A 57,671-nucleotide genomic window follows, 5' to 3' on the forward strand; every position below is an offset into this window, starting at 1 on the left:
AAGGAACTTGCCGGCTTCATGGCCTGCCGCTGAGCCAGCCCGACCCCATCATGCCGGAACGGCGCTTTTCTCCAAAGCGCTGACGTTGTTTTATGGCGTCTCTTCTTTCCCGGTTTTTCTTCGCCTTGCTGGCATCCTTGCGTCGTTCATGCCAAGACAAGGCATCAAGGCAGCATAAGGACCGCAGATGAGGGAACGGCGTCCATCATATAAGACGCGCGAGCGGACAAAGCCCGCCGCCGACGCCGCGGCCAAGCGGGTCACCCTCCCCCGTGCTCTTTCCAAGCTTGGGTATTGCTCCCGAACGCAGGCCGAGCGGCTGATCGCCGAAAGTCGCGTTGCCGTCGACGGCCGCACCATCAGCGATACCTCCGCCTGGGTCGACCTTGCCACCGCCAAGATCAGTGTCGACGGCCTCGTCATCGCTGCCGAGACGAAAATCTACCTGATGCTCAACAAGCCGCGCGGGCTCGTCACCACCCGCCATGATCCCGAAGGCAGGCCGACAGTCTATGATTGCCTCAGGGATTTCGACATCCCGCACCTCTCCCCCGTCGGCCGGCTCGACAAGGCGAGCGAGGGCCTGCTGCTTTTCACCAACGACACCGAATTTGCCCAGATCCTGCTCGATCCCGTCACCCATGTGACGAAAACCTATCATGTGCAGATCGACCGCATCATGGATGACGAGGCGATTGCAGCCATGACGTCGGGCATTCGCCACGACGGCGAGTTGCTGACGGCAACCGCCGCTCGGCGTCTGCGCCAGGGCGACAGGAACTCATGGATCGAGGTCGAGCTCGACGAGGGCCGCAATCGCCAGATCCGCCGCATGCTGGAGGCGCTCGGGACGGAATGTCTGCGCCTCGTGCGCGTCGCAATCGGCGGGCTCGAACTTGGCGAACTGCCGAAAGGCGCCGTGCGCGCGCTGACGGAGACGGAATTGCAGTTGCTGCGGCGGAAAACCGGCATCGAAAAGGCAAGACGCAGTTGACTGAAGCAACCGGCATGGCGCCGCATGATTTCTGGCAGGAGATTCATCCGCCCGGCACCTTTGGCGGCGACGGCGAATTCGCTTCCTTCTATGTCGCCACACTGGAAGATGGCCGCCAGCTTCGCCTGCCGATCCGCGTGCTGGCGGATGGCAATCACGCCCTCGCCTCGCTGATCGTCAATCAGGCAGGCTTCGCCGTGCTCGATACGCTCGCCGAAAGCCTCGCCGAAAAGATCAGGCCCATGCGCATCGATGTCGTCGCCGGCCTGCCGACGCTCGGCCTGACGCTTGCCGCCGCCGTGGCGCAGAAGCTCGGTCATGACCGGTATGTTCCGCTCGGTACCTCACGCAAGTTTTGGTACCGCGACGAGCTTTCCGTCGCCCTGTCTTCGATCACGACGCCGACGCAGGAGAAACGCCTCTATATCGATCCGCGCATGCTGCCGCTGCTGAGCGGGCGGCGCGTCGCTTTGATCGACGACGTCATTTCCAGCGGCGCCTCGATCGTCGCGGCTCTTGATCTGCTGACGGCCTGCGGTATCGAACCCGTCGTCATCGGCGCCGCCATGCTGCAATCGGAGCGCTGGCGCGAAAGGCTAACGGCGGCCGGGCCGCAATGGCCGGCACGCACCGTCGGCGTCTTCGCAACGCCCCTTCTGGAGCGGAACGCCGCAGGCCGGTGGCAGGCACCAGCGGCCTGAGACGAGATATTGCAGTCCCGCCTGTCGGCGCCTCTGTACAGCATAAGAGGAACGATTACAGTCCGGCCTCATCGATGAAACACCGGACCTGCCCATGTCGTTTGCGCAAGCATCCCTGCTGATCCTTCTGCTGGCGATGCTCGTTCTCTTCTCCCTCGATCGCTTCCGCATCGAGGTGGTTTCGATCGCCGGTCTGCTTGCCGGCCATGCGCTCGGCCTTTATCCCGCCGATCGGATCTTCGCGGGCTTCGCCAGCCCCGTCGTCGTCACCGTCGTCGAGATCCTGCTGATCGTCCAGGTGCTGGCGCGCGCCAAGCTCTTCGACAGTCTCGCTGCCCGTTTCGCGGCCACGGAACCCTCGGGTTTCCAGGTCATCTCAGGTACGTCTTTGCTTGCCGGTTTCATCTCCATCTTCATGAACAATATCGGTGCCTTTGCGATCACCCTGCCGGTGGCGCTGCGGCTCGGCACGGCTCTGGCGATCCCCCGCCGTCAGTTCGTCATGCCGGTCTCGTTCGCAGCCCTGCTCGGCGGTCTCGTTTCGCTGATCGGCACGCCGGCCAACCTGCTCGTCAGCGATGCACTCGGCGAGGCAACCGGAGCCGGCTTTCACTTCTTCGATTTCGCCTATGTCGGCCTGCCGGTCGCAATGGCCGGCATAATGCTGGTCGCCCTTCGCGTGCAGCGGCTGTTTCCAGAGCCCGACGAGGCGCCGGCGACGATCTCGCCGGTCACGCGCCGCATCGTCGTCGAGCGCCGCATCCCCGAGGTTTCGCCGCTGGTCGGCGTGAGGCTTTCCGATTGCCCGGCCCGCTTCGGCATCAAAGCCCACGCGTTGATCCGCGGCGACAATTTCGTCTTCGGACCGCTCGAGCAATCGGTGATCGCGGCCGGCGACGTGCTGCTTGCCGAAGGCAGCGATGCGGTCTTTGCCGGTCTTGCCGCCGCGCAGGCGCTGATGGCCGATATCAATCCGCACGGCCTGCGGCCGGATTTCTTCCGCGTCGAAAGCGTCGTGATGCCGGAAAGCACGCTGGTCGGTTCGCGGATCCGCTCGCTCGAAATCTTTCACAGTCGCGGTGTCGCGGTCACCGCTCTTTCCATGCGCGCGCCGCGCATCGAGGGCCGCTTCCTCGACCTGCAACTATCGATCGGCGATATATTGACGTTGGAGGGGCCGCGCATGGCGATCGCCGAAGCGCTCGAAGAAAGCGAGTGCCTGCCGCTTGCCTCGGCCGCTTCGACCGAACCAGCCTCGCTCTCCTGGCGGCCCTTTGCGCTCTTTGCCTGCGGCGTCGTCGCCTCCGCGGCCGGCCTGCGTCCCGACGTCGCCTTTGCCGGCGTCGTGCTCGCACTCGCCCTGCTCAATCATCTGAACATTCGCCAGGCGATGGCCGATCTCAACTGGCCGATCATTATCATGCTGGCGGCGATGATCCCGATCGGTCAGGCGGTCGCAAGCACCGGGACGGCCGAAACCATCGCCGGCTGGCTGAGCCTCGTCGTGCCGATCACCCAGCCGCTCTTCGGCGTTGCCCTCATCCTCTTCCTCGCCATGGCGCTGACGCCCTTCGTCAATAACGCAACGGTCGCTATCGTCCTCAGCCCGGTCGCCCTTGAATTTGCAAGAACCGGCCAGCATGCGCCGCATGCCTATCTGATCGCGGTCGCCGCTGGCGCCTCGCTCGATTTCCTGACGCCGTTCGGCCACCACAACAACACGCTGGCCATGGGCATCGGCGGTTACCGCTTCAGCGACTTCCTGCGTGCCGGCTGGCCGCTTGCCGTCACATGTTATGGCCTCGCCTTGTTTCTCCTGGCTCTGTTCTGGCTGTGATGCGATACTCTGTAATGCGATACTTGGGGCCACCTTGACTTCCCGGCCATGAAACGACAGGAAGCCTTCACCCAAACACAAGGACAGTCGAGCGCCGTGCGAATCCTCTCCGAAGCCCATTTCCCCGAATTGCCGAACTATTATCGCGGCAAGGTGCGCGAGAATTACGATCTTCCTGACGGGCGCCGCATCATCATCAGCACCGACCGGCTGAGTGCCTTCGACCGCATTCTCACCTGCATTCCCTATAAGGGCCAGGTACTGACGCAGACGGCGCGCTATTGGTTCGAAGCGACGAAGGACATCTGCCCGAACCACGTCATCGACTATCCCGATCCGAATGTCGTCATCGGCAAGCGGCTCGACATCCTGCCGGTCGAAATCGTCGTGCGCGGTTATCTCGCCGGCACCACCGGGACCTCGATCCTGACACTCTACAAGAAGGGCGAGCGCGAGATGTACGGCATGCGCCTACCCGACGGCATGCGCGACAACCAGATCCTGCCCGAACCCGTCATCACCCCGACCAGCAAGGAATTCGACGGCGGCCATGACGAGCCGCTGACGCCTGCCGAAATCGTCACGCGCGGCCTTCTGACTGCCGAGCAATGGCAGGCACTGTCGACATATGCGCTCGCTCTGTTTGCCCGTGGCCAGGAGATGGCGGCAAAACGCGGCTTGATCCTTGTCGACACCAAATATGAATTCGGCACCGATAGCGACGGCAATATCATTCTCGCCGACGAGATCCACACACCCGACAGCAGCCGCTACTGGCTTGCCGAAAGCTATCCAGCAAGCTTTGCGGCCGGAAGACGTCCGGAAAGTTTCGACAAAGACTTCGTCCGTGCCTGGGTGGCCGAACGCTGCGATCCCTATAAGGACGAGATCCCCGAAATCCCCGTCGAACTGATCGAGCAGACCTCGGCCGTCTATATCAAGGCTTACGAGGCGATTACCGGCGAGCGCTTTGTCCCCGACAATAGCCACGACACACCGCTTGCCCGTGTTCGAAGCAACCTCGCCCCCTATTTCCCTTGAAAAGACGACAGGCAATAGCGCTAGCATCAAAAGGGGATACCGGGATCGGCCCGGCGGGGGACGGATGATAAAAAGGCCGAGACGCAAGGCCGAAGAAACGCGCGAGGATATTCTCTCCATGGCGGAGGTGCTGTTTCGCCAGCACGGCTACGTCGCCGTGTCGATCGCCGACATCGCCGGCGCACTGCACATGTCGCCCGCCAATGTCTTCAAGCATTTCCATTCCAAGGTCGCGCTGATCGACGCGATCGCCGGACGCCATCTCGACAATGCCGCCGAGCGTTTCGCCGCTTTCGAGCAGGCCCTGCCGCCGAAGCAGCAACTGCTCCGTTTCGTTCTGCGCCTGCTGGAAGGCCATCTGCAGGACATCCAGAACAATCCCTACATTTTCGAAATGGTGCTTTCGACGATCGAGGCCAAACTTGAGGCCGGCAATCGCTATCGCGCCCGAATCGAGCAGAAGCTCGGCGAAATCATCCGCGAAGGCATGGCGGAGGGACGTTATCAGTGCCGCGATCCCGAACGCGCCGCACGCACCGTCGCAGACGTGCTGGCCTGCGTATTGCACCCGATCCTGATTGCCCGCGACGACAAGGAAACCCTCGTCCACCGGGCCGAGGACATTGTCGGCTTCGTCGATGCCGCATTGCAAAATAACGCTTGCTAAGTGACGATTGCTGACTTACGTCACTTCGTAAAGCCTTTGTTAAATCCGGATGGCATTTGAAGCCAAATCAATCCTGACGCTTATATAAGCCTGCGCTTGGTCCAGCCGAGCCCGTGGATCGAACGGTAATTGCCACCGCACAGGGAATTCAGAATGATACGGCGCGCCCTCCTCATCTCCTCGGCTCTGGCGTTCGGCACGTTGCTCGCCGCCTGCAGCGACAATGCCGGCAAACCCGCCGGCAATGCCGGCGCGGGCGCGGCACAGCAGGCAGCCCCGGTCGGCGTGATCACCCTGAAGAAGGACAGTTTCCCGATCACCACGATCCTTCCGGGCCGCGCCGAAACCTTCCAGACAGCCGATATCCGGCCGCAGGTGAGCGGCATCATCCGAGAGATCGCCTTTAAGGAAGGCGGAGAAATCAAGAAGGGCGATCTTCTCTACCAGATCGAGGATGCGCCCTATATCGCTGCCGTCGAACAGGCCAAGGCGGCAATCTCCAAGGCGCAAGCGAGCGTGCCGAGCGCCGAAAGCAATCTCGACCGCTACCAGCGCCTCGTCGGCAGCGGCGCCACCCAGATCGAATTCGAAACGGCCAAGACGACGCTGCTCCAGGCCAAGGCCGAAGTGGAATCGACGAAAGCAGCGCTTGCCGCCGCGCAGATCGATCTCGATCACACCCGGATCGTCGCACCCTTCGACGGCGTCATCGACCAGACGGCCTATAATGTCGGCAACGTCGTCTCGGCCAACCAGACGACGGCGCTGACGACGATCCGCCAGCTCGATCCGATTTATATCTCGCTGACGGAATCGAGCACCAACCTCTTGAAGCTCCGCGATGCGATGGCCGCCGGCGACATCAAGGGCGCAGACAATGTCGCCTTCCACCTGATCCTCGAAGACGGCAAGGAATATAATCAGCAGGGCAAGCTCGACATGTCGAAGCAGGTGGTCAGCGAGACCACGGGCACCTTCATCATCCGCGTGCTTTTTCCCAATCCCGACCGCATCGTTCTGCCCGGCATGTATGTGCGGGCAACCGTCGAGCTCGGCGCCGAGGCCGGTTATGCGCTGCCGCAGCTGGCGACGAGCCGTGACGCCAATGGCCGGCTGACGGCGCAGTTCATTTCTGCCGACGGCAAGGTCGAAACCCGCGCTTTCGAGAACAGCTCACCCTCCAACAATTCCTGGCTCGTGACCGAAGGCATCAAGGACGGCGATCAACTGATCGTCGCCGGCCTGCAGTCGATCACGGCAGGCATGCCGGTAAAACCGGTCCCGATGAAGATCAATGACAACGGCGTGGTCGTGCCTGCTGAGCAGCCCGCGGCCGGTGATACGCAGAAGCCCGCAGCGAAATAATCGCTTCGAGCCCGCAGCGTCACCGTCTCAGCCGCACAGGAACAACCGATGGCCAAGTTTTTCATCCGACGTCCGATTTTCGCCTGGGTCATTGCGATCACCATCATGCTCGCCGGCCTGCTGGCGATCTTCACCCTGTCGATCTCGCAATATCCCGACATCGCTCCGACGACGGTTCGCATCAATGCCCCCTATAGGGGCGCCAGCGCCGAGACCGTCGAGAAATCCGTGACGACGATCATCGAGGATGGCATGACCGGCCTCGACGACCTCACTTATATGACCTCGACGTCGTCGACCGGTTCGGCCAGCATCCAGCTCACCTTCGGAACGAGCGCCGACCCTGATATTGCCCAGGTGCAGGTACAGAACAAGCTGCAGCTGGTCCAGTCGCAGCTCCCAAGCGACGTCATCGATGCCGGCATCAGCGTCACCCGCTCGACTTCGAGCATTCTTCTCGTCGGCTCGCTTGTTTCGACCGACGGCAAGCGCAACTCGGTCGACCTCGGCAACATCATGTCGACCTCGATCGAGGATCAGATCCAGCGCCTGGAAGGTGTGGGCAGCATCAACGTCTTTGGTTCGGGTTACGCCATGCGTGTCTGGCTCGATCCGTTCAAGCTGCTGAAATACCAATTGACGCCGAGCGACGTTACGTCGGCCATCCAGGCGCAGAACACCCAGGTCTCCGTCGGTTCGCTCGGCGCCCAGCCGGCGACCCCCGGCCAGCAGATCAACGTCACCATCACTGCCCAAAGCCAGCTGACCACCGTCGCCGATTTCGAGCACATCATCCTCAAGGTCGAAAAGGACGGCGCGACGGTACGCCTGAGCGACGTCTCCCGCATCGAGATCGGCCAGGAAAGCTACGGCGGCGGCTCGCGGTATAACGGCCAGCCGTCGACCGGTTTTGCCGTCAATCTGGCGATCGGCGCCAACGCCATCGATACCGCAGCCCGCGTCCGCTCCGCTCTCGAGGTCATCGGCCGCGGCCTGCCGGCGGGCGTGGAGATCACCTATCCCTACGACACGACGCCCTTCGTGGAACTGTCGATCGAGAAGGTCGTGCACACGCTGATCGAAGCAATTGTGCTCGTCTTCGTCGTGTTGCTTATCTTCCTGCAGAACCTGCGAGCAACGCTGATCCCGACGATTGCCGTTCCCGTCGTGCTGCTCGGCACTTTCGGGGTGCTGGCGATCACCGGTTACTCGATTAACACCTTGACGATGTTTGCCATGGTGCTGGCGATCGGCCTTCTCGTCGACGACGCCATCGTCGTTGTCGAAAACGTCGAGCGCATCATGTCGGAAGAGAAGCTTTCGCCGCTGGAGGCGACGGAAAAATCGATGGGCGAGATCACCGGCGCCATTGTCGGCATTGCGCTCGTCCTCACCGCCGTCTTTATCCCGATGGCCTTCTTCGGCGGCTCCACAGGCATCATCTATCGCCAGTTCTCGATCACCATCGTCTCGGCCATGCTGCTGTCGGCCCTCGTCGCCCTCGTGCTGACGCCCGCCCTTTGCGCCACGATGCTGAAGCCGGTCAGCGAACACCGGAAGCACCGCGTCGGCGACTGGTTCAACCGCAACTTCACGCGCTCCACCAACGGTTATATCAGCGCCATCGCTTATCTCCTGAAGCGGCCGATCCGCGTCATGCTGGTCTTCCTGCTTGTCGGCGCCGGCTGCGCCTATCTCTTCACCCGCCTGCCGAGCTCCTTCCTGCCGCAGGAAGACCAGGGCGTGCTGTTGACCATCGTCACCACGCCGCCGGGTTCGACGACGCAACAGACCCAGGCGGTCGTCGAAAAGGTGGAGAATTATTATCGCCAGAATGAGAAGGATGCCGTTGAATCGGTGTTCGGCGCGCTGGGCTTCGGCTTCAACGGCTCCGGCCAGAACAGCGCCATCGTCTTCACCAAGCTCAAGGATTTCTCCAAGCGCACCGATCCGAATCTGAGCGCCCAGTCGGTCGTTAACCGCGCGCTGCGTAACTTCTTTGCCATCCGCGAGGCGCAGGTCTTCGCGCTCCTGCCCCCGGCGATCCAGGGTCTCGGCGTATCGAGCGGCTTCTCCATGTATCTCGTCGATACCGGCGGCCACGGCAACGACGCGCTGACGTCCGCCTCCAAGCGGCTGATCCAGATGGGCAATACCTCGGGCAAGATCGTAGCCCTGCGCAGCAGCAGCAAGGAAGTCGAGCCGCAGATGCGCATCGTGCTCGATCAGGAAAAGATCGGCGCCATGGGCGTCGACATCGCCTCGGTCAACTCGATGCTGTCGATCATCTTCACCGGCCGCGACGTCAACGACTTCACGCTGAACGGCGAGATCAAGCCGGTCTATGTCCAGGGCGATGCGCCCTTCCGCATGCAGCCGGATGATCTCAACCATTGGTACGCCCGCAACACCGCCGGCGAAATGGTGCCTTTCTCCGCCTTTACCAAGACGGAGTGGGTGAAAGGCGCGCCATCGCTTGCCCGCTTCAACGCCGTCAGCGCCATTCCGCTCGATGGCGCTTCCGCACCCGGTGTCTCCTCCGGCGATGCGATGAACGAAATGGAAGCGCTGACCGAACAGCTCGGCGGCGGTTATACGGTCGCCTGGCAGGGTATCTCTTATCAGGAGCGCCTCTCCGGTTCGCAGGCGCCGATGCTCTACGCGATCTCGGTTCTCGTGGTCTTCCTCTGCCTGGCGGCGCTTTACGAAAGCTGGTCGATCCCCTTCTCGGTGATCATGGCGGTGCCGGTCGGCATTCTCGGGGCGCTGACGGCCGCGACCCTCTTCGGTCAGGCGAACGACGTCTATTTCAAGGTCGGCCTGCTCACCACCATAGGGCTGGCGGCAAAGAACGCGATCCTGATCGTCGAATTCGCCAAGGACCGCATGGAAAGCGGTATGGGGCTCTACGAAGCTACGCTGGAGGCGGCACGATTGCGACTGCGGCCGATCATCATGACCTCCCTTGCCTTCATTCTCGGCGTTGTGCCGCTGGCGATCGCGACAGGCGCGGGCTCGGCGGCACAAAACGCCATCGGCATCGGCGTTCTCGGCGGCATGCTGGCGGCGACGATGCTCGGAATTTTCTTCGTGCCGTCCTTTTTCGTCGTCATTCGACGCATCTTTGCCACACGGGGCAAAAATGCGGCAGGAGTGTGATAAAAATGCACTGTGATAATGCTGTTCCGATTGCTACATTGCGCCCGACTGCTTCGGTGTGTGTATTTTTGGTAGGACGAGGCGCGGTTGCGTTAGTGAAGCATGAAGCTTCGGACAAGAATTGACTTGCTCGAGTACAGGAAGAAATGAATGGTATCTCTTCGTTTTGCCACCCCGGCATTATTATTGTTGTTGTCGGGCTGCGTTGTTGGCCCGGATCATGTTCCTCCTGAAATGCCGCTGCCCGCCAAATTCGGAGAAGGCGGAACGAAGAGCGATGGTGATGTTGCTACCGCAGCCTGGTGGACCGCCTTCAACGATTCGCGGCTGAACGGTTACGTCAACGCCGGCCTTGAGCAGAACCTGACAGTCCAGCAGGCGATCGAACGCATCAATGCGGCCTCCGCCGCCGTCACTACCGCCGGAGCCGGCGCCCTGCCGAACCTAACCGTCGGCGGTTCGCACACGGTGAGCGGCCAGAGAGGCGAGCTGCGCACGCAGTTCGACACGCGCAACACCAGCGGCGGCGACGTCCAGCTGAGCTGGCTGCTCGATCTCTTCGGCCTCTACAAGCGCAGCACCGAAAGCGCTCTCGCCTCGCTCGATTCCGCTTACTCATCGGCCGATGTTGCCAGGCTGACGCTGATCCAGGATCTCGTCTCGAGCTATATCGACGTTCGCTACTACCAGCAGCGCCTGGCGCTTTCGAAGGCCAACCTGAAGTCTCGCCAGGAGACCTACGAACTGACCAAGTTCCAGCTCGAAGCTGGCGCCGCCTCGCGTCTCGACGTCGTTCAGGCCGAAGGTCTCGTACAGTCGACGCTCGCCGAAATTCCCGGCCTCGAAACCAACATCCGCGTATCGGCTCATCACATCGCTACGCTGCTCGGCCTGCCGGCCTCGGCTCTCGTCGATGAACTGCTGAAGGGCTCCGGTCAGCCGGTATTCCGCGGCGGCATCACCTCCGGCATCCCCGCAGACCTGATCCGCAACCGTCCCGACATTCGTGTGGCGGAACGTGATCTCGCTGCCGCAACCGCCAATATCGGCGTCGCCCAGGCGCAGCTCTATCCGAGCATCTCGCTCAGCGGCTCGATCTCACCGTCCTACATCAACCAGCGTGGCATCCATGGCGGCCTGACGCCTTGGTCCTTCGGCCCGACCCTCAACCTGCCGATCTTCGACGGCGGCCGCCTGCGCGCCAACGTCAAGTCGGCGCAGTCCGATGCCGCCACGGCCTACCTCAATTGGAAGTCGACGGTACTGACCGCAGTCGAACAGGTGGAAAACGCGCTTGCGGCCGTCCGCCGCGACGCCCGCACGGTCGCCGCGCTTCAGGCCCAGGTCAAGACCACGCAGGAAACACTCGAACTTTCCACCGCATCCTACAAGGACGGCGCCTCTTCGCTGCTCGACGTTCTCGACGCGCAGCGCCAGGTTTCGCTGGCCCAGGCAAGTCTTGCCCAGTCCGTCCAGCAGATGGCCAAGGACTACGTCTCGCTGAACATCGCAGTCGGCGGCGGCTATGCGCCCGGCGGCAAGACGACAGCACCGGCCAAGCCCGTGCCGGCTGCGAAGCCGGCCAATCGCTGATCGGCAGCCTGCCTGTTCTGAAAATGCCAAACCCCGCGATCGCCTCGCGGGGTTTTTTCATGCCCGCGGAATTCGCTTCTGGGATAATTGCGCATAAGATGAATTTGGATTCGACAAGATTGCAAAGTCGAGTTAAAGGCTTTGCTTAAACGATTAATCAGAGCGCCATCGATCATGCCTCAATCGCGCCCCGGACCGAACCTCAGCAGGATAGCGACGTCGCTCGGCGTCTCGGTCGCAACTGTCTCCAACGCGCTTTCCGGCAAGGGCCGGGTCTCCGGCCAACTGATCGAAAAAATCCGCGAGCATGCAGCCGAGCTCGGATATGTCCCGAGCCAGGCCGGCCGGGCATTAAGGACCGGGCGCAGCGGCGTTCTCGGCCTGGTGCTGCCGGATATCGCCAATCCGCTGTTTCCGAAGATCGCACAGGCGATCGAATTCGCCGCCTCCGCCGCCGGTTACGGCGTGCTGATCGCCGATTCCCGCGGCGATGCCGCCACCCAGACCGAGGCGATCAATCGGCTCGTCGAGCGCAGCGTCGATGGCATGATCATCATTCCCCGCCGCGCCACCCGCATTTCGGCCGCCGCCTGTCCGGTCGCCGTCATCGACACCGCCTCGACGCCAGGCAACACTGTGGCGGCCGACCATTGGCAAGGCGGCCGCGAAATCGCCGATCACCTCACCGGCCTTGGCCATCGCCGCATCCTCATTATCGGCAACAATCAGGAATCGAACGTCCAGAACGATCGTGCCGGCGGCATTCGCTCCGGCATGCGCGCGGGTATGCATGCGGAAACGCTGTGGATCGACAGACTGGAGCAGGATGGCGGCATCGGCTGCCCGCTCGGCCTCGCTGAAAAGGTGAGACAGGGTTTCACCGCCTTCGCAGCCCTGTCCGACCTCCAGGCCCTGCGCGCGCTGACGGAACTGCAGCAGGCCGGTATCAACATTCCCACTGACGTCAGCGTCACCGGCTTCGACGACCTCATCTGGTCGCCCGTCGTCACACCGTCGCTGACAACCATGCGGATGGACATGGACAGGATTGCCGAGATTGCCGTGTCGGCGCTGACGGATGCCATCAAAACGAGGGTCACCCGGGAGGGCATGCTCGTGACCGCTGAGACCGGCCGTGTCGCCATGCAGTTGATCGTCCGCCAATCATCCGGGCCTTGCGGACCCGGCACCAAAAATCTCAGAGATGGAGAACATGTAGGATGAAAAAAGCTGTCATTGCCTCGGTGGCGCTCTCCGCACTGTCGCCGCTTGCCGCATCCGCGGCGGAACGGACGCTGACCATTTCCGTCTATGCCTTTGCCCAGGACGAGTTCAAGACACTGGTCTACGATCCGTTCGAAGCCAAATGCGGCTGCAAGCTCGTGGTCGAAACCGGCAACAGCGTCGAACGATTGGCCAAGATGGAGGCCAACAAGGCCAATCCCGTCGTCGATCTCGCCGCCGTTTCCATGGCCGATGCACTGGCCGCCTCCCGCGCCGGGCTGATCGACAAAGTCGATACCGCGAAACTTTCCAATTTCGCCAAGCTCTACGACATCGCCAAGGATCCGAACGGCGACGGCATGAGCGTCGGTTATACCTTCTACGCCACCTCTATCGCCTATCGCTCCGACAAGATGAAGATTGACTCCTGGGCCGATCTCTTGAAGCCGGAATATATCGGCCACGTCGCCTTTCCGAACGTGACCACCAATCAGGGTCCGCCGGCGCTCTATATGCTGGGCCAGGCGCTCGGCAAGGACACGCCCGATCTGAGAGGACCGATCGAGGCGCTGGGCGAGAAGAAGGACGAGATCGTTACCTTCTACGAAAAATCCTCGCAGCTCGTCCAACTGATGCAGCAGGAGGAGATCTGGGCAGCGCCGATCGGCCGTTTCTCCTGGGCAGGCTTCACCAAGCTCGACGTCCCGGTCGCCTGGGCGACGCCGAAGGAGGGCCAAACCGGCGGCATGAACGTGCTGGTGCTGGCCAAGGGTTCGAAAAACCAGGATCTCGCCTTGCAGTTCATGGATTTCTGGCTCTCGACCGACATCCAGACCAAGCTCGCCGAGAAGCTGATCGACAGCCCCGCCAACAGCGAGGTCAAGCTGTCCGAGACTGCGGCCAACAACCTCACCTACGGCGAGGCGACGGCCAGGAGCCTCAAGCTGATCCCGTCAGCCGTCGCCCTCGACAATCGCGCCGGCTGGCTGAAGACATGGAACGAGAAGGTCGGCCAGTAAGGTCCGTGTGAAAACCGGTCCCGGCGCTGCCGGGCCTGCTCTCCCGTCCGGTTGAAAGGCGCCTCATGTTTCAGAACCGCACAGAAGCCCTGGCGCTTGCCCTGCCGGCAGCCATCTTTGCGACCCTGGTGTTTCTGCTGCCTGTCACCATTCTGCTGTCGGAAGGCTTCCGCGCCGGCGGTGCCTGGACACTGTCGGCCTATGCCAATTTCTTTTCCGCCACACTGAATCGCACCGTTTTCCTGCGAACCTTCCGGCTCGGCCTCGAAGTGACCGCCGTCTCGGCGATCATCGGTTATGCCGCAGCCTTTGCCATCGTCAATCTGCCGCCGAAGGGCAAGGGCCGCATGATCGGCCTCATCACCCTGCCGCTGATGATCTCGCCGGTGGCGCGCACCTATGCCTGGATCGTCATTCTCGGCCGCACCGGCATCGTCAACCAGGCGATAACGGGCCTGGGCCTCAGCGCCGAGCCGCTGCGGCTGCTGTTTACCGAGACCGCCGTCTTCATCGGCCTCCTGCAGCTCTTCCTGCCGCTGATGATCCTGTCGCTGATCAGCGCGCTCGAAAACATGCCAAAGGATGCGATCCCGGCCGCCCGTGTGCTCGGCGCCAACTGGTTCCAGGTGTTCTGGAAGGTCATCCTGCCACTGACCAGGGAAGGTCTCGTTATCGGCGGCACGCTCGTCTTTACCGGCTCGCTCACCGCCTATATCACCCCCGCCGTCCTCGGCGGCTCCAAGGTGCTGATGCTCGAAACGCTGATGTACCAGCAGGTTTCCGTCGCCAATGATTTCGTCTCGGCGAGCGTCATCGCCTTCATTCTGATCGTCATGAGCTTTGCCGCCAACATCCTGCTAAAACGCCTGGCAACGGCGAGGAGCCGCCGATGACCCTACGGCTGTTTTCGCCTGTTGTGCTCTTGCTGCTGCTGATCTTCCTGATCGGCCCATTCCTGATCATCATTGCGGCTTCGTTATCATCAGGCGATACGCTGGCCTTCCCGCCGCAGGGGCTGTCGCTGCGCTGGGTGATGAAGGTCTTCACCATCGAGAGCTTCCGTGACAGCTTTGCCATGTCGATGTTTCTCGCCGTCTTCGGAACGCTCGCAGCCCTCGTCCTCGGCATCCCGGCCGCCTACGCGCTCTCCCGCTACCGGCTGCCCGCGGCCGAAACTGTCCGCACGATCGTTTCGCTGCCGATCATCGTCCCCGGCATCATCGTCGGCCTGGCGCTGCTGCGTTATCTCGTCGTGCCCTTCGGCTTCGATATCACCCTGGCGCTGTTCTTTTCCCATACGGCCCTGGTGCTGCCCTATGCCGTGCGCGTCGTTTCGGCGAGCCTCGACAATCTGCGCTCGGATATCGAGGAAGCGGCCGTCCTGCTCGGCTCCTCCAGGCTCGGCGCCTTCTTCCGCGTGGTGATACCGAATATCCGCGGCGGCATTCTTGCCGCCTTCATCCTCGGCTTTGTCACCAGCTTCAATCAGGTGCCCGTCTCGCTCTTCCTCTCCGGCCCCGGCGTCCGGACGTTGCCGATCGACATGCTGGGTTACATGGAAACCACCTACGACCCCTCCATTGCGGCGCTCTCCGCCCTTCTCGCCTTCCTGTCGATCGGCATCATCTTCCTCGCCGAACGCTTCCTGGGATTTTCGCGATATGTCTGATGCCTACCTTCAACTCGACAAGCTGACGCTCGCCTATGGCGATACGGTCGCGGTGAGAGACCTCGACCTCGCCATCGGCAAAGGCGAGCTCGTTGCCCTTCTCGGCCCCTCCGGCTGCGGCAAGACGACGACGATGCGTGCGATCGCCGGCCTGCTGACGCCTGCCTCCGGCCGCATCCGGCTCGACGGCGCCGATATCACCCGCATCTCCGCCAACAAACGCGCCATCGGGCTCGTCTTCCAATCCTATGCGCTCTTTCCGCATCTGACAGTCTATGAGAATGTCGCCTTCGGCCTGCGCCTCAAGGGCATCTCGGGCGCCGATCTCGATGCCCGCGTCGGCGCCGGCCTGAAATCCGTCGGGCTCATCACTTTCGCCGGCCGTAAACCCGCCGAACTCTCCGGCGGTCAGCAGCAGCGCGTGGCCCTCGCCCGCTCGATGGTGATGGAACCGAAATTGCTGCTGCTCGACGAGCCGCTCTCCAATCTCGACGCCCGCCTACGCTTGGAAATGCGGGCCGAGCTGCAGCGTGTTCAGAAGGAGACGGGCGTCACCATGATCTTCGTCACCCATGACCAGGTCGAGGCCTTGGCGCTCGCCGACCGCATCGTCGTCATGCTGAACGGCGCCATCGAACAGATCGGCACGCCGGAAGAGATCTACAACAATCCCGCCTCTGCCTTCGTCGCCGACTTCGTCGGCTTCGAGAATGTCTTCGCACTGAAAGACGATAAGCTTGCGACGCCGAACGGCCCGACAGAGCTTTCCGGCCCGGTGCCCGAAGCTGCAGGGCTCGCCTGGCGTCCGCGCATGGTGAAGCTTGGTTCCGGTCCTTTTCAGGGTACGGTGCGAGGCACCTCTTTCGCCGGCAACAGCCGTGAATATCTCCTCGATACACCGCTCGGGCCGATCAAGGCCGAGATCGACGCAGGCCTGCCGCTGCACGAGATCGGCAACGCGATCGCCTTCGACCTGCCGGTTGCCGGCGCAGCAAGCCTCAAACGGTTCGGGTGAAATCATGGGCGTCTGGATCGACACCGATATGGGCTTCGACGACATCGCCGCCATTCTGGTCGTGGTGCAGTCGGAATTCGAAATCGACGGCGTATCGCTGGTCTTCGGCAACGCGCCGCTGCCGCAGGTGAGAAGAAACGCAGCCGGCGCCGCCAGCGCCTTCGGCTGGACCTTCCCCATCCACACTGGCCGCGCCATGCCGGTTCTCGGCAAGCTCGAAACCGCCCAGGCGATCCTCGGCACAACCGGTATCCCGACGTCAGGCAAGGGCCTGCCGGAGGCGCCCACGCTTGCCGAAAGCGATGCTTTTACAGCGCTCTGCCGCTGGCTGGAGCGTGATGGCCAGCACCGCATCCTGGCGCTCGGCCCCCTCACCAATATCGCCGCCGTGGCGCTCGCCCGGCCGGATCTTACCGCCCGCATCAGCGACCTCGTCTGGATGGGCGGCGCTGTCACCTCGGGCAACCACACGGCGTCTGCCGAGTTCAACGCGCTGGCCGATCCCGAGGCGCTGGCGATCGTTATCGCCCATGGGCTGCCACTGCGCATGGTCGATCTCGACCTCTGCCGCAAGGTGCTGGCAAGGCCGGAGGATGCCGAGCCGGTGCGCAATGCCGGCGGTGGCAATGCCGAGCTCATCGGCGACATGTTTTCCGGTTATATAAATATCGCCACCAGCCGCGGCCGCCCAGCCATGGCGATCTACGACCCCTGCGCCGCCATCGCCTTCGTCGCTCCCGATATCGTCGGATTCCGCCCGGCGCGCATCGACGTCGAGCTGCAGGGCGCCTTCACCCGCGGCCGCACCGTCGTCGAGACCCGTGCCACCCACGCGACCTTCAATGCGCACTTCGCCGCCGAGATCGATGCCGATAAGGCACGCGCGATCATTCTCGCCGCCCTGGTCTACGAGGCCCGCAAATGAACGCCACTCCTCGCCAGGAACCCGCCGATCTCTACGATCCTGTTTTGCGCGCACGCGCCGTCGCGGCTGCACGCGGTGACGCTCCCTTCGACGTGCTGATTACCGGCGGCCGGCTGCTGGACGCGGTGACGGGCCTGATCCGGCATGCCGATATCGGTCTCGTCGGCGCGCTGATTGCAAGCGTCCACGCGCCGGCAAGCCGCGCGGATGCAGTCGAGATCATCGATGCGGCAGGCAGCACACTGACGCCCGGCCTGATCGACACGCATATGCATGTCGAAAGTTCGATGGTGACGCCGGCCGAATATGCAAGTGCGGCCCTGCCACGCGGCGTCACCACCATCGTCTGGGATCCGCATGAATTCGGCAATGTCCACGGCCTCGACGGCATGCGCTGGGCGATCGAGGCGGCGCGCGCGCTGCCGCTGCGCACGATCCTGCTCGCCCCTTCCTGCGTACCGTCGGCACCCGGCCTGGAACTTGCCGGCGCCGTTTTCGATGCCGCCGTCGTCGCTGAGATGCTGCGCTCCTCCGTCGTTGGCGGCGTCGCCGAAGTCATGAACATGCGCGGCGTCATCGACGGCGATCCGCGCATGACCAATATCGTCAACGCCGGCCTTGCCTCCGGCAAACTCGTCTGCGGCCATGCCCGCGGCCTCGAAGGCGCCGGTCTCAACGCCTTCATGGCAGCGGGCATCACCTCCGACCACGAACTCACCTCCGGCGCCGATCTCGCCGCCAAACTTGCCGCCGGCCTGACGATCGAGCTGCGCGGCTCTCATGATCATCTGCTGCAGGAATTCGTCGAGGTGCTGAACGGTCTTGGCCACCTGCCCCCGACCGTGACACTCTGCACCGACGACGTCTTTCCCGATGAACTCTGCCAAAGCGGCGGCCTCGATGACGTCATCCGCCGCCTGGTGCGCTACGGCATGAATCCGGAATGGGCGCTGCGTGCCGCGACCTTCAACGCCGCGGAGCGTCTGAAACGCTCCGACCTTGGCCTGATCGCCGCCGGCCGCCGCGCCGACATCGTGTTTTTCGAAGACCTCGAGGAATTCCGGGCGCAGCTGGTCATATCGGGCGGCCGCATCGTCGCCCGCAACGGCAGCATGCAGGTTGACGTCCGGCATCTCGATCCGGCCCCGCTGGAAAATTCGGTGAAGCTCCCGCAACTCGGCGAAAATGATTTCCGCATTGCGTCGAGAGGTGAGCGCGTCCGCGTCGCCACAATCGACTGTCCGCGCTTCACGCAATGGGGCGAGGCGGAAACAGAGGTCAGAGACGGCTTCGTCGTACCGCCGGCGGGCAGCGCGATGATCGCCGTCGCCCATCGCCACGGCAAGGCCGACGGCGCCCCGCGCATCGGCTTTCTCACCGGCTGGGGCGAATGGCGCGGCGCCTTCTGCACCACCGTTTCGCATGACAGCCACAACCTCACTGTCTTCGGTGGCAATACCCGCGACATGGCGCTCGCCGCCAACGCGGTCATATCAGCCGGCGGCGGCATGGCCGTCGCCAAAGACGGAAAGATCGAGGCGCTCCTGCCGCTGCCGCTCTCCGGCCTGGTGACCGCCGCCTCGCTGAAGGACACCGCCCTGAGCTTCGCCAACATCCGCAAGACCATGGAAAAAATCGTCGACTGGAAACCGCCCTACCGCGTCTTCAAGGCCTGCTTCGGCGCAACGCTGGCCTGCAATGCCGGCCCGCACCAGACGGACCGGGGAATTGCCGACGTGGTGACGGGCAAGGTACTGGAAAGCCCGGTGTTGGAGGTTTTGTAGGTCTGGACGCACAGACCATAAAGTGAGGGATTGCCGTGCAGCCCCCTCATCCGACCCTTCGGGCCACCTTCTCCCCGAAGGGTAGAAGGGGGAATCGAGACGTTGCGACAAGTCCCTTCTCCCCAGCGGGGAGAAGGTGCCCGCAGGGCGGATGAGGGGGCCGCAACCGCAGTTCTAGCTACGCCTTCAACTCCCGCTCTACCAACGCTACCCAATAAGCCGCGCCATAACCAAGCGCCTCATCATTGAAATCATAGGCGGTGTTGTGGTGCAGCGCGCCGTCCACCGCCGGCCCGTTGCCGAGCCATACATAACAGCCCGGCGCCTTCTGGGCGAAGAAGGCAAAGTCGTCGCCTGCCGTCGACGGCGGAAAGTTTGTCCGCACTTTTTCACCAAAGACGGTGCCGGCAGCAGTAAGCGCCCGGGCGGTCGCATCCCCATCATTGACGACGGGCGGAATGCGCCGCTCGAAACGATAATCGGCCGATATGCCGTACATGGCAGCCGTTCCGCTAGCCAACCGGCCGATCTCGCGCTCCAGCTGATCGCGCACATCGGGCGAATAGGCCCGCGCCGTCCCGCCGATCTCCACGATATCGGGAATGACATTTAAAGCCTTCGGATCACCCGCCTGCAGGAAACAGGCGCTGACGACGGCCGGCTGCAGCGGATCGACCACGCGACCGACGATCGTCTGCAGCGATGCCAGGAAGGTGCCTGCCGCCGTGATCGGATCGCGGCCGAGATGCGGCTTGGCGCCGTGCGTGCCGATACCGCGAAAGGTAATGCGCCAGCTATCGGAAGACGCAAGCTGCGGCCCTTCGACGACGGCAATCTCGTCGACCGCAAGCCCCGGCATATTGTGCAGGCCATAAACGGCATCGCAGGGGAAAAGCGTAAACAGCCCCTCCTCCACCATGCGCTTCGCCCCGCCGCGCCCCTCTTCGGCCGGCTGGAAGATGAAATGCACCGTGCCGGAAAAATTCCGCGTCGCCGCAAGATGCCGGGCGGCACCCAGCAGCATCGCCGTATGGCCGTCATGACCGCAGGCATGCATCTTTCCGGGCACTGTCGATTTATAAGGCCGCTCCGCTACTTCAGGCATGGCCAGCGCATCCATATCGGCCCTGAGCCCGACCCTGCGCGTGCCGTTGCCGATCCGGAGCGTGCCGACGACACCGGTGCCGGCCAGCCCGCGATGCACGGCGACGCCGGCCTCTTCGAGAAGCCTCGCGACGATGCCGCCGGTGCGCTCTTCCTCGAAACCCAGTTCGGGATGGGCATGCAGATCACGGCGCAAGGATGTGAGGAACGGCAGATCGGCGCTGATCCGGGCAGGAATGCTCATGGGCCTGGATATCCTGTCATGCGAAACGGGCGCCCAACCGGCGCCCGCGTCAGATCATTCCTTGTTGATCAAACAGACTACAAGTTCAACCCCTCAGGCTTCTTCGACGAACACCTCTTCACGCTTCTTCTTGACGCTCGGCAGGAACACGACGATGAGCACCGCAAGCGCAATCGCCAGAAGCGTGGCGCTGATCGGCCGCGTGATGAAGGTTGTCGGATCGCCGCGCGACAGGATCATGGCGCGCCGCAGGTTCTCCTCGAGCAGCGGCCCGAGCACGAATCCGAGCAGCAGTGGCGCCGGCTCGCAGCGAAGCTTTGCCAGCACGTAGCCGATGAGCCCGAAGAAGGCGACGGCATAGAGATCGTAGACATTGGCGTTGACGCTGTAGACCCCGATCGAGCAGAAGGCCATGATGACCGGGAAGAGCACATAATAGGGCACGGTCAGCAGCTTCACCCAGAGCCCGATCAGCGGCAGGTTCAGAATGACGAGCATCAAATTGCCGATCCACATCGAGGCGATGATGCCCCAGAACAGCGCCGGCTGCTCGGAAGCGACGTTCGGCCCCGGCACGATGCCCTGGATGATCATCGCGCCGACCATCAGCGCCATGACCGGGTTGGCCGGAATACCGAGCGTCAGCAGCGGAATGAACGAGGTCTGCGCCCCGGCATTGTTGGCCGATTCCGGTCCGGCGACGCCGGCGACCGCACCTTTGCCGAATTCTTCCGGCGTCTTCGACATGCGCTTCTCCACCGTATAGGAGGCGAAGGAAGCAAGGATGGCGCCGCCGCCCGGCAGAATGCCGAGCGCCGAACCGATCGCCGTGCCGCGAACGACGGGCGCGATCATCTCCTTGAATTCCTGGCGGGACGGCAAGAGGCCGGACACCTTGGCCATCAGCACCGTGCGGGTCGACTCGCCCTCGAGGTTACGCAGGATCTCCGCCACCCCGAAGACGCCGACGGCGAGCGCCACGAAATTCAGCCCGTCGGCATATTCGCGAATGCCGAGCGTGAAGCGCGGCGTGCCGGTATAGATGTCGGTGCCGACGAGGCCGAGCAGCAGCCCGAGCGCCACCATCGCCAAGGCCTTGACGACGGAGCCGTGCGCCAAAGCGATCGAGGAGACGAGGCCGACGATCATCAGCGAAAAATATTCCGCCGAGCCGAATTGCAGCGCGATGGCGGTGAGCGGCGGCGCGAAAACCGCAACGAGGAAGGTCGAAACCGTGCCGGCGAAGAACGAACCGAGCGCGGCGATCGCAAGTGCTGCCCCCGCCCTGCCCTTGCGCGCCATCTGATAGCCGTCGATTGCGGTGACGGCGGAGGAGGATTCACCCGGCATGTTGATGAGGATCGCCGTCGTCGAACCACCATACTGGGCGCCGTAATAGATGCCGGCCAGCATGATCAGCGAAGAGACCGGTTCGAGCTGGAAGGTAATCGGCAAAAGCATGGCGATCGTCGCCGTGGCGCCGATGCCGGGCAGCACGCCGATCAGCGTGCCGAGCAGCACGCCGATCAGGCAGAAGAGCAGGTTGTCCAGCGTGCCGGCTGTCGCAAAACCAAGGGCGAGATTGCTGAAAAGATCCATCATCGCCTCCTAGAACCGGACCCAGGGGCCGAAGCGCTCGAACGGCAGGCCGAGCCCGTAGCTGAAGACCGCCACGGAAAAGACCGTCAGCAGCAGCGAAAGGATGATCGCGGAGAACAGGTTCATCTTTTGCGATGCGAAACAGGCGATGAAAGCGGTGACAAACAACGCCGGCGCAAATCCGAGCCCGCGTACCGTCAGCCCGAAGAAGACCGGCGCCGGCAGGATGAAGATCATGCCGCGCCAGGCCAAGGCGCCGACCGGCTCCCCCTCGACGCGCAGCGCCTGAATGAAGATGATCGCGCCGAGAAACACGAGCACGCAGGCAAGCACCAGCGGAAAGTAGCCAGGCCCCATGCGTATTGCCGTACCGAGGTCGAGCCCCAGAGACTGGAAGGCGAAAAAAGCGCCGGTCGCGACGAAAAGCGCGCCGCAGATCGCATTGGTGCTATCGAAACTGATGGATTTCATGATGTCCCCTGGGGTTGGAGATGGTTCGTAACGCGCTGCTGCCGCGACTGCCCCTCATCCGCCTGCCGACACCTTCTCCACGCAAACAGGGAAAAGCACACATGCCGCAAGCCTCTCACCTTATCCGCGAGTGCTCAGGGCAGGTCCCTCTCCCGTTTAAGGGAGAGGGTTAGGCTGAGGGGCTATTCCTGGCACATCCCTCACTAGTCCGCATATTCCCCGGCAGCCTCGATCACCGGCTTCCAGCGGGCGATCTCGCTTTCGAGCTTGGCTTTCAAAGCAGCCGGCGTCGCATCGGCGTCGGAGGACGGCGCCGTGCCGAGTTCGGCGAAGCGGGCGCCGACATTCGGGTCTTTCAGCGCAACCTGCAGCGACTTCGACAGACGTTCGTTGATTTCAGCTGGCGTGCCTTTCGGCGTATAGATGCCATGCCATATGCCGACTTCGAAGCCCGGCAGGCCGGCTTCGACAGCCGTCGGAATATCCTTCAGCACGTCGAGGCGCTTCGGCGAGGTGACGGCATAGGCCTTGATGGTGCCGCCCTGGATCTGCTTCGTCGTATTGGTGGTCTGGTCGCACATGATATCGACCTGGCCGCCGAGCAGATCGGTCATAGCAGGGCCTGTTCCCTTGTAGGGAACGGTCGTGAGCGGGGTCTGGATGGCGCTCATGAACATCATGCCGCAGAGATGCGAGGCCGCGCCGATGCCGGCATTGGCAACCGTCACCTTGTCCTTGTTGGCCTTGACATAATCGATCAGCCCCTTGAGGTCGGCCGGCTCGAAGTCCTTGCGTGCGACGATCGTCATCGGCACCTCGGTGACGAGGCCGACATAATCGAAAGCGCCGAGCGTGTCGTAGGCGAGCTTGCGGTAGAGGGTAGCGCTGGTCGCCATGCCGATATGGTGCAGCAGGATGGTGTAACCATCGGGGTCGGCGCTCGCCACGCGGCCGGCGCCGAGCGTACCGCCGGCGCCGCCGACATTTTCGACGACGATCTGCTGGCCGAGATCCTTCGACATGGATTCGGCGACGAGGCGCGCAACCGTATCGGTCGGGCCGCCGGCCGCAAACGGGACGACCATGGTGATGGTGCGTTCCGGATAGGTCTGCGCCGAAGCGGCACCGGCGAGAAGAGAGACCGCGGCAGCTGCGGTCAGGCCGAGCATGGCCTTCAGGATTTTCATCGTTTCCTCCCTGATGAAACAAACAAGCCCGCCGACACTCCTCCGCGCCGGTTCGGATTGCCTATTTGCCGCCGGGAAAAATCGAGCCGCAATCATCGACACCGCTTTTGGAAGACGATTCTGCAACGGTGCGAAGCAGCATGGGTCGATTTGGAAACAAACGGCGGCTGCGATGGGTGGAAATCCACCCATCGCATCTGGCGAGGAAGCGCAGCCCGCCGGCGAAGACTAACCTTCGGTGATCATCATCCGCTTATCCAGGCCGTATTTCTGCATCTTTTCGTAAAGCGTCTTCCGGGAAATACCGAGCGACTCGTAGACCGGTTTGAGGCTGCCACCATGCGCGACCAGTGCACTGGCGATGACCCCTCGCTCGAATTCGGCGACCCGCTCCGCAAGCCCCGTCGCCTCCTCGGCCTGCCGTCCGCCATTATCGAGGCCGAGGACCAGGCGGTCGGCAGCGTTCCTCAGTTCCCGCACATTGCCGGGCCAGTCGCGCTGGGCGATGTCGGAGATCACCTCCGGCAGCACGGTCATCTCGTCGCGGCCGTAGCGCGCAGCCGCTTCTCGCACCAACTGCAGGAAAAGCAGCGGAACATCCGCCCGCCGCTGCGACAGCGACGGCACATGCAGCGTTGCGACGTTCAGCCGGTAGAAGAGGTCGGCGCGGAAGCGCCCTGCAGCCACCTCCGCTTCCAGGTCGACTTTGCTCGTCGCGATGAAGCGGACGTCGAGCGCCACGATTTCGTTCGATCCGAGCCTGGAGATCACCCGCTCCTGTAGCACCCGCAGGAATTTCGCCTGCAGGTCGAAGGGCATGGAGCTGATTTCGTCGAGCAGGATGGTGCCGCCGCGCCCATGTTCGAACTTTCCGTAGCGCGGTCTCACCGCCCCCGGAAAGGCACCGATCTCATGGCCGAAGAGCTCGCTCTCGATCAGGTTTGCCGGCAGCGCGGCGCAATTGATCGCGATGAACGGCCGGCTCGCCCGGGCACTGATATCGTGCAGCGCGCGCGCCACCACTTCCTTGCCGGCCCCGGTCTCGCCGACAATGAGCGTATCGGCATCGCTGGCGCCGATCGCGCGGATGCGGTAGCGCAGATCCACCATCACTTGGGTGCGCCCCGGCAATCGCGCCTCGATGTCGTCGCGTTTGCCGGCGACTGCCTTCAGCAGCCGGTTTTCGAGCACGAGACCGCGCCGCTCCATCGCCCGGCGGATGACGCCGGCCAGCATCTCCGGCGTGAACGGTTTCTCGATGAAATCATAGGCGCCTTCGCGCATCGCCTTCACCGCAAGCTGCACGTCGCCGTGGCCGGTAACGAGAATGACCGGCACCTCCGGATCGATCTCACGGATCTTCTGCATCAGCGTCATGCCGTCCATGCCGGGCATGCGGATATCGCTGACGACGACGCCGGGAAAACTGTAGCCGATCAGCTCAAGCACGTGATCGCCGTTCGAAAAGGTCTCGACGCTGAAGCCGGAGAGCTCCAGCGCCTGCGCCGTCGAGCGGCGCAGTTCCTCCTCGTCGTCGACAAGCAGGATCTTCGCATCATTCATTCCGCCGCCTCCGGCATCAGCCCTGCTGCCGATTGCAGCTCGATACGGAACACCGCGCCGCCTTCGGGATGATTGGCGGCGGTCAGGCTGCCGCCGAAATCCTTGACGATGTTGTAGGAGATCGAAAGCCCCAAACCGAGCCCCTTGCCGACACCCTTGGTCGTGAAGAAGGGATCGAAAATGCGCTCGGCGATTGCCGCCGGCACGCCCGGCCCGTGATCGCGTATCGTCAGCACCACCTTGCCGGCCGCCTCGAAGGCCGAAACCTCGATACGCCTGTCATCCAGCCCTTCCACCGCATCGGCCGCATTGGAAATCACATTCACCAGCACCTGCTGCAGGCGCACCGAGCCGGCGCGCACCACCGGCGGCCGGGTCCCCAGATCGAGCCGGAGCTCGGCGTCAGCCGCCTTCAGCCGCCAGGCGATGATCTCCAGCGTGTCGCGCATCGCCTCTTCGAGGGGAACCGGCCCGAGCTTCTCGTTCGGTTTGCGGGCGAAGTTGCGCAAATGCCGGCTGATCGCAGCCATGCGGTCGATCAGCCCGCCGATCCGCCTTATATTATCGCGCGCCTCCTCCGTCCGGCCGCGATCGATCAGAACGGAAGCGCTGTCGGAATAGGTCTTGGCGGCGGCGAGCGGCTGGTTGAATTCATGCGAAAGCGCAGCCGACATCTGCCCAAGCCCGGCAAGCTTGCCCGCCTGGATGAGATCGGCCTGCGTCTGGCGAAGCTGCTGCTCGGTCAGTCGCCGCTCTGATATCTCTTCTTCGATGCGGCTGTTGACGCGGGCAAGGTCGGCCGTACGTTCTTCGACGCGCCGCTCAAGCTCGTTGCGGGCGTCGGCCTGCAGTTGCATGCGTTCCGCCAGCCGCGCCCGCCGCTGGCGCAGAACCGCGACCGCGAGCCCGGCAATGCAGAGGATCAGAAAGACAGCCGCAAGCGCCGTGCGCGCCTGCGCGCGGATGGAACTCGTCTCCATCAGCACGTTCACCGTCCAGTCTTCGGCCGGCATGTAGTGCGACAGCACCAGATATTCGCTGGAGCCGCGCTCGCCGGCAAGCGTCATCAACTCGTGCGGCTCAAAGCGCTGGCGGGTCACCGGCAGCGCCGTCAGCCTGGCATTGGCATAGCGCCGCGAAGCTTGCGTGCGTGCAACCCGCTCGGCCGTCAGCGGCAGAATTGCGCCGTAGAGCCATTCCGGGCTGCCGGACATGAAGATGATGCCCTCCGGATCGGAGACGAAGATCTTGTATTCCCCGCCGCTCCAGGACGATTCGATCATGTCGATATCGACCTTGAAGACGATGACACCGCGAATATCCGCGTCGACCCTTATCGGCGCGGCGAAATAATAGCCACGCTTCAGCGAGGTTGTGCCGAGCGCGTAAAACCGCGCCTGCCGGCCTTCGATCGCATCCTGAAAATAAGGCCTATAGCTGAAATTCTGTCCGACGAAGCTTCCCGGTCCATCGTAATTGCTCGCCGCGATCGTCTCCCCGTCCGGCTTGACCACATAAATGTCGGAGGATTTCAAGAGCCCGTTGATCTCCTTGAGATAGAGATTAGCGGCATCGCGTAGGGCGATGTCGTCGGGCGCGCTGACCAGTTCCTTGATATCGTCGTGATCGGCAATCAGCGCCGGTAGCGCCTCGTAACGGTTGAGGTGACCGCTGAGCGCCGAGACGGCAAGGCGCAGTGCCGTTCCTGCCTGCGCCGAAGCTTCCCCCATATAGGCACGCGTCGCGATCGCGCTTCCGTAGGTGAAGAAAGCGAAGATGATCACCGGCACCAGCAGCAGCGCCGCTATCGCACGATATCGCAAAGACAGATCCGGCTCCTCCCCTTCTGCCTTCACTCCCCAGCAAGGCATGCCCGACGGGGTTAGTTTAATGAGGCAAGCGAGGATTTCCAAGAGCTCGCCGAAACTTGACACTCGGCTGAGGCGGATGTCCTATTGCTGCACCGCAAGGAGACCCGTCCATGAGCGACGACCAGACACCCGCCGACAGCAAGCTCACCAGCTCCAAGCGCCGCTGGGCGGCAGAGGGCAAGTTCCTGACCGGCCGCATCAGCCGTCCCGACGCCGAGCGCCTGCCGCCCGGCCAGCATCTCGTCAAGAACTGGCCGGTGCTCGATCTCGGCCAGCAGCCCGTCGTTTCCACCGAAAGCTGGCGGCTTGAGCTGCGCGGCCTGGTTGAAACCACTCTTACCCTCACCTGGGCCGATTTCCAGGCGATCGAGCAGAGCAGCAATATCAGCGATATTCACTGCGTCACCACCTGGTCGCGCTACGACAACAGATGGAAGGGCGTTTCGACGCGCGATCTACTCGACCGCGCCATGCCGAAACCAGAAGCAGCTTACGTCATGCTGACGAGCTATGACGGCTATACCACCAACCTGCCGCTTGCCGATTTTGCCGCCGAGGACGCCATTCTCGCGACATCATGGGAGGGCCTGCCGCTGACGGCGGATCACGGCGGCCCGATGCGCCTCGTCGTGCCGCATCTCTATTTCTGGAAAAGCGCCAAATGGCTGCGTCGCATCGAGCTGATGCCCGAAGATGTGGCCGGTTTTTGGGAAAAGAACGGCTACCACATGCTTGGCGATCCGTGGCGCGAGCAGCGTTATTCCGACGACTGAGCCTTAGGCTACAGGAAACGGCGAAGCGCCAGGATGGCAAGCCCCAACAAGGCGGCGAGCCCAGTCAGCGACGCCATGCTGGCGAAATGAAGCGGTATCCTGCTCCAGCGCGGCTTGATGATGTCGGCCGTGTTGAAAGCCTCGCCGCTGAACTGGCAGGTGACGAGCGCAAGACCGCGCCGCACCATGTCGACATCAATGGCGGAGATGATTTCTCCTGCGGCAGGCGCCTCCCGCGGCATCTCCCGCATCGCCATCAGCACCGCCTTCGTCGCCGCGAGATAGGCATGGGCGCATTCGTTGAACGGACTTTCCTCATCCGTCACGCTGCCGGGCACTCTGCCCCACAGGCAATAGGAATATTGGATTTCGGCATAGTTCAGGATGCGGCGGAATGGTTCGTTGGTATCGACTGCACGGGATGCGAGGTCGATGATCCCACGGCGATAGTCTGAAATCACCGCCATCTCGCCATGGGAAATTTCCGGAACATCGAGACCGGTAGCATTGCCGCCGGCACTGCGGCTATGCGCAAAGCAGTTTCCGGCGATCATAAAAAGGCAGGCGATGACGGCAAATGTCGTCGGCAAAAATAGCCCGGTTCTCTCGCGTCTCATGATCGCCCTGAAAGTTCGGGGCGCAGACCAGGCTGCGCCCTTGGATGCATTCAGCGAAATGCCCTCGCCGGCCGTCCGCGCTGCCCACCCTTGACGGCGAACTGCCTTTCGGCCAGCGCTCCGAAGGCAAGGCCGAGCGCTGCCCAGAGGATCGCGTGCATGGCGAGCGTTGTCGTGCGGAACCGCCAAAGCACCAGCGCCGAGAAATTCTCCGGCACCTCGTTGATCGGCGGCAAGAGATAGAGAACGAGGCCGATGAAGATGAGATAGGCAACACCGGCGATGATCGCGCCGTTCCAGAGACCGAAACGTTCTGAAAGACGGCGCGACAGCGCAACCGCGGCGATCAGCGCGGCAAGCGAGACGACGATCATCAGGAAGAATAGCTCGGTCCTGACGCCGATCGTGTCGGGATTGCCGACCGCCGGCGGGTTGGCCGGATACTTGATGCCGGGAACGAGCACGATCGCCACGAAGGCGGCGACGGCGATGACGACCGAGGTGCCGCGCGGCGAAAGGCTGCTGAGGCGGCCATGCACGAAAGCGAAGGCAAGCGAAAAAAGCCCGCCGACGGCGATGCTGTAAGCCATGACGCCGATGAAGAGGCCGGGACCGGCCTGCGTGGCCCGGCTGACGATCTCAGGTTCGGCGGCTTCGCCGGCCGCCTGGGCGCTCGCCTCCTCGAAGGCGATCGCCGCATCGACGAGCGGTTCGCCGAAGGTATGGGCAAAGGCAAAAACGAGAATGCCAGCAATCACGCCCGCGAGCATGCCGCGAAGCAGAAGATTTCCAACCATGTCAGTATTCCCCTAAGCATGTCGCGCAAAACTATGCAGCGGTTTTACGATAACGACATGCGTAAAACAAAGACCTAAAGCGCGAGAAGCAAATCTGAAAGATCGCGATGCGCTTTAGTGGCAGGGAAAGCCGAGGAGATGACGGGCGTCATGCACGAATTCGTGCACATACATGCCGTTGAACAACGCCATCGCGCCTTCCTCGGTGCCGACGAAATAGAGAACGATGAGCATCAGCAGACCGCCGAAGATCGCCCAGGGCAGGATATCTCCGAGCGGGATTGGCGCCGGTGCCGCGACGGGCGTGAAAGTGGTGTCAGACATGTATTCCTCCGGAATGACGCGTTCAGTCGAAAGAGTGTTTGTGCGGTAAGGTCTGACTTCCAGCACGAAGAGCTTTCGACACGCTGGTCACAGTGGCGCGACCGCGCCGGATTTCCACCGGCTTCCAAACCCGCAACAGCACGGTTATATCTGCTCGCCGAAGAAACTGTCAACGACACTTCGCGAAGCCGGCAAAGGCTGTCCCCACCGCTATCCGGAGATCGGAACGACCGTGAACACGCGCCTCACCTGGATCTGCCACGGCGCAACGGCGGCAAGCCGCAAGGGCCTGTTCCCGCTCGACGAACCGCTGGAAGAAAAGGCCATGGCGGAAGCAGGCAGGATGGCCGCCCCTCCCCGCGCCGATCGTATCGTCATGAGCCCCGCTTTGCGCGCCCGCCAGACCACGGAAGCGCTCCGCCTCGAAGCCCGGATAGATCAGGCGCTTTGCGATTGCGACCACGGCCGCTGGGCCGGCAGATCGATCACAACGATTGAGGCCGAAGAGCCGGAGGGCCTCATGGCGTGGATGAGCGATCCGGAAGCTGCCCCGCACGGCGGCGAGAGCATTGCCGATCTGCGCACGCGCATCGCAGGCTGGATGGATGAGCAATCTACACTCGGCGGCCATGTCGTGGCCGTTACCCATGCATCCGTCATAAGAGCAGCCATCGCGCATGTGCTTCACGCACCGCTTTCCTCCTTCTGGCTCGTCGACGTCGAGCCACTCGCCGTCATTCGCATGACCAGCAACGGGCGGCGCTGGTCGTTGCGCCTTCAGCATTAGAGATGCCTCATACGATCCAGCCTTACGCAAGCAAATCGCGTCATCTCTATTGAACCGGGTTTGACCGGGACTACTTCCTTGTCCCAAGGAGATGGAAGACATGGCATATGATTGGAGTGGGGAACGTACGCGGCGCCTGCGTTTGATGCGGGTTGCGACGTTCACCCTAATTCTGGTCGGTCTGGTCGTCAGCGTCCCGCTGCTGATCGTCACCGCCTGAAAAGCGAGACAGGGCGAGCGATGCAACAGCACGCTCGCCCTCGTTCTTCCCGAGCCCTCACCTTCGCCATTGCACCCGAAAGATCCTTGATCTCCCGAAAAAGCCGACGAACGGCCGCAGCAAGGCTGCCATCCCGATGGCGCCGCAACAGGCCGCCCCTCCAACAATTTGCCCCCTGAGTTCAACGAACATTTCAGATTTTCGTGATAATTCCGCGCAGGGTGGAGATGGAGAAGGCGATATGCCGGCGTTTTTCCAAAGCAGGGCCGGACGGCAATGTGTGTCGATTGTGGTGTTCGGAGTAACCCTCTGGCTCCTCGGCGCGCTGTTGCACTTCGACGACGGCCTCGTCACCTTCATGATCGGTTTCAGTGAGTACGGCGCCGACAAGCTCGTCCTGGCCCTCGGCGTCGCCGGCGCCATGAGTTTCATCTATTCGGTGCTGCGCATCGCCGACCTGCGCAAGGAAATGGACCTGCGCGACGCCGCTCAGGCGAAGGCCGATTGGACCGCGACCCACGACCATCTGACCAAACTGCCGAACCGCTACGCCTTCGAGCGCAAGCTCCTCTCGCGGCCGATCCTGGATGAGGAAGCCGAGATCGAGAATTGGGCTCGCAACGTTACTATCTTTTCCGTCGACCTCGACGGTTTCAAGAAAGTCAACGATCTCGTTGGCCACAAGGGCGGCGATGGCCTGCTGATCGAGGTCGCAAAACGTATCTGCGCGCTCGGCAATGCCGATTGCGTCTATCGCTTCGGCGGTGACGAATTCATCATCGTCGCCTTCGGCCTGACCGCACAGCGCGAAGAGCATTTTGCCAAGCTTTTGATCCAGGCCGTCACCCGGCCGATCCTTATCGACGGCTTTGCTGTCGAAGTCGGCGCCAGCGTCGGCTACGACCGCTGGGCCGAGGGAGCCGAGCCGCTTGAGGATGCCGCTCACCGCGCCGACCTTGCCATGTACGAGGCGAAATCGCGCGGGCCCAATCACTCTCTCGTCTTCGAAGCCTCGATGCAGGACAAGGTGACGGAACGCGCCGCGCTGGAAACCAGCCTGCGCGCGGCAATCTCCAAGAAGGCGATCAAACCCTTCTATCAGCCGCTGATCGACCTGAAGACCGGCCAGCTCTGCGGCTTCGAAGCCTTGGCGCGCTGGATCGGCGACGACGGCGTCAACATCCCGCCGCCCGTCTTCATCGACATTGCCGAAGAAACCGGCATGATCACCGCCCTCTTCGAGGATCTGCTTGCCCAGGCCTGCAGCGACGCGCTCGGCTGGCCGGAGCACGTAACTCTGTCCTTCAATGTCTCGCCGGTGCAGATGGAAGACAGGCTGCTCGCCTCCCGTATCCTCAAAGTGCTCTCGGCGAGCCGGCTGCCGCCGCAGCGCCTGGAAGTCGAGATCACCGAAAATGCACTGATCCAGGATCCGGCCGTCGCCGCCGTCGTCCTCGACGAGCTGCATGCCGCCGGCATCCAGATCGCGCTCGACGATTTCGGTACGGGCTATTCGAGTCTTGCCCAGCTCGCGCGTTATCGTTTCGACAAGATCAAGATCGACAAAAGTTTCGTCGCCACCTATCGCGACGACGAAAGGCAGGAAAAGATCGTCCGCGCCATGCTCGGCCTCGGCAGGAGCCTCAACATCAAGACGACTGCCGAAGGCGTCGAGGAGCACGGCCAACTCGCCTTCCTGCTGCAGCTCGGCTGCGATATCGGCCAGGGTTATCTTTTCGGCAAGGCGATGCCCGCCGCCGAGGCGAGCATCTTCATCAGCGATCGCAATGCCAGTCTGGCCTCAACGGCCTGATACTCGTTTTTAGAATAGCTGGCGCAGGATCACGAAGAGCACGAAGGCGATCGCGATCGAAGCCGGCAGCGTCAGCACCCAGGCCATCAGCATGTTGCGCACGGTCGACCATTGCAGGCCGGAACCGTTCGCCGCCATGGTGCCGGCGACGCCTGACGACAGCACATGCGTGGTCGAGACCGGCAGGCCGAGATGATCGGCCGAGGCGATTGTTACCATCGCCACGACTTCGGCTGCCGCGCCCTGCCCGTAGGTCAGATGCGTCTTGCCGATCTTTTCGCCGACGGTGACGACGATGCGCTTCCAGCCCACCATCGTGCCGAGGCCGAGCGCGATCGCGACCGCCACCTTCACCCAGAGCGGGATGAACTTCGTCGCGTTGTCGACCGCCTTGTGGTAGTTCGTCACCGCCGTCAAATCGCCGGCGTCCATCGGCAGCAGCTTCTGCTTGTCGATCAGCTTCAGCGCCTCGCCGATCAGATAGATGTCATTGCGGACGTTGCCCACGAGGTTGGTCGGCACCGCTTCGAGTGTCGGGAAGCCGGCGACTTCGGCGCTCGTCTGATGGATATATTGCTGCAGGGCCGGTGTCGCCGCATCCGTCCAGCTCTTGTTCTTGACGGCGTTGCTGACCTCGGCCTTGTAGTCGGTGACGGTCACGCCGGGCTTCACATATTTGCCGAGCGCGGTCTCCACCTGGGCCGAGGCCGCCTTGTAGGCTTCGAGATAGTTGACGTCGGGCGTGCGGTTCAGCGCGAAGGCGGTCGGCACCAGGCCGATCAGGATGAGCATGATGAGGCCCATGCCCTTCTGGCCGTCGTTGGAGCCGTGGGCGAAGCTGACGCCGGTGCAGGTGAAGATCAGGATCGCGCGGATCCAGAGCGGCGGCGGCTGGTTGCCCTTCGGCTCGTCATAGAGCGCCTTGCTGCGGATCAGAACCTTCATGACCAGCAGAAGAACGGCCGAAAGACCGAAACCGATCAGCGGCGAGATCAGCAGCGACAGGCCGATATTGGTCGCCTGCGACCAGTCGACGCCGCTCGTGGCGGTTCCCGCCGGCGCCAGGAACTGGTTCGCGAGACCGACGCCGATGATCGATCCCACCAGCGTATGTGAGCTCGACGACGGCAGGCCGAGATACCAGGTGCCGAGGTTCCAGACGATCGCCGCGATCAGCAGCGCAAAGACCATGGCAAGGCCGGAACCGGAGCCGACCTGCAGGATCAGCTCCACCGGCAGCAGCGCCAGAATGCCGAAGGCAACGGCGCCGCTTGAGGTCAGCACCCCGAGAAAGTTGAAGAAGCCCGACCAGATGACGGCGAATTCCGCCGGCATGGAACGAGTGTAGATGACGGTGGCGACGGCATTGGCCGTATCGTGGAAACCGTTGACGAACTCGAAGCCGAGCGCGATCAGCAGCGCAAGACCTAAGAGAATCCAGGGAACGGCAGCGGCTGTTGTCAGGTCGCGTCCGAGCGCATAGGCGACATATCCAAGGCCACAGACCAGAACGAGCGCGAAGAGCGGCAAGAACCATTTGCCGGCAGAATTCGAACTGTGGAGCGGGTGGGACGTATCGCTATGAACCTGGCTGGGGGCAATATCGGCCATGGCATAGTTCCTTATTCCGTTTTGCAAATTTGCCTTTTGTTAATAATTCCGCCGCGTGAAGCTCTCATGACGCCTGTCCGGTCCGCCCGGTAAGGCACTGACATCCGATGACATTGGTCATCGCCGGCTGCGCATCCCGGGAAGATGCCGCGTCGCAACTCCAGCCGAACAAAATGATAGGATATGCAGGGAGAATATGCGCGGGACGAATGGATGCCTTTCCCTCCGCGACCCCGACACTAAATTCAACCATCTCACATGCGCGCGGAGCCCCCGAAGATCATGTCATCGACCGACCTTCTCCTGACCTTCAACGCCGGCTCCTCGACCGTCAAGATCGGTATCTTCGCCATGGATGGCGACGAAGCGCGGCGCATCGGCAAGGGTGTGATCGATTTCCGCGCCGAACCGCTCTCGCTCGGTTTGCGGCGAGGGTCGCAGATATTCGACGTGCCGTTGAAGGCCAAGGTGACGGAAGACCTACGCGACGTCATCAATGAGACTTTCGCGCTTCTCGCCGGTCATTTCGACGTTGCTGCCCTCCGTGCCGCCGGCCACCGCGTCGTCCATGGCGGCGACCGTTTCACCAGCGCGATCCTCCTCGACGACGCCGCAATCGATGCCGTCGATGCGCTGACGCCGCTCGCGCCCCTGCATCAGCCGCAGGCGCTGCGTTTCATCCGCGCGCTGCGGCATCTGAAACCGCATCTTGCCCAGACGGCCTCCTTCGACACGGCCTTCCATGCAACGCAGGACGATCTCGTCCGCCGCTTCGCCATTCCCCGCGCGCTGCATGACGACGGCATCAAGCGCTACGGCTTCCATGGCCTTTCCTATAAATTCATCGCCGCTGAGCTTGCCCGCAAAGCGCCACGCGCGGCAAAGGCGGTGGTTGCCCATCTCGGCAGCGGCGCCAGCCTCTGTGCACTCGGTCAAGGCCTCAGCCGCGATTGCAGCATGGGCTTTTCGACCCTCGAAGGCATCCCGATGGCGACGCGCCCGGGCGCGCTCGATCCCGGCGTCATTCTGCATCTGGCGGGAGAGAGGAAACAATCCTTCGGCGAAATCGAAGACCTGCTCTATCACCGCTCCGGCTTGCTCGGCATTTCCGGCATCAGCGCCGATACACGCGACCTTTTGCGGGATGCGCGGCCGGAGGCGCGCCAGGCGATCGACCTCTTCACCCTGCGCATCGCCGGCGAAATCGGCCGCATGGCAGCAACGCTCGGCGGCCTTGACGCCGTCGTCTTTACAGCCGGTATCGGCGAGCATCAGCCGGAGATCCGTGCCGGCGTGGCCAAGCGGCTCTCCTGGCTTGGCCTTGAGATCGACGAAAAAGCCAATGCCGCCAATGAGTTCACAATCAGCAAAAGGGAAAGCCGCATCGCCGCCCATGTCATCGCCACCGATGAGGAGCAGATCATCGCCGACGAGGCGCTGTCCCTTCTTGGCAATGGCTGATCCAGAACCGGTGGAAAGGCATGCCTCGACCGCGGCCCCGCCAGACAGCGAACTCACCCTTAGCAACCCTGCTGGCGGCCGCAGCACTGTAACTTTAGAATCATGAAGCGGGTGAATGCCCGCACCTATGCGCGCTCGAGCCGCAACTTCTCCTTCACGCGCCAGACCCGCGGCGTTTCACCCGTATATTTGAGGAAGAAGCGCGAGAAATAGGCAGGATCGGCAAAGCCGAGCCGAAATCCGATCTCCTGAACGCTGCCGAGGGTAAAAACGAGCTGGCGCTTCGCCTCTTCGATGAGTTTGCCGGCAATCAGCTCGTGCGGCGTGCTGCCGGTCATCGACCGGACGATGCGGGTGAGATGTGTCGGCGAAACCCCAAGCTCGCCGGCGTAGAAGGAAGCGGGCTTGTGCGATCGGAAATGCTGTTGAAGAAGCTCGTTCAGCATATCCATACGCCGCTCGTTCTCGTTCGACGGAAACTCGTAACTGTTTCCCTCATGCGAAATCCTCGCCGTCAGCCGTAACGCCAGAGCAACATAAGCGCCGAGCATTTCGTTGCGGCCGCTGCGGCGATTTTCGAATTCGTCGCCGAGCCGTCGCAACGTCTGCATGACATAGGCAGCCTCGGCATTTTCAGGATCGAGCGGCGTCAGATGCGGCACAGCCAGCCATTCGCCGAGTTGGCTACGGTCGCCGAGCGGCTGGCTGAGATGCGATCTCAACAAGGTTATGACAAGGCCGTCGATATCGCGTGAAAAACGAAAGCCGTGATTGAGCCCAGAAGGCACCGTGATGATGGCCGGCGGGCGGATGACATGACTCTTGTCGCCGAAGATCGCATCGCCCGAACCGCCTTCGATGTACAATATCTGAAAGAAATTCTCATGGCGATGCAGGCGAATCTCCCAGTGGTGCAGGCTGCTGCGGGAACGAACTGTTTCGCAATGCAGCCAGAAATCCGGCTCTCTCCCGGTATTTTCGCCATAGAGCTCGTAGGTTGGTACATGTCTGCGCATGGGGCCCCTCCTGCACCAATGTTCGATTAGTGCAATTTTTAGGCCGGGATGTCCATTGTTGCGACAGGGAGCCCACGGCAGAATCTGACAAAACGCAAAATGTCAGGGAGGACGCAGTTGCGAACCCAGGTCGCCATCATCGGTTCGGGACCATCCGGCCTACTGCTCGGTCAGCTTCTGACCGAAGCGGGCATCGACAACGTCATTCTCGATCGCGTCGACAAGGATTACATTCTCGGCCGGGTGCGCGCCGGCGTTCTGGAGGAAGGCACCGTCGCACTGCTGGATCAGGCCAAGGCGGGAGCGAGACTGCATGCCGAAGGCCTGCCGCACGACGGCTTTTCGCTGGCCTTCGACGGACGCGACCATCGCATCGATCTGCATGAGCTGACCGGCGGCAGGCGTGTTACCGTTTACGGCCAGACCGAGATGACGCGCGATCTGATGGAGCGGCGCGAAGCAAGCGGCGCCCTATCGATTTACGATGCCGCCGGTGTCATGCCGCATGATTTCGATGGGCATTCTCCTTTCGTCACTTATACGAAAGACGGCGTCACCAAGCGCATCGATTGCGACTTCATCGCCGGCTGCGACGGATTTCATGGCGTGAGCCGCAAGGCCGTTCCCGAACAGGCGATCAGGCATTTCGAGAAGATCTATCCCTTCGGCTGGCTGGGTCTGCTTGCCGACGTGGCGCCGGTCAGCCATGAACTGATCTACGCCAACCATCCAAGGGGCTTTGCGCTCTGTTCGATGCGCTCGACCACGCGCAGCCGCTATTACATCCAATGCGCGCTCGATCAAAAGGTCGAGGCTTGGAGCGACGACCGCTTCTGGGACGAGCTGAGGCGGCGCCTGCCGGCGCATCACGCCGAGGCATTGGTGACCGCGCCGTCCTTCGAGAAATCGATCGCTCCGCTACGCTCGTTCGTCGCCGAGCCCATGCGTTTCGGCCGGCTTTTCCTGGTCGGCGACGCCGCCCATATCGTGCCGCCCACGGGCGCCAAGGGCTTGAACCTTGCGGCCAGCGACGTCCATTATCTGTTCTCCGGGCTCATCGAGCATTACCGCGAAGGCTCGGATCGCGGCATCGATGCCTATTCGCAGACCGCACTCGCCCGGGTGTGGAAGGCCGTGCGGTTTTCCTGGTGGATGACGACGATGATGCACCGCTTTCCCGATACGGGTGATTTCGACCAGAAGATCCAGGAGGCGGAACTCGACTATCTCACTCATTCCCGAGCGGCTTCGGCGGCGCTCGCGGAGAACTATGTGGGCTTGCCGTTCTGATACCCGGATCTGAGGCTGAAGTGCATTAAGTCGACCATAGAAACGGTCGCCGATCGTTCCGATCTCGACGCAAATCATAATTGCCTGGTCATGGATTACGGCCGAAAACGGCGCTGGAAGAAGCCTACGCCATGTTCCCGCGCCTGCCGGTCATGATCATGATGCCTGGAACGCTCTGCCGTGATCGACGGGACGGCAGCAGCACAAGCAGAGCATAGACGCTTGGATCGCAAGCAGGTTCGGCGTCATTAATTCGAAGCTTCGTCAATTTCCGTTGCCAAATTACCCGATAAGATTGCATATTCGAAACGAAAATCACACGGGAGGTAGAAATGGCAAATCACAAGCCAGTCGCAGGCGACGTATACTTGCCTGTTTTCAACATCGACAACGCGATTACCGGCGACATTCTCGAAAATACCAGTTCCACGGATGTCGATGGAGATACGGTACGCCTCAATTTCGTCAACGGACAACGCATTCCGCAACCGGCCAATGGGTCCCCTGCCACGAGCACGGCAATCCAGGGAGAATACGGCACACTCACCGTTTATTCCGATGGCAGCTACACCTATGCGCTCGATCACTCCAAGCCGGAGGTCGCAGCGCTCGGACCGGGGGATGCACTCGTGGAAAAGTTCACCTTCAAGATATCAGACGGCAAAGGCGCCACCGACGTCGGCGCGCTCAGCATCGCAATTGACTTGCCGGAACGTGGCGATGTGTTCGTCAACTTCGAAGATGTCGGCCATAGCGACTTCCCCACAGGCTACAAAGGCTTCGATTGGGGCGCTTGGCGGGACGGAGACGATGCGACGGTGCGGCAGGAGGCCGACGGCAACCACTATCTGGGAGGCGGCGTGTTCTGGACACCCATCTATTCAGCGGATGGCGGCCCATTCCAGATCAAGCAATTCGAAGTTGCCAACGGAACGTCGAACTATGACAACGTTCTGACGATCGAAGGCCAGCTGAACGGCAATGTCGTCTTCTCCACAACAGTGACCATCACCGCCGACAGCATCCACAATCCCCAACTGATCGATCTCAGCGCCTACGGCCCGATCGACTATCTCCTGCTCGATAGCGAACCGATCATCACCGAAGACAGCGGCCCCGATTATTTCGGCGCGCAATACGACAATTTTCATTTCCTCGTTTGACCGAAGGGGGAAAGGGCGTCGTATCGCCGAAAGCTCTGCATCTTTCCCGAGCGCACGATCGGCAGCTTCTATCGGGTACCAATTTCTTGCGATAGCTGAGCGACCTCAGCCCTGCTAATATAGGATCATCCGTGGGGGGCACGGATCATGCTGGGATGGAGGAAATGATGGAGTCGGTCGGGATCAGGTTAGCGGCGGTCATGTTCTCGCTGGCCGTATGGGCTATTATCATCGCCGCCGCATCCCATCTTTGGGCGATGAGGATACCCGTATTGCTTTTGGCTCTCTACAGATAACCCTCTTATCGGCTTTAATGCATGCCGCCCGGAAGGGTATGGCGGTTCCGGGATGGCGACACGCATAAAACCGAAGAGCTAAAGCGCGCCGCATGAATCCAGTTCCATGCGACGCGCCTTAGCGAAAATCCGGCAGATCAGAGCTGAACTGTTTTGTGCCCTCGTCGCCGCGTTTGGCGCGCGACCAATGTGCTATGGCGGGCGCCGGCACCGGCTCAAAACCGAGCCGCAAAATCGCTAATTCTACCTTGGAAGAAGTGGTAGCGGAGGAGGGATTTGAACCCCCGACACAAGGATTATGATTCCTCTGCTCTGACCTACTGAGCTACTCCGCCACTGGTCAAACGATGCCTGCTCGCGAAGCGTGCCAGCCCGTGGGATGAGCGGCTTATAAGGTGCGCCTCGGCTTTGTGTCAAGCGCATGATGGAGAAAAACGCTGGGCTTTGATGCCCGCCCTCTCCTGTTGATTTCAGGCGGCGACCGGGCTGGACAAAAGCGCCTTCAGCGAGGCCTCGGCCGAAGGTTCGCGCTCGGAGCGCTCGATGAAACCGCCGCCGAAGACCCGGGCGTCGTCGCCGGGTGCCGAATAAAGCGCGCAAGCCTGACCGGGCGCAATACCTGCCTCGCCGACCGTCAGGTCGACATAGGTGCCGTTGGCATCGACATGCAATACGGCCGGCGCCGGCGCGCGTGTCGAGCGGACCTTGGCGTAGCAGGCAAAACCTTTGCCGGAGGCAGCATCCGCAAGCGTCTCGTCGCCCAGCCAGTTGACGTCGCGCAGGTAGACGCGGTGCGTCTCCAGTGCTTCCTTCGGGCCGACGATGACGCGGCGCGAGCGGGCGTCGAGAAAGACGACGTAGAGCGGTTCACCGGTGGCGATACCGATGCCGCGGCGCTGGCCGATGGTGAAGTGCAGGATGCCTTCATGGGTGCCGAGCACGCGGCCATCGAGATGGACGATCTCACCGGCAAGCGCCGCATTCGGCTTCAGCTTGGTGATGATGTCGGAATATTTGCCCTGCGGCACGAAGCAGATGTCCTGGCTGTCGGCCTTTTTGGCGACGACGAGGCCCATCTCTTCTGCAAGCCTGCGCGTCTCGGCCTTCGGCAGGCCGCCCAGGGGGAAACGAAGATAGTCGATCTGTTCCTGCGTCGTGGCGAAGAGGAAATAGCTCTGGTCACGGTCGGCATCGGCCGGCCGGAAAAGCGCCCGGCGGCCGGGCTTATCAGCCAAAGGGTTCGGCCGCGAGCGGATATAATGGCCGGTCGCCAGCGCATCGGCGCCGAGCTCCTTGGCAGTCGCCAGCAGATCGGCAAACTTGACGGTCTGATTGCAGGAAACGCAGGGGATCGGCGTTTCGCCGGCCACATAGCTTTCGGCGAAGGGATTGATCACCGTCTCGCGAAAGCGCTTTTCGTAATCGAGCACGTAATGCGGAATGCCGAGCGTCTCGCAGACACGGCGCGCATCGTCGATATCCTGGCCCGCGCAGCAGGAACCGGCGCGGTGAACGGCGGCCCCATGATCGTAAAGCTGCAGCGTGATGCCGAGCACATCATAACCCTGCTGTTTGAGAAGGCCGGCAACGACGGATGAATCGACGCCGCCCGACATGGCGACGACGACACGGGTCTCTTCCGGCTTCTTGTCAAAATCCAGTGTGTTCAACGATAGTGCCAATTCTGCGCTGTTTCGATCCGCCGTTCTGACTTCGGAATGTGGCGGATTTCCTACATTTCCGGCGGGATCGGCCGCCAGCTTTCATGGGCGACGGATATAGAAATTATTACGCCCGCGCGCAAGTGCCGGCGTTTAGGCTGAGTCGCCGGCGTCACACGCCGCTCATGCATTGCAGCTATTCGCAATCGGTCTTTGCCAGCCCGAATTTCGTTGCGTAGATGAAACGACCCACATTTAGAAGATTCGAATAAATGACAACCGCCTCAACCACGCTTCGCGGCGTCCTTGTCGCATTTGTTGGCTATGCCGTCTTTGCCTTCAGCGATGCGTCCATCAAAGCCCTGCACGGCGCCGTTCCCTCCTTCCAGATCGCCTTTACCGGCGCAGTGCTCAGCCTGTCGGCCCTCCCATTCATCAAGGGGCCGGGCGATTCATGGCTCGACATATTCGCAACGACGAACCGGCCGCTCTGGATGGCGCGATTTGCCGCCGGCGCGACCGGATCGATCGCTTCCATCATAGCCTTCACCAAGCTGCCGATGGCCGAGGCCTTCTGCCTGCTGTTCCTGCTGCCGTCGGTCGTCACCATCCTCTCGGTGATTTTCCTGAAGGAGGATGTGCGCTGGCAGCGCTGGGCCGCCGTCATCGTCGGCTTCCTTGGCGTGCTGGTCGTTCTCCGGCCGGGCTTCCGCGAACTGTCCGCCGGCCATCTGGCTGCAACCATCGGCGCGGTCTCCGCCGCCGTCGCGATCGTCATCCTGCGCGCGCTCGGCCCGGCAGAGAAGCGCCTGTCGCTCTATGGCGCTTCGCTGCTCGGCACGCTTATCGTCAGCGGCGTTCTCATGCTCTCCGAAATCGTCGTGCCGAGCCCCCAGCAATGGATCTTTATTGCAGGCTACGGATTGCTTGGCGCCGCGGGAAACGTGATGCTGATGACAGCAGCGCGGCTCGCCCCGGCAACGCTCGTAGCGACACCGCAATACAGCCAGATGATCTGGGCCATCGGCTTCGGCTACCTCTTCTTCAACGATCACGTCGACCTGCCGATGGCTCTCGGCATCGTGCTCATCATCTGCTCCGGTCTGCTGACGCTGATCCGCGAGCGTAAGCGCCACGTGCCCCTGCCCGCAGCCGTCACCTCCGGCGACGCGCAATCGCCGCTTGCCACGACGCCGGCCGAAGGCGATGCGCAGGCACCCGCGCGATAGGCTTATTCTGCCTCCGCACCTCGATTGCGCCTGTGGTTCCGTTCGTCGATCGGTTTCCCGATGCCGCCCTGGGATTAATCCGATCTTACTAAAATAATTGATGTGCCATGGAACGATCCCTTCGATCATGCGTTGCAGGGACAGAAATGCCGCAATCGATTGCTGAGGAGGGTTACATGGGCAGGTTCGGCGCGACGACGGAGTACAGCAGGATCAAACATTGGATCGAAGAGCGGGGCGGCCATCCCGCCCGCATCAAGAACGCGAGCGACAGTGAAACTGTCCGCGTCGACTTCTCTCCGGAAACGCAGGAGGATATTTCCTGGGACGAATTCTTCCAGGGCCTCGACGGCAGCAGGCTCGCCTTCCTTCACCGCACGAAGGCTGAGGACGATAGAGCCCGTTTCGGCAAGCTCGTCCGCCGGAAACGCTTGCCTCACTGAAATTCATTCGTTCCTGACGCAGAAAACCCGGCGCCGTTTCCCGCGCCGGGTTTTCAATATTTCCTTGGGAGGGAAACTCAGTCGATATTGAAGGTCAGCAGCTTTGCCTGGCGGATCGCCTGATGCGCTGTCAGCTGTGCAAGCACGCCGTCATCCACCTCGCCGTCGACATAGAGCAGCGCGATGGCGTCGCCGCCCTGCTTGTCACGGCCGAGCTGGAAATTGGCGATGTTGACGCCCGCAGTACCAAGCGTCGTACCGATGAAGCCGATCATGCCGGGAACGTCGGTATTGGTGATGTAGATCATGTGCGAGCCGACATCGGCATCGAGATTGATGCCCTTGATCTGGATGAAGCGCGGCTTGCCATCCGAAAACACCGTGCCGGCAACCGAGCGCGTCATGGTTTCCGTCGTCACCGTCAGCTTGATATAGCCGTCGAACACGCCTGTCTTGTCGCGCTTGACCTCGGAAAGTACGATACCCTTTTCCTTGATCATGATCGGCGCCGAAACCATGTTGACGTCGGCGACCTGCGGGCGGATGAGGCCGGCGAGCACCGCACTCGTCAGCGCCCGTGTGTTCATGTTGGCAGTGATACCGTCATAGAGGATTTCGATTTCCTTGATCGGCTCCTCGGTGACCTGGCCGACGAAGGCACCGAGAACGTCGGCAAGACGGATGAAGGGCTTCAGGATCGGAGCTTCTTCCGCGGTGATCGACGGCATGTTGATGGCGTTGGAGACGGCACCCTTGACGAGGTAATCCGCCATCTGTTCTGCGACCTGCAGGGCGACATTTTCCTGCGCCTCAGTCGTCGAGGCGCCGAGATGCGGGGTGCAGACGACGTTCGGCAGGCCGAAGAGCGGGCTCTCCTTGGCCGGCTCGACTTCGAAGACGTCGAAGGCGGCACCGGCGACATGGCCGGACTTGATGGCTTCGGCAAGGGCTGCTTCGTCGACCAGGCCGCCGCGGGCGCAGTTGATGATGCGAACGCCGGGCTTGGTCTTTGCCAGCGCTTCCTTGTTGAGGATGCCACGCGTCTTGTCGGTCATCGGCACGTGCAGGGTGATGAAATCGGCTCGGGCGAAAAGCTCGTCCAGCTCGACCTTGGTGACGCCCATCTCCTCGGCGCGCTCCTTGGAGAGGAACGGATCGTAGGCGACGACATGCATCTTGAGGCCGATGGCGCGGGCGCAGACGATCGAGCCGATATTGCCGGCGCCGATGACACCGAGCGTCTTGCCGGTGATCTCGACGCCCATGAATTTCGACTTCTCCCACTTGCCGGCCTGCGTCGAGGTATCGGCTGCCGGAAGCTGGCGGGCGACGGCGAACATCAGCGCGATCGCGTGTTCGGCGGTGGTGATCGAGTTGCCGAAGGGCGTGTTCATGACGATGATGCCGCGGCGCGAAGCGGCCGGAATATCGACATTGTCGACGCCGATACCGGCGCGGCCGACGACCTTGAGGTTCGTCGCCCCTTGGATGATCTTTTCCGTCACCTTGGTGGCGGAGCGGATGGCGAGACCGTCATATTTGCCGATGACGTCGAGCAGACGGTCCTTGTCCTTGCCGAGCTGCGGTTCGAAATCGACTTCGACGCCGCGGTCGCGGAAGATCTGGACGGCGGTTTCCGACAATTCGTCGGATACGAGAACGCGAGGTGCCATTGTGGCCTCCTTCAAAAGTGTTCAGCGATGAATGAATGGAGATGCGGGCTCCGCCCTGTGGCGGAGCCGGATGCGATCACGTCAGGCGGCGGCCTGAGCGAGCTGCGCCTTCTGTGTTTCGAAGGCCCAGGAAAGCCAGGGCATCAGCTTCTGCATGTCGGATGCCTCGATCGTGGCGCCGGCCCAGATACGCAGGCCGGACGGCGCGTCGCGGTAATGGCCGACATCATAGGCGACGCCTTCCTTTTCCAGCAGGCCGACCAGGCCTTTGGCGAAAGCCGCCTGGCCGTCGTCGTCGAGCGCCGTGATGTCCTTGTCGACGATCTTCAGGCAGACGGAGGTGTTGGAGGCCGTTTCCGCCTTGACGGCGAGATTGGCGATCCAGTCGTTGGCCGCGACGAAGTCGTGGATGACCTTGGCATTGGCGTCGGCGCGGGCAATCAGCGCCTTGAGGCCGCCGAGGCCCTTGGCCCAGACAAGTGCATCGATATAGTCTTCGACGCAGAGCATCGACGGCGTGTTGATCGTCTCGCCCTGGAAGATGCCTTCCGTCAGCTTGCCGCCCGAGGTCATGCGGAAGATCTTCGGCAGCGGCCAGGCTGGCGTGTAGGTGGTGAGACGCTCGACAGCACGCGGCGAGAGAATGATGACGCCATGCGCGCCCTCGCCGCCCAGAACCTTCTGCCAGGAGAAGGTGACGACATCGAGCTTGGCGAAATCGAGTTCCTGCGCGAAAGCGGCCGAGGTGGCGTCGCAGATCGTCAGGCCCTTGCGGTCGGCCGGAATGAAATCGGCGTTCGGCACGCGCACGCCTGATGTGGTGCCGTTCCAGGTGAAGACGACATCGCGGTCGAAATCGACAGCGGAGAGATCGGGAAGCTCGCCGTAACCGGCTTCGAGCTTGCGCACATCCTTGAGCTTCAGCTGCTTGACGACGTCGGTGACCCAGCCGGCGCCGAAGCTTTCCCAGGCGAGCATATCGACGCCGCGTTCGCCGAGCAGCGACCAGAGCGCCATTTCGACGGCGCCGGTATCGGAGGCCGGAACGATGCCGATGCGGTAATCCGCCGGCACGTCGAGAATTTCACGGGTAAGGTCGATGGCCTGCTTGAGCTTGGTTTTGCCGACCTTCGCACGATGCGAACGGCCAAGGGCCGCGTCGGAAAGAGCTTCGAGCGACCAACCGGGGCGCTTCGAGCAAGGGCCAGAAGAAAAATGAGTATTCTGCGGACGGATGTCCGGCTTTGCGGTCTTCGCCATGATGCTATCCTCTCAGATAGAAAGCCCTTCGTTGGGGAAGGGTGTCCCGCCGCCGTGTGTATGGATAGCAGGCGTCATAGTCAAGATCGAAGTGTCGCAGAGGGAGGATATTTTGACGCAGGTGAACTTGACGGAACAAAAAGCCGCCCGGTTCGGGGCGGCTCTCGGATGCAAGGGAATGAAAATTACTTGTAAACCGGCTGCTGCAGCGGAATTTCCGGCGGCGGTTCGTAGCTCGCCTGGGCGCAGCCACCAAACAGATAGCGGGCGCCGACGCGGGCTTCGTGGACGTTGAGACCCTTGTCGCGGCCAGGGCCGCCATTTTCGGCATAACCGAACATGTTGCCGCCATCGATATGCAGATAGCGGTAGCCGACATCGGCCTTGACGTTGCAGGTCACGTCGATCGAGGCGCCGGCCATGAGAGCGTAGGTGAAGCGCCAGTTACCCTTGCCGCCATGGTTGACCTCGTCGTCGCAGAAGCTGCCGTCATCGGCGCAGGCAACGTTGCGCAGGTTCTTCCACTTGACGTAGGAGCCGCCGATACCGGCGCCGACATAAGGCGTCACGTAGCCGTAGGTGCCGAGATCGACATAGGCATTGGCGAGCAGCGTGTAGGCGGTCAGCGAAGAGCGGTCGCTCGAGGTGCAATCCACCAGCGGGAAGCCGCACTGCCCAGATGTCGAGCCCTTGAAATCAGCCTGCGTGAGATAGTCGAGAGTCAGATCGGTGCGTAGATAGCTGTTGATCTGATAACCGACACCGCCGCCGACGGTCCATGCGTCGTCGAGATCAGCGTCGTCGAAATTGACTTCCGTGGCGTTGCTGCCCTGGAAATAGCGCGCGCCGCGCAGATCGGTAAAGGCATAGCCGACATCGCCGCGCAGGTACCAGCCGGTCGCTTCCGTGACCGTTACCTCGGGCGGCTGCTCCGGGATAGGCTCGGCAGGGGCGAGATCCGCGGAATAGGCGTTTGTCGCAATCAACAATGCGGCGAAGATGCCGGACAAGCTTCTTTTCATGGATCCCACTCCAAAATCCGGTTGCGTCGGCAGGCGCAAGTCGCTGCCAATCTGATACGCTTCGAATGGATAATGAATTGGAAACGTTAAAAGCTGCTTAACCACGCTTATTTACCGTAGATCTTGAAGCTTCCGGTAGAGGAAATAGGAATTACCGCGGTAAAAGTCTTTGAAGCAACGACCGGACGAGGCGATTTGGTTTTGCTTGCGCAAGGGGTGATAAATTGGCGAGGACGCCTGCCTGACCCACCCTCACCTGTGCTCGTCACAGGAATCCAGTGCGCTGAAGTCCTTGAGCGCGGGAAACTCTTCGGCGTTACATCGGTCATTCACCGCGCCGACGCGCGGTGGCTGGATTCCTGTGACGAGCACAGGAGAGGGAGGATAGATTGATACTTGCACTGGATTTTCTGCTGTGGAGCTTAGCGTCGACCGAAGCTTCAGCACGCCCATCAGCCACACAGCAAGCCAATTAGCACTCATCCTGGAGATGCCCCGAAGGCGTCTCCAAGGACGGGGGGGCGGAGAGAGGCCCGCCCATCCCCCAAGCCCCGCTAAGCCTGATCTGTCCTCAAGGAATCAAGCGGCGGTCCGGACGTTTGAGATCGTGCCGATCAGCTCGTTGACGATACGCTCGATCTGGGCGCGATCGTCCCCTTCGGCCATGACGCGGATTAGCGGCTCGGTGCCCGAAGGGCGAATGACGAGACGGCCGCTCCTGGCGAGTTCGGCTTCGGCATCGGCGATCGCCTTCTGCACCTGGATATCCTCCAGCGGCTTGCCGCCACTGATGCGGACATTGCGCAGGAGCTGCGGCACCGGCTCGAAGCGACGGCAGACTTCGCTGACCGTCCGCCCAGTGCGCTTCACCGCGGCAAGGATCTGCAGCGCCGCGACCAGACCGTCGCCGGTCGTGCCGTAATCCGAGAGCACGATATGGCCGGACTGCTCGCCACCGACATTGTAATTGTGCTGGCGCATATGCTCGACGACGTAGCGGTCACCGACTTTGGTGCGGGCAAGCGCCATGCCGCGCTCGTCGAGGAAACGCTCGAGGCCGAGATTGGACATGACAGTGGCAACAATGCCGTTGCCGCGCAACTGCTGGCTTTCGGCCCAGCTTTCGGCGATGACGGCCATCAGTTGGTCGCCGTCGACGATCGAGCCGTTTTCGTCGATAATGATCACACGGTCCGCATCGCCATCGAGCGCGATGCCGATATCGGCGCGCACCTCGTCGACCTTCTTCTGCAGCGCGACGGGGCTGGTGGAGCCGCAATTGAGATTGATGTTGGTGCCGTTCGGCTCGTTGCCGATCGTCACGACATCGGCGCCAAGCTCCCAGAGCACGGCGGGCGCCACCTTGTAGGCAGCACCATTGGCGCAGTCGATCGCGATCCTCAGTCCCTGGAGCGTCACATCGCGCGGCAGCGTGCGCTTGGCATGTTCGATATAGCGGTCATGCACACCGTCGACGCGCTTGGCGCGGCCGATGTCATCGGATTTGGCGAGCTGCGCGTTCAGGTCCTTGTCGAGCAGGTCCTCGATCTCGGCTTCGAGCTCGTCTGAAAGCTTGTAGCCGTCGGGACCGAAGAGCTTGATGCCGTTATCCTCGTAAGGATTGTGCGACGCCGAGATCATCACGCCGATATCGCAGCGCAGCGAGCGCGTCAGCATGGCAACGGCCGGTGTCGGGATCGGGCCGAGAATGAAGGCATCGAGGCCGGCGGCAGTGAAGCCCGCCACCATGGCGTTTTCGAGCATGTAACCGGAAAGGCGCGTATCCTTGCCGATAACGACGCGATGGCGATGATTGCCGCGGCGGAAGATCGTGCCGGCGGCAATGCCGACTCGCATCGCGAGATCCGGGGTCATCGGGAAGACGTTGGATTGACCGCGAATACCGTCGGTTCCGAAATAGCGTCTTTTCATCTGCACTCCTGCGCTTTCCGCGCGCCATTCAGGGCAGCGCCTCTTCCAAGCAAATCCGGCTTCAATGGAATGTCGTCCATCCCGCGTGATTCATGCTTGCCTCATTTCAGCGGAATGCCACAAAATGTGGCTATCGGCACGTAAATTAGCGAGAAAAATGAATATATCCCGTTACCAATGAAAAAAGGCCGGATCTCCCGCAACGGAAATCCGGCCTGTTTTCGAGATGTGCCAGTTGCTCAATGCGGCTGCGGTTCGAGACCGGCTTCGGGCTCGTCACCCTTCGTAGCAGGACGCGCGCCGGCCTTCGGCACGGCCGAACCACGGCTCGGCGGCGAATCGTCACCGAGATCGCGCGACGGCTTCTCGCCACGGATCAGCGCCTTGATCTCCTCGCCGGTCAGGGTCTCGTATTCGAGCAGGCCTTCGGCAAGAGCGACGAATTCGTCGTGCTTTTCCGTCAGGATCGTGCGGGCCTGTGTATAGGCTTCGTCGATCAGGCGGCGCACTTCATTGTCGATCTTCTGCGCGGTCGCTTCCGAAACATTCTTCGACTGCGAAACCGAGTGGCCGAGGAAGACTTCCTGCTGGTTCTCGCCATAGGCGACCTGCCCGAGCTGATCGGAGAAGCCCCATTGCGTGACCATGGCACGGGCAAGCTTGGTCGCCTGCTCGATGTCGGAGGAAGCGCCCGAGGTGATGTTTTCCTTGCCGAAGGTGAGTTCTTCGGCAACACGACCGCCCATCATGATGCAGAGGCGTGAAACCATCCACTTGTAGCTCATCGAGTAGCGGTCGCCCTCGGGAAGCTGCATGACCATGCCGAGCGCACGGCCGCGCGGAATGATCGTCGCCTTGTGCAGCGGATCGGCGACGGCGACATTCAGCGCGGTAATAGCGTGACCAGCCTCATGGTAAGCGGTGAGCTTCTTTTCCGCCTCGGTCATGGCCGAGGAACGACGCTCGGCGCCCATCATGATCTTGTCCTTGGCGTCTTCGAATTCCTGCATGGTGACGACGCGCTTGTTGCGGCGGGCAGCCATGAGGGCGGCTTCGTTGACGAGGTTCATCAAGTCGGCACCGGAGAAACCGGGCGTGCCGCGGGCAAGAACCTTGAGATCGACATTCGGCGCCAGCGGAACGTTGCGGGCATGCACCTTGAGGATGCGCTCGCGGCCGACGATATCGGGGTTTGGCACCACGACCTGACGGTCGAAACGGCCGGGACGCAGCAGCGCCGGGTCGAGGACGTCGGGGCGGTTGGTGGCCGCAATCAGGATCACGCCCTCGTTCGCCTCGAAACCATCCATCTCGACCAGCAACTGGTTCAGCGTCTGCTCGCGTTCGTCATTACCGCCGCCGAGACCGGCGCCGCGATGACGGCCGACGGCATCGATTTCGTCGATGAAGATAATGCAGGGCGCATTCTTCTTCGCCTGCTCGAACATATCGCGCACGCGGCTGGCGCCGACACCGACGAACATTTCGACGAAGTCGGAACCGGAAATGGTGAAGAAGGGCACGTTGGCTTCGCCGGCAACCGAGCGGGCGAGCAGCGTCTTACCGGTGCCCGGAGGACCGACAAGCAGCACGCCGCGCGGGATTTTGCCGCCGAGACGCTGGAACTTCTGCGGATCCCGCAGGAATTCGACGATTTCCTCGAGATCCTGCTTGGCCTCGTCGACACCGGCGACGTCTTCGAAGGTGACACGGCCATGCGCTTCGGTGAGCAGCTTGGCCTTCGACTTGCCGAAGCCCATCGCGCCGCGTGAGCCACCCTGCATTTGCCGCATGAAGAACAGCCAGACGCCGAGGATCAGCAACATCGGCAGCAGCGTTCCGAGGTAGCTCAGAAAGCCGGAGGACCCATCGGTCTCCGGACGCGCGGTGACAGCAACGTTTTTGGCCTGCAGGCGGTCGAGCAAGCTGTCGTCGATGACGGGTGAATAGGTCTGGAAATTATTGTTATTTTCCAGATACGTTCCGCTCAGCCGATTACCGGTGACCACGACATCCTTCACACGGCCCGCATCGACCTCACGCAGAAACTGCGAATAAGGGATTTCGCGGGAGCCTGTCTGCGCCGGCGCCGTCTGGAACATACTGAAAAGGGCGATCAGCAGAAGCGCTATGATCGCCCACAAGGCGAAGTTACGTAAGTTAGGGTTCATTGAACTCCCCAGCACTGGAACAGCCGCCTCATGGCGACCGTCTTATTCGTTTCTAACATAGGGTTGCGCCGTGCGATTGCCAAGGCGATCCCCCAGGTCAGATGGTTTTTCCGTCAATACTTCTTAAAGGCGGCCTCGCATAGGGCGCCGTCGCGAAAACCGCCGAAAGCCTGTTGGCAAAGATGAAATCAAATCGTGTCAAAAAGCGGTCGAAGGGTGCGAAATAAGGCGTGAGGTGGATCGTCGGCTCGGATTCCGGAGATAGAGGGACTCCTCCGGCGGATAAGACCGGTGCCGAGGCGATGGCGCGTTTCCATGCTGCCTTGGGCAGGCCCCTGCCCTCTCCCCCCTCATTCCTGTGCTCGTCACAGGAATCCAGTGCGCCCAAGTCCTTGGGCGCGGAAGACTCGTCGTGTGTTGTCGGGTCATTCACCGCGCCGACGCGCGGTGGCTGGATTCCTGTGACGAGCACAGGAATGACGGAGGGGGCGGCCGGCCCCTCGATCTCTACTGTCATTCCAGACCTATTGACCGCCTTGAGCCTCCCATCCCACACCCCCGCCTCCCCGGGCTGCAAGACCAGCGGCAAGATCCCCCGGCTCTCGCGCGTGAGATAAAGCCCGTCCCGCCTGAGGTCGAAAACCACTCTCCCCGCGGTCATCCGCCCCGGCTCCCCGCCGGTGGCAAATGACAGAAGGCGTTCCATTTGCGCCCTCCCCGGCGCAAACGGCTGTCCACCGAAAACCGCCGTCAGCCGGCCGAGTGCATAGTCGAGAATAGCGCGATCCTGCCGCAACCCGTCAGGCATCACCTGCCCGAGCAGGCCGCCGTGAAGCCTGAAATGACGATCCAGCCATTCCGCTCCCTCGGCTGCAAGAGCCAGTCGCTCGTCCCAGATGGCACGAATATTCCGCTCGGCACCGGCATCGGCCAAAAGCTGCCGGCGGATCCGCACGCGCTCGTACTTCACATCGTCATTGCTCGGATCGTCGATCCACCCCGCGCCCCGCTCTTTGAGGAAAGCGCGGATATCGGCCCGGCTGGAAAAGAGGAGCGGCCGCAAGATCCAAAAACGCCGGTTGAAGAGCACTGCATCGACAATACCGGATGAAACCTGCTCCGTTCGCATTTCACGCATGGCAAGCGTTTCGCGCTGATCGTCGAACGTATGGCCGGTGACGATGAGATCGGCGCCGAATGTTTCCGCTGCCCCGGCCAGAAGGCCATAGCGCGCCTCGCGGGCTGCAGCCATGATACCTGTCTTCGGCTTGTCGCCCTGCCAGGTGGCGACGGTGTGGGGAATACCAAGCGATGCACAGAGGGCTGCGACCTTGCGCGCCTCATCTGCGGAGCCGGCGCGCAGCGCATGGTCGACGGTTGCAGCGCAAAGGGAAATCTGGAGATGCGGCGCGGCCTTCACGGCTTCATCGAGAAGGAGAAGCAGGCCGGTGGAATCGCTGCCGCCCGAAATCGCGACGAGAATGCGTGCGGGGCTTCGAAGCGATGTGAGAAACTGGAGGATCGCCTGTTGAGGCGAAGCGGCTTCCGGAGGCATGCCGGAAGACCTTAGCAGGCGAGGCGCTTCTGTTCGCTCGCGACCTTGCTGATGACGGCACGCGAAGCCTTCGGATAACGCTTCGAGACTTCGCGCAACGTCGCGCAGGCCGTCTCCTTATTGTCGAGGGCGGCAAGCGACATGCCGAGCTTCAACAGCATTTCCGGCGCCTTTTCGGAGGTACCGTATTTCTGGTGCGCATTGAGGAAGGTTTTGGCCGCCTCATTGTACTTGCCCTGCGAATAGAGCGCCTCGCCGAGCCAGAAATTGGCGTCCGCCGCCCGCGCGCTGCTCGGGTAGCGGGTGATGTATTGCGTGAATTCCTGTTCGGCCGTGCTGTAATCGCCTGATAAGACATGGCCGTAGGCCGCCTTGTACTGGTCCGCCTCACCGCCGAGCGAGGCCGTTTGCTGCGACGTGCCGGGATTGGCATCGGGAATCGGGCCGGAGCCGACAGTGGCGTTGTCGTCGACGGTGCCGCCGACCGCATTGCCGTTCTGATCGAAATCGATCGAACCGAGTTCCTTCGGCGGCTGGCCGAGGCCGCTATTGGCAGGCACGTTGGTGGAGGGAGCCGTTTCGGCTCCCTGCGGTGCTTGGATCATCCTGGCAACGTCGTCGCTGCCGGAAGCCGGAGCGGGATCGGTCTCGCTCTTCTTGACAGGCGCCTTGGCACCGCCGCCGCCGGAACCCGTCTTTTCCAATTGCTGGAAGCGGAATTCATTGTCTTCCTGCTGCTTGCGGATCGTCTCCTGCATCTGCAGCAACTGGAAGCTCATTTCCTCGATCCGGCCGTTCAGCTGCCGCAACTGCTCTTCGAGCTGCTGCACGCGAACCTCGGCATCGCCGCTCTGCACCTTGACAACGGGCGCCGCCGCCTGGTTTTCCGCGGATCGTCCGCCGAGATGCAGCCCGAAGAACGAGGCGGAATAGGCCGCCCGTTCGCTCCCGGTCATAGCCGCGAGGCACAGCATGCCTGCCACGACAAGTTTCTTCATATGTATCGTCCTGTCCCAGTGATTCTTCGCACCTCGATGGCACGAACAGGAGATTTTTCCAATTGCTGTCAAAAAGCAACGGAGTCTGGCCAAAGTGTGGTCAAAAAGAAAGGCGGCCCCCGAGAGGACCGCCTTGCGAAAGCAAACTGAATCGGCAGATTACATGCCGGCGCCGCCGAGAACAGTGACTGCGCGGCGGTTCTGCGACCAGCAGGAAATATCGTCGCAGACGGCGACCGGACGTTCCTTGCCGTAGGAGATCGTCTTCAGGCGCTGTGCCGGAACACCGCGCGAAGCGAGGTAATCCTTGGCGGCAGCAGCACGGCGGGCGCCGAGTGCCAGGTTGTATTCGCGGGTGCCGCGCTCGTCGGCATGGCCTTCGACGGTGATCTGGTAGTTCGGGTAGCGGGCGAGCCACTGGGCCTGACGGTCGAGCGTCTGCGAGGCATCGGCGCGGATCGACGAGGAGTCGGTGTCGAAGAAGATGCGGTCGCCGACATTGACCGTGAAGTCCTGGGCCGAGCCCGGCGTTGCCGCACCGCCGGCGCCGCCGGCGCCGAGGCCGAGATCACCGGCGCTGTTCGGCGGCTTCTTTGCGCAGCTCGCAAGCGCGAGACCGGCGACAAGCGCGATCATGACGGGGTTGCGGGCGAAATTCTGCATGCGGCTCATAGCCGGGGTATGAATTCGGCTCATGGCCGGTCTCCTTGCGAGTTCATCAGGGTTTCCGGACAGTAACCGCACTCGGTTAACCGCCCCTCAAAGTTTATGGTTAACAATTTACTGATTTGTCCCGTAGTCGCCCGGTTTTCATGATTCTGAGGCGACATGAAGGCATTGCCGCACCTGCTACTCCATAAGCGGCGACCAGGCCGGGTCGGAACCGTAGCTCGGAGTCTTGATGAGCTGTTCATTGTAGCCGGTCAGGTCGATCGAATAGAGCTGCGGACCGCCGGCACCCGCCGCCTGGCGGAAGAACATCAGCACGCGGCCGTTCGGCGCCCAGGTCGGGCCTTCATTGTGGAAGCCGGTCGTCAGGATGCGCTCGCCCGAACCGTCGGGTTTCATCACGCCGATCGAGAACTTGCCGTTGGCCTGCTTGGTGAAGGCGATGAGATCGCCGCGCGGCGACCAGACCGGCGTCGAATAGGAACCGTCGCCGAAGGAAATGCGGGTTTGGCCGGAACCATCGGCATTCATCACGTAGATCTGCGGCTTTCCGCCCCGGTCGCTTTCGAAGCTGATGCGGGCACCATCAGGCGAATAGGAGGGCGAGGTGTCGATCGCAGACGTCGAGGTCAACCGCGTCGTCGTGCGCGAGCGCAGGTCCATCGTATAGATGTTGGAGTTGCCCTCCTGCTGCAGGCTCATGATCACCTTCTGGCCATCCGGCGAAAAGCGCGGCGAGAACGTCATGCCCGGAAAATTGCCGACGACCTCGCGCTGCCCGGTTTCGAGCTGCAGCAGATAGACCCGCGGCTGCTGGTTGGCAAAGGACATGTAGGTGACTTCCTGCCGGCTCGGCGAGAAGCGCGGCGTCAGCACGAGATCGCTGCCGTCGGTCAGCATGCGGACGTTGAAACCGTCCTGATCCATGATCGCCAGCTGCCGCTTGCGCTGCTGCTTGGTGCCGGATTCGGAGACGAAGACGACGCGGGTATCGAAATAACCTTCCTCACCTGTGATCTGCTTGTAGATCGCATCGGCGATGATGTGCGCCACACGGCGCCAGTTCTCCGGCTGCGTATAGAACTGCTGCCCGGCCATCTGCTGTCCGGCAAAAGTATCCCACAGGCGGAATTCGGCGCGAAGGCGGCCATCCGCTTCCTTGGTAACCCGGCCGGTGACCAGCGCCTGTGCATTGATGACCTTCCAGTCCTCGAAACGAGGCGAAGCGTCGGGATTAGAAATCTTCTCGATGAAGGCGGTTTTGTTGATGGGTGCGAAGAGACCAGACCGCTGCAAGTCGGCAGCGATGACTTGCGAGACCTGCGCGCCCATGTCGCCCTGGAAGTCAGTCACCGCAATCGGAAGCGGTTGGATATTGCCCTTGTTGATGTTGATTTCGACACGCGCATTTGCCGGAGAGGAGACAACAGCGGCAGCGGTCATGCCGACGGCGACCACCAGCGCGCGGATGAGGGAACATTTGACCATATCAAACAAGCCTTTCAGCATCTAATGGGTAAGAGTGCTGGTGTCGAAGTTGAAAACAACTTCCTTCCAGACATCGTATTTATCTTTCGGAAGCATCGTAAAGGGAGCTGCGCGACGAACTGCGCGAAGGCCGGCATTGGTAAGACTTTTCTGCGCACGCTCACTGCCACCGGTGACCTGCACATCAGGATTGCCGACGATCTGCCCGTCAATGGCTAGCTTTATGTGGACCGTCAAAAGCATGCTGCCGATGTCTTTCAGGCGGCTGTCGACGATGAATTGACGTTCGATCGCGTTTCTCAGCGCCCCAACTTCAGCCACGCTGAGAACCGGCGAATTTGCGTCGCTGTTTCGGCGAACGGTCGTCCCCGCATTTGCATTGAAGGGAAATGCGAGGCCAAGGATCAACCCTGTCAGCACCATGTATATCCGGAAAACCTTCGCGAAATGGAACAAGTTCTTCGACACTTAAATCCCCAAATCGCTAGCATCGAAGGTGAGATCCAGCTCGTTCCAGCCGTTTTCTCCCTCATATTTGTCTGCAGGCAAATTTTTGAGAGGAGATGATTTCATAACAGCGCGGTAGACACTACTCTTGAGCGCTTGGCGTGTTGAATCCGGCCCCCCTGAAGCAATGACCTCGGGGTCGCCAACGACATTGCCGGCCTGATCGAGTTGAACACGAACCTTAAGCTGAACCTCGTTGGCGCCTGCCAGCCCCGAAACAACCGACCAATTACCGGAGATCTGACCACGTACGGCATCAATCTCGCTCTGGCTGAGTGAAGCACCACCATTACTCTTCTTGTTGCCAAGCGATGCTTCTTGCGTCGAGCGCTTGGCGCCGCCAGCCGAAGGATCGGTCTTGTTCAGCAGGGCCGAAATCTCATCAGCATTGAAATCGCTTTTCATCGAGGAGGCCGCTTTCGCCACCTCCTGCTTCTTGTCGGCCTTCTTCTTGTCCGTCGGCGCTTCCGCAGCCTTCGGTTGGTCCGGCGTTTTTTCCGGCGGCTTTTCGGCAGGTTTCTGCGGTTCCGGCGGCTTCACCTCCGGCTTGGCGACAGGGGTCGGCACCTTGTCCGGCAGCGCCTCAGCATCCGGCTTCGGCGGCTCTTCAGGCTTAGCCTGCTCTTCCGGCGGCTTTTCCTCCGGCTTCGGCGGCGTCACTTCGACGGGCTTCGGCGTCGGAATGGAGGCGACCTCCTTGGGCTGTTCGACCTCGGTCTCTTCCTTGTTGACTTCCTTGACGTCGTTCGGCTTGGGATCGATCGTCGGCAACGGCTTCTCGCTCGAATTCGCCGCGGCGGCCTCGCTGTTGCTCGGCTTGGCATTCGGGACCGGCGGCGTCTTCAGGTCGGCATTGTTATCGCCGGCATTCTCGGCCGGCTGGGCGATCGGCGGCCGCGTCGTCGGTACCGGCGCTGATGTCTCCTTCTTCGGAGCCTTCTTGTCGCCTTGCTGCATCTGCGTGATGGATTCCACCGGCACGAGATCGACCGGCATCGCCTCGAAATCCTCCACCTTGAAGGATTCAGGCGCGCTGAGCGACACCATCGCCCAGGTCAGCACCAGGCAATGCAGAACAGCAGATGTGACGACGCTGGTCTTCATCTTGAACGCTATTGGTCCTTCTTCTGCTGCGTCACGAGGCCGATATTCTTGAAGCCGGCGCCCTGGATACGGGCCATGACGTCGGCGATGACGCCGTACGGCGCCGTTGCGTCGCCGCGCACGAAGATCCGTTCATTATAGCCGGTCGTGGCGATCGCCTCGAGCTTGGCGGCGATCTCGGCGGCCGGGATCGGCGTTTCCTGCAGGAACACTTCGCCGTCGTTCTTGACGGAGATGGTAATCGGCTGCGTCTCGGAATTCAGCGCCTTGGCCTGCGTTTCCGGCAGGTCGATCGGCACGCCAACGGTCATCATCGGTGCCGCGACCATGAAGATGATCAGAAGCACCAACATGACGTCGACGAGCGGCGTCACGTTGATTTCGGAGATCACGGCCTTGTTCCGACCGCCGCGACGGCGGCGTCCGCCGCCCCCGCCGCCATTGCCTCCAACAGCCATACCCATATCAGTATACTCCGTTGGTTACTGAGCGGCAGCGCGCGGCTGCAGCTTCTCGTCGATCTGGCGCGAAAGTATGGCGGAGAATTCGTCCGCGAAGCCTTCCATGCGGCCAGAGAGCTTGCCGGCATCGGCAGAGAATTTGTTGTAGGCGATAACCGCCGGGATAGCGGCGACGAGGCCGATCGCGGTCGCAAGCAGCGCTTCGGCGATGCCGGGCGCCACCACCGCAAGGTTGGTGGACTTCGAACCGGCGATCGCCTGGAACGAGGTCATGATGCCGACGACCGTGCCGAAGAGA

General features: G+C 62.0%; 48 protein-coding genes, 1 tRNA gene, 1 pseudogene and 1 riboswitch (2 of these 51 only partly in view). Of the genes and pseudogenes, 24 read left to right on the forward strand and 26 right to left on the reverse strand.

Going from position 1 to position 57,671, the window contains the following annotated elements:
* From RHEC894_RS17635 to RHEC894_RS17710, 16 genes and pseudogenes are all read left to right on the forward strand, one after another.
* A protein-coding gene (locus RHEC894_RS17635) for a hypothetical protein (protein ID WP_085738232.1) crosses the window boundary here: on the forward strand, nt 1–33 show its 3' end. The gene continues 174 nt to the left of window position 1, outside the view; only the last 33 of its 207 coding nucleotides appear in the window; its start codon lies off the left edge, out of view; its stop codon occupies nt 31–33.
* A 154-nt stretch (nt 34–187) separates the two neighbouring features.
* A complete protein-coding gene (locus RHEC894_RS17640) occupies nt 188–994 on the forward strand; it encodes a pseudouridine synthase (RefSeq protein ID WP_085738233.1) in 807 nt (268 codons plus the stop codon).
* Nucleotides 995–1,008: 14 nt separating this feature from the next.
* On the forward strand, nt 1,009–1,695 hold the full coding sequence (locus tag RHEC894_RS17645; protein ID WP_085739035.1) for a phosphoribosyltransferase: 687 nt from the start codon (nt 1,009–1,011) through the stop codon (nt 1,693–1,695).
* 94 nt (nt 1,696–1,789) lie between these two features.
* On the forward strand, nt 1,790–3,532 hold the full coding sequence (locus RHEC894_RS17650; protein WP_085738234.1) for an SLC13 family permease: 1,743 nt from the start codon (nt 1,790–1,792) through the stop codon (nt 3,530–3,532).
* A gap of 96 nt (nt 3,533–3,628) precedes the next feature.
* On the forward strand, nt 3,629–4,573 hold the full coding sequence (locus tag RHEC894_RS17655) for a phosphoribosylaminoimidazolesuccinocarboxamide synthase (protein WP_010069009.1): 945 nt from the start codon (nt 3,629–3,631) through the stop codon (nt 4,571–4,573).
* Nucleotides 4,574–4,637: 64 nt separating this feature from the next.
* Nucleotides 4,638–5,240 carry a TetR family transcriptional regulator gene (locus RHEC894_RS17660; RefSeq protein ID WP_010069008.1) on the forward strand — a complete coding sequence of 201 codons (603 nt, stop codon included), beginning with the start codon at nt 4,638–4,640 and terminating at the stop codon, nt 5,238–5,240.
* 153 nt (nt 5,241–5,393) lie between these two features.
* Nucleotides 5,394–6,605, forward strand: a complete 1,212-nt coding sequence (locus RHEC894_RS17665; RefSeq protein WP_085738235.1) for an efflux RND transporter periplasmic adaptor subunit — start codon at nt 5,394–5,396, stop codon at nt 6,603–6,605.
* A gap of 48 nt (nt 6,606–6,653) precedes the next feature.
* Nucleotides 6,654–9,764, forward strand: a complete 3,111-nt coding sequence (locus RHEC894_RS17670) for an efflux RND transporter permease subunit (protein WP_085738236.1) — start codon at nt 6,654–6,656, stop codon at nt 9,762–9,764.
* 150 nt (nt 9,765–9,914) lie between these two features.
* Nucleotides 9,915–11,357, forward strand: coding sequence for an efflux transporter outer membrane subunit (locus RHEC894_RS17675; protein WP_085738237.1), 1,443 nt, complete (start codon nt 9,915–9,917; stop codon nt 11,355–11,357).
* Between the two features lie 174 nt (nt 11,358–11,531).
* A pseudogene (locus tag RHEC894_RS17680) lies at nt 11,532–12,576 on the forward strand (LacI family DNA-binding transcriptional regulator).
* A 1-nt stretch (nt 12,577) separates the two neighbouring features.
* Nucleotides 12,578–13,600, forward strand: coding sequence for an ABC transporter substrate-binding protein (locus tag RHEC894_RS17685; protein WP_085738238.1), 1,023 nt, complete (start codon nt 12,578–12,580; stop codon nt 13,598–13,600).
* Nucleotides 13,601–13,665: 65 nt separating this feature from the next.
* Nucleotides 13,666–14,493 (forward strand): ABC transporter permease, encoded by an 828-nt coding sequence (locus tag RHEC894_RS17690; RefSeq protein ID WP_010068312.1) that lies wholly within the window; start codon nt 13,666–13,668, stop codon nt 14,491–14,493.
* On the forward strand, nt 14,490–15,269 hold the full coding sequence (locus RHEC894_RS17695; protein ID WP_085738239.1) for an ABC transporter permease: 780 nt from the start codon (nt 14,490–14,492) through the stop codon (nt 15,267–15,269). Before RHEC894_RS17690 ends, RHEC894_RS17695 begins: the two co-directional genes overlap by 4 nt.
* Nucleotides 15,262–16,284: an ABC transporter ATP-binding protein gene (locus RHEC894_RS17700; protein ID WP_085738240.1), complete on the forward strand. Its 1,023-nt coding sequence runs from the start codon at nt 15,262–15,264 to the stop codon at nt 16,282–16,284. Before RHEC894_RS17695 ends, RHEC894_RS17700 begins: the two co-directional genes overlap by 8 nt.
* 4 nt (nt 16,285–16,288) lie before the next feature.
* Nucleotides 16,289–17,209 (forward strand): nucleoside hydrolase, encoded by a 921-nt coding sequence (locus RHEC894_RS17705; RefSeq protein WP_085738241.1) that lies wholly within the window; start codon nt 16,289–16,291, stop codon nt 17,207–17,209.
* Nucleotides 17,206–18,993, forward strand: a complete 1,788-nt coding sequence (locus RHEC894_RS17710) for an adenine deaminase C-terminal domain-containing protein (protein WP_085738242.1) — start codon at nt 17,206–17,208, stop codon at nt 18,991–18,993. The genes RHEC894_RS17705 and RHEC894_RS17710 overlap by 4 nt, the downstream gene beginning before the upstream one ends.
* Nucleotides 18,994–19,171: 178 nt before the next feature.
* Here the strand turns inward: RHEC894_RS17710 and RHEC894_RS17715 are convergent, their stop codons facing one another.
* The 6 genes from RHEC894_RS17715 to RHEC894_RS17745 form a co-directional block, all read right to left on the reverse strand.
* Nucleotides 19,172–20,341, reverse strand: coding sequence for a M20 aminoacylase family protein (locus RHEC894_RS17715; RefSeq protein WP_085738243.1), 1,170 nt, complete (start codon nt 20,339–20,341; stop codon nt 19,172–19,174).
* A gap of 93 nt (nt 20,342–20,434) precedes the next feature.
* Complete coding sequence (locus RHEC894_RS17720) at nt 20,435–21,940, reverse strand: tripartite tricarboxylate transporter permease (protein ID WP_085738244.1); 1,506 nt, start codon at nt 21,938–21,940, stop codon at nt 20,435–20,437.
* A 9-nt stretch (nt 21,941–21,949) separates the two neighbouring features.
* The gene (locus tag RHEC894_RS17725) at nt 21,950–22,411 is read right to left on the reverse strand and encodes a tripartite tricarboxylate transporter TctB family protein (protein ID WP_085738245.1); all 462 of its coding nucleotides are present in this window, start codon (nt 22,409–22,411) and stop codon (nt 21,950–21,952) included.
* A gap of 203 nt (nt 22,412–22,614) precedes the next feature.
* Entirely contained in the window at nt 22,615–23,598 is a 984-nt protein-coding gene (locus RHEC894_RS17730; protein ID WP_085738246.1) for a tripartite tricarboxylate transporter substrate-binding protein, read from the reverse strand.
* Nucleotides 23,599–23,826: 228 nt separating this feature from the next.
* On the reverse strand, nt 23,827–25,161 hold the full coding sequence (locus RHEC894_RS17740) for a sigma-54 dependent transcriptional regulator (protein ID WP_085738248.1): 1,335 nt from the start codon (nt 25,159–25,161) through the stop codon (nt 23,827–23,829).
* Nucleotides 25,158–27,032: a sensor histidine kinase gene (locus tag RHEC894_RS17745; protein WP_281069162.1), complete on the reverse strand. Its 1,875-nt coding sequence runs from the start codon at nt 27,030–27,032 to the stop codon at nt 25,158–25,160. The genes RHEC894_RS17740 and RHEC894_RS17745 overlap by 4 nt, the downstream gene beginning before the upstream one ends.
* A gap of 110 nt (nt 27,033–27,142) precedes the next feature.
* On the opposite strand from RHEC894_RS17745, the gene RHEC894_RS17750 reads away from it, so the two are divergent.
* A complete protein-coding gene (locus RHEC894_RS17750) occupies nt 27,143–27,805 on the forward strand; it encodes a sulfite oxidase-like oxidoreductase (RefSeq protein ID WP_085738249.1) in 663 nt (220 codons plus the stop codon).
* A gap of 8 nt (nt 27,806–27,813) precedes the next feature.
* On the opposite strand, the gene RHEC894_RS17755 is transcribed toward RHEC894_RS17750, so the two are convergent.
* The 3 genes from RHEC894_RS17755 to RHEC894_RS17765 form a co-directional block, all read right to left on the reverse strand.
* On the reverse strand, nt 27,814–28,422 hold the full coding sequence (locus RHEC894_RS17755; protein WP_085738250.1) for a hypothetical protein: 609 nt from the start codon (nt 28,420–28,422) through the stop codon (nt 27,814–27,816).
* Nucleotides 28,423–28,472: 50 nt separating this feature from the next.
* On the reverse strand, nt 28,473–29,219 hold the full coding sequence (locus tag RHEC894_RS17760; RefSeq protein WP_085738251.1) for a CbtA family protein: 747 nt from the start codon (nt 29,217–29,219) through the stop codon (nt 28,473–28,475).
* A 114-nt stretch (nt 29,220–29,333) separates the two neighbouring features.
* Complete coding sequence (locus tag RHEC894_RS17765) at nt 29,334–29,543, reverse strand: CbtB domain-containing protein (protein WP_085738252.1); 210 nt, start codon at nt 29,541–29,543, stop codon at nt 29,334–29,336.
* Nucleotides 29,542–29,698: riboswitch (adenosylcobalamin (AdoCbl) riboswitch) on the reverse strand. Its footprint overlaps the gene before it by 2 nt.
* A 77-nt stretch (nt 29,699–29,775) precedes the next feature.
* Here RHEC894_RS17765 and RHEC894_RS17770 point away from each other — a divergent pair.
* A complete protein-coding gene (locus RHEC894_RS17770) occupies nt 29,776–30,330 on the forward strand; it encodes a histidine phosphatase family protein (protein ID WP_085738253.1) in 555 nt (184 codons plus the stop codon).
* 461 nt (nt 30,331–30,791) lie between these two features.
* Nucleotides 30,792–32,363, forward strand: a complete 1,572-nt coding sequence (locus RHEC894_RS17775) for a bifunctional diguanylate cyclase/phosphodiesterase (RefSeq protein WP_085738254.1) — start codon at nt 30,792–30,794, stop codon at nt 32,361–32,363.
* 9 nt (nt 32,364–32,372) lie between these two features.
* Here RHEC894_RS17775 and RHEC894_RS17780 read toward each other — a convergent pair whose 3' ends face one another.
* Entirely contained in the window at nt 32,373–33,974 is a 1,602-nt protein-coding gene (locus tag RHEC894_RS17780) for an inorganic phosphate transporter (protein WP_085738255.1), read from the reverse strand.
* 282 nt (nt 33,975–34,256) lie between these two features.
* Between RHEC894_RS17780 and RHEC894_RS17785 the strand changes: the two genes are divergently transcribed.
* The gene (locus RHEC894_RS17785; RefSeq protein ID WP_085738256.1) at nt 34,257–35,435 is read left to right on the forward strand and encodes an acetate/propionate family kinase; all 1,179 of its coding nucleotides are present in this window, start codon (nt 34,257–34,259) and stop codon (nt 35,433–35,435) included.
* A 125-nt stretch (nt 35,436–35,560) separates the two neighbouring features.
* Here RHEC894_RS17785 and RHEC894_RS17790 read toward each other — a convergent pair whose 3' ends face one another.
* On the reverse strand, nt 35,561–36,451 hold the full coding sequence (locus RHEC894_RS17790) for a helix-turn-helix domain-containing protein (protein WP_085738257.1): 891 nt from the start codon (nt 36,449–36,451) through the stop codon (nt 35,561–35,563).
* 117 nt (nt 36,452–36,568) lie between these two features.
* Between RHEC894_RS17790 and pobA the strand changes: the two genes are divergently transcribed.
* Both pobA and RHEC894_RS17800 read left to right on the forward strand, forming a co-directional pair.
* Nucleotides 36,569–37,741, forward strand: a complete 1,173-nt coding sequence (gene pobA, locus RHEC894_RS17795; protein WP_085738258.1) for a 4-hydroxybenzoate 3-monooxygenase — start codon at nt 36,569–36,571, stop codon at nt 37,739–37,741.
* 314 nt (nt 37,742–38,055) lie between these two features.
* Nucleotides 38,056–38,904: a VCBS domain-containing protein gene (locus RHEC894_RS17800; RefSeq protein ID WP_281069163.1), complete on the forward strand. Its 849-nt coding sequence runs from the start codon at nt 38,056–38,058 to the stop codon at nt 38,902–38,904.
* Nucleotides 38,905–39,458: 554 nt separating this feature from the next.
* Here the strand turns inward: RHEC894_RS17800 and RHEC894_RS17805 are convergent.
* Together RHEC894_RS17805 and mnmA are read right to left on the reverse strand one after the other, a co-directional pair.
* Nucleotides 39,459–39,535 (reverse strand) — tRNA-Met (locus tag RHEC894_RS17805).
* A gap of 135 nt (nt 39,536–39,670) precedes the next feature.
* Nucleotides 39,671–40,870: a tRNA 2-thiouridine(34) synthase MnmA gene (mnmA, locus tag RHEC894_RS17810; RefSeq protein ID WP_085738260.1), complete on the reverse strand. Its 1,200-nt coding sequence runs from the start codon at nt 40,868–40,870 to the stop codon at nt 39,671–39,673.
* Nucleotides 40,871–41,133: 263 nt separating this feature from the next.
* Between mnmA and RHEC894_RS17815 the strand changes: the two genes are divergently transcribed.
* Together RHEC894_RS17815 and RHEC894_RS17820 are read left to right on the forward strand one after the other, a co-directional pair.
* On the forward strand, nt 41,134–42,090 hold the full coding sequence (locus tag RHEC894_RS17815) for a DMT family transporter (protein ID WP_010068890.1): 957 nt from the start codon (nt 41,134–41,136) through the stop codon (nt 42,088–42,090).
* 176 nt (nt 42,091–42,266) lie between these two features.
* Nucleotides 42,267–42,533 carry a hypothetical protein gene (locus RHEC894_RS17820; RefSeq protein ID WP_085738261.1) on the forward strand — a complete coding sequence of 89 codons (267 nt, stop codon included), beginning with the start codon at nt 42,267–42,269 and terminating at the stop codon, nt 42,531–42,533.
* Between the two features lie 77 nt (nt 42,534–42,610).
* Here RHEC894_RS17820 and serA read toward each other — a convergent pair whose 3' ends face one another.
* The 13 genes from serA to tolQ form a co-directional block, all read right to left on the reverse strand.
* A complete protein-coding gene (gene serA / locus RHEC894_RS17825) occupies nt 42,611–44,206 on the reverse strand; it encodes a phosphoglycerate dehydrogenase (RefSeq protein ID WP_085738262.1) in 1,596 nt (531 codons plus the stop codon).
* Nucleotides 44,207–44,287: 81 nt separating this feature from the next.
* On the reverse strand, nt 44,288–45,466 hold the full coding sequence (locus RHEC894_RS17830) for a phosphoserine transaminase (RefSeq protein WP_085738263.1): 1,179 nt from the start codon (nt 45,464–45,466) through the stop codon (nt 44,288–44,290).
* A gap of 185 nt (nt 45,467–45,651) precedes the next feature.
* Nucleotides 45,652–46,488 carry an outer membrane protein gene (locus tag RHEC894_RS17840; RefSeq protein ID WP_085738265.1) on the reverse strand — a complete coding sequence of 279 codons (837 nt, stop codon included), beginning with the start codon at nt 46,486–46,488 and terminating at the stop codon, nt 45,652–45,654.
* A 579-nt stretch (nt 46,489–47,067) separates the two neighbouring features.
* Nucleotides 47,068–48,420 carry a phosphoglucosamine mutase gene (glmM, locus tag RHEC894_RS17845; protein ID WP_085738266.1) on the reverse strand — a complete coding sequence of 451 codons (1,353 nt, stop codon included), beginning with the start codon at nt 48,418–48,420 and terminating at the stop codon, nt 47,068–47,070.
* A 239-nt stretch (nt 48,421–48,659) separates the two neighbouring features.
* Nucleotides 48,660–50,591, reverse strand: a complete 1,932-nt coding sequence (gene ftsH / locus RHEC894_RS17850) for an ATP-dependent zinc metalloprotease FtsH (RefSeq protein ID WP_085738267.1) — start codon at nt 50,589–50,591, stop codon at nt 48,660–48,662.
* A gap of 97 nt (nt 50,592–50,688) precedes the next feature.
* Entirely contained in the window at nt 50,689–52,146 is a 1,458-nt protein-coding gene (gene tilS, locus RHEC894_RS17855) for a tRNA lysidine(34) synthetase TilS (RefSeq protein ID WP_085738268.1), read from the reverse strand.
* A gap of 11 nt (nt 52,147–52,157) precedes the next feature.
* The gene (gene ybgF / locus RHEC894_RS17860; RefSeq protein ID WP_085738269.1) at nt 52,158–53,144 is read right to left on the reverse strand and encodes a tol-pal system protein YbgF; all 987 of its coding nucleotides are present in this window, start codon (nt 53,142–53,144) and stop codon (nt 52,158–52,160) included.
* A 159-nt stretch (nt 53,145–53,303) separates the two neighbouring features.
* On the reverse strand, nt 53,304–53,840 hold the full coding sequence (gene pal, locus RHEC894_RS17865; RefSeq protein WP_085738270.1) for a peptidoglycan-associated lipoprotein Pal: 537 nt from the start codon (nt 53,838–53,840) through the stop codon (nt 53,304–53,306).
* 153 nt (nt 53,841–53,993) lie between these two features.
* Nucleotides 53,994–55,301, reverse strand: coding sequence for a Tol-Pal system beta propeller repeat protein TolB (tolB, locus tag RHEC894_RS17870; RefSeq protein ID WP_085738271.1), 1,308 nt, complete (start codon nt 55,299–55,301; stop codon nt 53,994–53,996).
* 21 nt (nt 55,302–55,322) lie between these two features.
* On the reverse strand, nt 55,323–55,769 hold the full coding sequence (locus RHEC894_RS17875) for a cell envelope integrity protein TolA (RefSeq protein WP_085738272.1): 447 nt from the start codon (nt 55,767–55,769) through the stop codon (nt 55,323–55,325).
* Nucleotides 55,770–56,912: a cell envelope integrity protein TolA gene (locus RHEC894_RS17880; protein WP_085738273.1), complete on the reverse strand. Its 1,143-nt coding sequence runs from the start codon at nt 56,910–56,912 to the stop codon at nt 55,770–55,772.
* An 8-nt stretch (nt 56,913–56,920) separates the two neighbouring features.
* Entirely contained in the window at nt 56,921–57,376 is a 456-nt protein-coding gene (gene tolR, locus RHEC894_RS17885; RefSeq protein WP_003566333.1) for a protein TolR, read from the reverse strand.
* Nucleotides 57,377–57,394: 18 nt separating this feature from the next.
* Nucleotides 57,395–57,671: the 3' portion of a protein TolQ gene (tolQ, locus tag RHEC894_RS17890; protein ID WP_003582115.1), read on the reverse strand. The gene runs 443 nt beyond the window's last position; 277 of the gene's 720 nt are visible here — the last part of the coding sequence; its start codon lies off the right edge, out of view; the stop codon is at nt 57,395–57,397.

This window comes from Rhizobium sp. CIAT894 (genome assembly GCF_000172795.2).
In the GTDB taxonomy this organism is placed as follows: Bacteria; Pseudomonadota; Alphaproteobacteria; order Rhizobiales; family Rhizobiaceae; genus Rhizobium.

Coding starts and splice junctions, on each gene's coding strand:
- RHEC894_RS17645 (WP_085739035.1), top strand. CDS start 1,009: ATGGCGCCGCATGATTTCTGGCAGGAGATTCATCCGCCCGGCACCTTT.
- pal (WP_085738270.1), bottom strand. CDS start 53,840: ATGAGCCGAATTCATACCCCGGCTATGAGCCGCATGCAGAATTTCGCC.
- ftsH (WP_085738267.1), bottom strand. CDS start 50,591: ATGAACCCTAACTTACGTAACTTCGCCTTGTGGGCGATCATAGCGCTT.
- RHEC894_RS17685 (WP_085738238.1), top strand. CDS start 12,578: ATGAAAAAAGCTGTCATTGCCTCGGTGGCGCTCTCCGCACTGTCGCCG.
- RHEC894_RS17700 (WP_085738240.1), top strand. CDS start 15,262: ATGTCTGATGCCTACCTTCAACTCGACAAGCTGACGCTCGCCTATGGC.
- RHEC894_RS17715 (WP_085738243.1), bottom strand. CDS start 20,341: ATGAGCATTCCTGCCCGGATCAGCGCCGATCTGCCGTTCCTCACATCC.
- RHEC894_RS17760 (WP_085738251.1), bottom strand. CDS start 29,219: ATGGTTGGAAATCTTCTGCTTCGCGGCATGCTCGCGGGCGTGATTGCT.
- RHEC894_RS17880 (WP_085738273.1), bottom strand. CDS start 56,912: ATGAAGACCAGCGTCGTCACATCTGCTGTTCTGCATTGCCTGGTGCTG.
- RHEC894_RS17780 (WP_085738255.1), bottom strand. CDS start 33,974: ATGGCCGATATTGCCCCCAGCCAGGTTCATAGCGATACGTCCCACCCG.
- RHEC894_RS17675 (WP_085738237.1), top strand. CDS start 9,915: ATGGTATCTCTTCGTTTTGCCACCCCGGCATTATTATTGTTGTTGTCG.
- RHEC894_RS17830 (WP_085738263.1), bottom strand. CDS start 45,466: ATGGCGAAGACCGCAAAGCCGGACATCCGTCCGCAGAATACTCATTTT.
- RHEC894_RS17650 (WP_085738234.1), top strand. CDS start 1,790: ATGTCGTTTGCGCAAGCATCCCTGCTGATCCTTCTGCTGGCGATGCTC.
- RHEC894_RS17705 (WP_085738241.1), top strand. CDS start 16,289: ATGGGCGTCTGGATCGACACCGATATGGGCTTCGACGACATCGCCGCC.
- RHEC894_RS17755 (WP_085738250.1), bottom strand. CDS start 28,422: ATGAGACGCGAGAGAACCGGGCTATTTTTGCCGACGACATTTGCCGTC.
- RHEC894_RS17640 (WP_085738233.1), top strand. CDS start 188: ATGAGGGAACGGCGTCCATCATATAAGACGCGCGAGCGGACAAAGCCC.
- RHEC894_RS17765 (WP_085738252.1), bottom strand. CDS start 29,543: ATGTCTGACACCACTTTCACGCCCGTCGCGGCACCGGCGCCAATCCCG.
- glmM (WP_085738266.1), bottom strand. CDS start 48,420: ATGAAAAGACGCTATTTCGGAACCGACGGTATTCGCGGTCAATCCAAC.
- RHEC894_RS17745 (WP_281069162.1), bottom strand. CDS start 27,032: ATGCCTTGCTGGGGAGTGAAGGCAGAAGGGGAGGAGCCGGATCTGTCT.
- RHEC894_RS17660 (WP_010069008.1), top strand. CDS start 4,638: ATGATAAAAAGGCCGAGACGCAAGGCCGAAGAAACGCGCGAGGATATT.
- RHEC894_RS17790 (WP_085738257.1), bottom strand. CDS start 36,451: ATGCGCAGACATGTACCAACCTACGAGCTCTATGGCGAAAATACCGGG.
- RHEC894_RS17665 (WP_085738235.1), top strand. CDS start 5,394: ATGATACGGCGCGCCCTCCTCATCTCCTCGGCTCTGGCGTTCGGCACG.
- ybgF (WP_085738269.1), bottom strand. CDS start 53,144: ATGAAGAAACTTGTCGTGGCAGGCATGCTGTGCCTCGCGGCTATGACC.
- RHEC894_RS17840 (WP_085738265.1), bottom strand. CDS start 46,488: ATGAAAAGAAGCTTGTCCGGCATCTTCGCCGCATTGTTGATTGCGACA.
- RHEC894_RS17730 (WP_085738246.1), bottom strand. CDS start 23,598: ATGAAAATCCTGAAGGCCATGCTCGGCCTGACCGCAGCTGCCGCGGTC.
- RHEC894_RS17820 (WP_085738261.1), top strand. CDS start 42,267: ATGGGCAGGTTCGGCGCGACGACGGAGTACAGCAGGATCAAACATTGG.
- RHEC894_RS17695 (WP_085738239.1), top strand. CDS start 14,490: ATGACCCTACGGCTGTTTTCGCCTGTTGTGCTCTTGCTGCTGCTGATC.
- tolB (WP_085738271.1), bottom strand. CDS start 55,301: ATGGTCAAATGTTCCCTCATCCGCGCGCTGGTGGTCGCCGTCGGCATG.
- RHEC894_RS17785 (WP_085738256.1), top strand. CDS start 34,257: ATGTCATCGACCGACCTTCTCCTGACCTTCAACGCCGGCTCCTCGACC.
- RHEC894_RS17750 (WP_085738249.1), top strand. CDS start 27,143: ATGAGCGACGACCAGACACCCGCCGACAGCAAGCTCACCAGCTCCAAG.
- tilS (WP_085738268.1), bottom strand. CDS start 52,146: ATGCCTCCGGAAGCCGCTTCGCCTCAACAGGCGATCCTCCAGTTTCTC.
- RHEC894_RS17775 (WP_085738254.1), top strand. CDS start 30,792: ATGCCGGCGTTTTTCCAAAGCAGGGCCGGACGGCAATGTGTGTCGATT.
- RHEC894_RS17725 (WP_085738245.1), bottom strand. CDS start 22,411: ATGAAATCCATCAGTTTCGATAGCACCAATGCGATCTGCGGCGCGCTT.
- RHEC894_RS17740 (WP_085738248.1), bottom strand. CDS start 25,161: ATGAATGATGCGAAGATCCTGCTTGTCGACGACGAGGAGGAACTGCGC.
- RHEC894_RS17710 (WP_085738242.1), top strand. CDS start 17,206: ATGAACGCCACTCCTCGCCAGGAACCCGCCGATCTCTACGATCCTGTT.
- RHEC894_RS17720 (WP_085738244.1), bottom strand. CDS start 21,940: ATGGATCTTTTCAGCAATCTCGCCCTTGGTTTTGCGACAGCCGGCACG.
- RHEC894_RS17670 (WP_085738236.1), top strand. CDS start 6,654: ATGGCCAAGTTTTTCATCCGACGTCCGATTTTCGCCTGGGTCATTGCG.
- tolR (WP_003566333.1), bottom strand. CDS start 57,376: ATGGGTATGGCTGTTGGAGGCAATGGCGGCGGGGGCGGCGGACGCCGC.
- serA (WP_085738262.1), bottom strand. CDS start 44,206: ATGGCACCTCGCGTTCTCGTATCCGACGAATTGTCGGAAACCGCCGTC.
- RHEC894_RS17815 (WP_010068890.1), top strand. CDS start 41,134: ATGACAACCGCCTCAACCACGCTTCGCGGCGTCCTTGTCGCATTTGTT.
- RHEC894_RS17690 (WP_010068312.1), top strand. CDS start 13,666: ATGTTTCAGAACCGCACAGAAGCCCTGGCGCTTGCCCTGCCGGCAGCC.